The sequence below is a fragment of the Pseudomonas gingeri genome, from assembly GCF_013386165.1.
Lineage (GTDB): Bacteria > Pseudomonadota > Gammaproteobacteria > Pseudomonadales > Pseudomonadaceae > Aquipseudomonas > Aquipseudomonas gingeri_C.
Genome location: NZ_JACAOS010000012.1, coordinates 1 through 57,671, shown reverse-complemented (window position 1 = coordinate 57,671; position 57,671 = coordinate 1). Strand labels below are relative to the sequence as shown.

Annotated in this window: 52 protein-coding genes and 3 pseudogenes (1 of these 55 running past the window's edge); 38 read left to right on the top strand and 17 right to left on the bottom strand. The window is 61.6% G+C overall.

The genetic code is table 11. From position 1 onward, the window contains the following. The 5 genes from tusC to HX866_RS10775 all read left to right on the top strand — a co-directional run. Positions 1–64, top strand: the end of a protein-coding gene (gene tusC / locus HX866_RS10795; RefSeq protein WP_177105250.1) for a sulfurtransferase complex subunit TusC. Its footprint begins 299 nt before the window's first position; 64 of the gene's 363 nt are visible here — the last part of the coding sequence; its start codon lies beyond the left edge, outside the window; the stop codon is at positions 62–64. Next, on the top strand, positions 64–363 hold the full coding sequence (gene tusB, locus HX866_RS10790) for a sulfurtransferase complex subunit TusB (protein ID WP_177139488.1): 300 nt from the start codon (positions 64–66) through the stop codon (positions 361–363). The genes tusC and tusB overlap by 1 nt, the downstream gene beginning before the upstream one ends. Continuing rightward, the gene (locus HX866_RS10785; protein ID WP_177093531.1) at positions 360–695 is read left to right on the top strand and encodes a TusE/DsrC/DsvC family sulfur relay protein; all 336 of its coding nucleotides are present in this window, start codon (positions 360–362) and stop codon (positions 693–695) included. Before tusB ends, HX866_RS10785 begins: the two co-directional genes overlap by 4 nt. Next, positions 692–1,693: a glycosyl transferase family protein gene (locus HX866_RS10780; protein ID WP_177139486.1), complete on the top strand. Its 1,002-nt coding sequence runs from the start codon at positions 692–694 to the stop codon at positions 1,691–1,693. Before HX866_RS10785 ends, HX866_RS10780 begins: the two co-directional genes overlap by 4 nt. Before the next feature lie 88 nt (positions 1,694–1,781). Continuing rightward, positions 1,782–2,780: a glutathione S-transferase family protein gene (locus HX866_RS10775; RefSeq protein WP_177105246.1), complete on the top strand. Its 999-nt coding sequence runs from the start codon at positions 1,782–1,784 to the stop codon at positions 2,778–2,780. A gap of 178 nt (positions 2,781–2,958) precedes the next feature. Here HX866_RS10775 and cysG read toward each other — a convergent pair whose 3' ends face one another. Genes cysG through ftsK form a run of 6 tightly spaced genes read right to left on the bottom strand, consistent with a single transcriptional unit; the run spans position 2,959 to position 10,458 of the window. Next, positions 2,959–4,353, bottom strand: a complete 1,395-nt coding sequence (gene cysG / locus HX866_RS10770; RefSeq protein WP_177139484.1) for a siroheme synthase CysG — start codon at positions 4,351–4,353, stop codon at positions 2,959–2,961. Beyond that, positions 4,354–5,634, bottom strand: a complete 1,281-nt coding sequence (gene serS, locus HX866_RS10765; protein WP_177093527.1) for a serine--tRNA ligase — start codon at positions 5,632–5,634, stop codon at positions 4,354–4,356. Between the two features lie 15 nt (positions 5,635–5,649). Next, on the bottom strand, positions 5,650–6,024 hold the full coding sequence (gene crcB, locus HX866_RS10760) for a fluoride efflux transporter CrcB (RefSeq protein WP_121132672.1): 375 nt from the start codon (positions 6,022–6,024) through the stop codon (positions 5,650–5,652). Next, on the bottom strand, positions 6,021–7,346 hold the full coding sequence (locus HX866_RS10755) for a replication-associated recombination protein A (protein ID WP_177139481.1): 1,326 nt from the start codon (positions 7,344–7,346) through the stop codon (positions 6,021–6,023). The genes crcB and HX866_RS10755 overlap by 4 nt, the downstream gene beginning before the upstream one ends. A gap of 19 nt (positions 7,347–7,365) precedes the next feature. Next, positions 7,366–7,989, bottom strand: coding sequence for an outer membrane lipoprotein chaperone LolA (gene lolA / locus HX866_RS10750; protein ID WP_177093526.1), 624 nt, complete (start codon positions 7,987–7,989; stop codon positions 7,366–7,368). Positions 7,990–8,046: 57 nt separating this feature from the next. After that, positions 8,047–10,458 (bottom strand): DNA translocase FtsK, encoded by a 2,412-nt coding sequence (gene ftsK, locus HX866_RS10745; RefSeq protein ID WP_177093525.1) that lies wholly within the window; start codon positions 10,456–10,458, stop codon positions 8,047–8,049. A 157-nt stretch (positions 10,459–10,615) separates the two neighbouring features. On the opposite strand from ftsK, the gene trxB reads away from it, so the two are divergent. From trxB to infA, 4 genes are all read left to right on the top strand, one after another. After that, positions 10,616–11,566 (top strand): thioredoxin-disulfide reductase, encoded by a 951-nt coding sequence (gene trxB, locus HX866_RS10740; protein WP_177105243.1) that lies wholly within the window; start codon positions 10,616–10,618, stop codon positions 11,564–11,566. Next, positions 11,566–12,246 (top strand): leucyl/phenylalanyl-tRNA--protein transferase, encoded by a 681-nt coding sequence (gene aat, locus HX866_RS10735; RefSeq protein ID WP_177139479.1) that lies wholly within the window; start codon positions 11,566–11,568, stop codon positions 12,244–12,246. The genes trxB and aat overlap by 1 nt, the downstream gene beginning before the upstream one ends. A gap of 102 nt (positions 12,247–12,348) precedes the next feature. Next, positions 12,349–13,056 carry an arginyltransferase gene (locus HX866_RS10730; RefSeq protein ID WP_177093522.1) on the top strand — a complete coding sequence of 236 codons (708 nt, stop codon included), beginning with the start codon at positions 12,349–12,351 and terminating at the stop codon, positions 13,054–13,056. A 146-nt stretch (positions 13,057–13,202) separates the two neighbouring features. Further along, a complete protein-coding gene (gene infA / locus HX866_RS10725) occupies positions 13,203–13,421 on the top strand; it encodes a translation initiation factor IF-1 (protein ID WP_002553999.1) in 219 nt (72 codons plus the stop codon). A 237-nt stretch (positions 13,422–13,658) separates the two neighbouring features. Here the strand turns inward: infA and clpA are convergent, their stop codons facing one another. Both clpA and clpS read right to left on the bottom strand, forming a co-directional pair. Next, positions 13,659–15,929, bottom strand: a complete 2,271-nt coding sequence (gene clpA, locus HX866_RS10720; RefSeq protein WP_177093521.1) for an ATP-dependent Clp protease ATP-binding subunit ClpA — start codon at positions 15,927–15,929, stop codon at positions 13,659–13,661. 28 nt (positions 15,930–15,957) lie between these two features. Beyond that, complete coding sequence (gene clpS, locus HX866_RS10715) at positions 15,958–16,320, bottom strand: ATP-dependent Clp protease adapter ClpS (protein WP_177093520.1); 363 nt, start codon at positions 16,318–16,320, stop codon at positions 15,958–15,960. Between the two features lie 228 nt (positions 16,321–16,548). On the opposite strand from clpS, the gene cspD reads away from it, so the two are divergent. Continuing rightward, positions 16,549–16,824, top strand: coding sequence for a cold shock domain-containing protein CspD (cspD, locus tag HX866_RS10710; protein WP_177139477.1), 276 nt, complete (start codon positions 16,549–16,551; stop codon positions 16,822–16,824). A gap of 76 nt (positions 16,825–16,900) precedes the next feature. On the opposite strand, the gene icd is transcribed toward cspD, so the two are convergent. Next, entirely contained in the window at positions 16,901–18,157 is a 1,257-nt protein-coding gene (icd, locus tag HX866_RS10705; protein WP_177093519.1) for an NADP-dependent isocitrate dehydrogenase, read from the bottom strand. A gap of 495 nt (positions 18,158–18,652) precedes the next feature. Between icd and HX866_RS10700 the strand changes: the two genes are divergently transcribed. The 23 genes from HX866_RS10700 (at position 18,653) to trhP (ending at position 46,432) form a co-directional block, all read left to right on the top strand. Next, on the top strand, positions 18,653–20,878 hold the full coding sequence (locus HX866_RS10700; protein WP_177093518.1) for an NADP-dependent isocitrate dehydrogenase: 2,226 nt from the start codon (positions 18,653–18,655) through the stop codon (positions 20,876–20,878). Between the two features lie 232 nt (positions 20,879–21,110). Then, a complete protein-coding gene (locus HX866_RS10695) occupies positions 21,111–21,557 on the top strand; it encodes an NUDIX hydrolase (protein WP_177093517.1) in 447 nt (148 codons plus the stop codon). 60 nt (positions 21,558–21,617) lie between these two features. Then, the gene (mnmA, locus tag HX866_RS10690; RefSeq protein ID WP_177093516.1) at positions 21,618–22,751 is read left to right on the top strand and encodes a tRNA 2-thiouridine(34) synthase MnmA; all 1,134 of its coding nucleotides are present in this window, start codon (positions 21,618–21,620) and stop codon (positions 22,749–22,751) included. Beyond that, positions 22,748–23,371 (top strand): high frequency lysogenization protein HflD, encoded by a 624-nt coding sequence (hflD, locus tag HX866_RS10685; protein ID WP_177093515.1) that lies wholly within the window; start codon positions 22,748–22,750, stop codon positions 23,369–23,371. The genes mnmA and hflD overlap by 4 nt, the downstream gene beginning before the upstream one ends. Positions 23,372–23,483: 112 nt before the next feature. Continuing rightward, a complete protein-coding gene (gene purB / locus HX866_RS10680) occupies positions 23,484–24,854 on the top strand; it encodes an adenylosuccinate lyase (protein WP_177093514.1) in 1,371 nt (456 codons plus the stop codon). A gap of 84 nt (positions 24,855–24,938) precedes the next feature. After that, positions 24,939–26,105 carry a ribosomal protein uL16 3-hydroxylase gene (locus HX866_RS10675; protein WP_177093513.1) on the top strand — a complete coding sequence of 389 codons (1,167 nt, stop codon included), beginning with the start codon at positions 24,939–24,941 and terminating at the stop codon, positions 26,103–26,105. After that, positions 26,098–26,523, top strand: coding sequence for a GNAT family N-acetyltransferase (locus HX866_RS10670; RefSeq protein ID WP_177106009.1), 426 nt, complete (start codon positions 26,098–26,100; stop codon positions 26,521–26,523). Before HX866_RS10675 ends, HX866_RS10670 begins: the two co-directional genes overlap by 8 nt. 137 nt (positions 26,524–26,660) lie before the next feature. Continuing rightward, positions 26,661–27,464 carry a secretin N-terminal domain-containing protein gene (locus HX866_RS10665; protein WP_177139475.1) on the top strand — a complete coding sequence of 268 codons (804 nt, stop codon included), beginning with the start codon at positions 26,661–26,663 and terminating at the stop codon, positions 27,462–27,464. A gap of 512 nt (positions 27,465–27,976) precedes the next feature. Beyond that, positions 27,977–29,302, top strand: coding sequence for an isocitrate lyase (gene aceA, locus HX866_RS10660; protein ID WP_121132707.1), 1,326 nt, complete (start codon positions 27,977–27,979; stop codon positions 29,300–29,302). 517 nt (positions 29,303–29,819) lie between these two features. Next, a complete protein-coding gene (locus tag HX866_RS10655) occupies positions 29,820–30,233 on the top strand; it encodes an NADH-quinone oxidoreductase subunit A (protein WP_010444610.1) in 414 nt (137 codons plus the stop codon). Between the two features lie 10 nt (positions 30,234–30,243). Then, positions 30,244–30,918 (top strand): NuoB/complex I 20 kDa subunit family protein, encoded by a 675-nt coding sequence (locus tag HX866_RS10650; RefSeq protein ID WP_100940076.1) that lies wholly within the window; start codon positions 30,244–30,246, stop codon positions 30,916–30,918. A 73-nt stretch (positions 30,919–30,991) separates the two neighbouring features. Continuing rightward, positions 30,992–32,776 carry an NADH-quinone oxidoreductase subunit C/D gene (nuoC, locus tag HX866_RS10645; protein WP_177093510.1) on the top strand — a complete coding sequence of 595 codons (1,785 nt, stop codon included), beginning with the start codon at positions 30,992–30,994 and terminating at the stop codon, positions 32,774–32,776. Positions 32,777–32,778: 2 nt separating this feature from the next. Next, on the top strand, positions 32,779–33,276 hold the full coding sequence (gene nuoE / locus HX866_RS10640) for an NADH-quinone oxidoreductase subunit NuoE (protein ID WP_177093509.1): 498 nt from the start codon (positions 32,779–32,781) through the stop codon (positions 33,274–33,276). Further along, positions 33,273–34,628, top strand: a complete 1,356-nt coding sequence (nuoF, locus tag HX866_RS10635; RefSeq protein ID WP_177093508.1) for an NADH-quinone oxidoreductase subunit NuoF — start codon at positions 33,273–33,275, stop codon at positions 34,626–34,628. Before nuoE ends, nuoF begins: the two co-directional genes overlap by 4 nt. A 129-nt stretch (positions 34,629–34,757) precedes the next feature. Then, positions 34,758–37,472 carry an NADH-quinone oxidoreductase subunit NuoG gene (nuoG, locus tag HX866_RS10630; protein ID WP_177123726.1) on the top strand — a complete coding sequence of 905 codons (2,715 nt, stop codon included), beginning with the start codon at positions 34,758–34,760 and terminating at the stop codon, positions 37,470–37,472. Further along, positions 37,469–38,476, top strand: a complete 1,008-nt coding sequence (gene nuoH / locus HX866_RS10625; RefSeq protein WP_177093506.1) for an NADH-quinone oxidoreductase subunit NuoH — start codon at positions 37,469–37,471, stop codon at positions 38,474–38,476. Before nuoG ends, nuoH begins: the two co-directional genes overlap by 4 nt. Positions 38,477–38,487: 11 nt before the next feature. Beyond that, positions 38,488–39,036: an NADH-quinone oxidoreductase subunit NuoI gene (gene nuoI / locus HX866_RS10620; RefSeq protein WP_032627864.1), complete on the top strand. Its 549-nt coding sequence runs from the start codon at positions 38,488–38,490 to the stop codon at positions 39,034–39,036. A gap of 9 nt (positions 39,037–39,045) precedes the next feature. Further along, positions 39,046–39,546, top strand: coding sequence for an NADH-quinone oxidoreductase subunit J (gene nuoJ / locus HX866_RS10615; protein ID WP_177093505.1), 501 nt, complete (start codon positions 39,046–39,048; stop codon positions 39,544–39,546). A gap of 3 nt (positions 39,547–39,549) precedes the next feature. Then, complete coding sequence (gene nuoK, locus HX866_RS10610) at positions 39,550–39,873, top strand: NADH-quinone oxidoreductase subunit NuoK (RefSeq protein WP_177093504.1); 324 nt, start codon at positions 39,550–39,552, stop codon at positions 39,871–39,873. Next, complete coding sequence (gene nuoL, locus HX866_RS10605) at positions 39,870–41,723, top strand: NADH-quinone oxidoreductase subunit L (RefSeq protein WP_177093503.1); 1,854 nt, start codon at positions 39,870–39,872, stop codon at positions 41,721–41,723. Before nuoK ends, nuoL begins: the two co-directional genes overlap by 4 nt. Before the next feature lie 40 nt (positions 41,724–41,763). Then, positions 41,764–43,296, top strand: coding sequence for an NADH-quinone oxidoreductase subunit M (nuoM, locus tag HX866_RS10600; RefSeq protein WP_177139473.1), 1,533 nt, complete (start codon positions 41,764–41,766; stop codon positions 43,294–43,296). A 7-nt stretch (positions 43,297–43,303) separates the two neighbouring features. After that, on the top strand, positions 43,304–44,767 hold the full coding sequence (gene nuoN / locus HX866_RS10595) for an NADH-quinone oxidoreductase subunit NuoN (RefSeq protein WP_177106006.1): 1,464 nt from the start codon (positions 43,304–43,306) through the stop codon (positions 44,765–44,767). A gap of 270 nt (positions 44,768–45,037) precedes the next feature. Next, positions 45,038–46,432 (top strand): prephenate-dependent tRNA uridine(34) hydroxylase TrhP, encoded by a 1,395-nt coding sequence (gene trhP, locus HX866_RS10590; protein ID WP_177093500.1) that lies wholly within the window; start codon positions 45,038–45,040, stop codon positions 46,430–46,432. A gap of 48 nt (positions 46,433–46,480) precedes the next feature. Here the strand turns inward: trhP and HX866_RS10585 are convergent, their stop codons facing one another. The 5 genes and pseudogenes from HX866_RS10585 to HX866_RS34745 all read right to left on the bottom strand — a co-directional run. Beyond that, a complete protein-coding gene (locus HX866_RS10585) occupies positions 46,481–47,356 on the bottom strand; it encodes an NAD(P)-dependent oxidoreductase (protein WP_177139471.1) in 876 nt (291 codons plus the stop codon). Positions 47,357–47,478: 122 nt separating this feature from the next. After that, on the bottom strand, positions 47,479–48,234 hold the full coding sequence (locus HX866_RS34760; RefSeq protein WP_371319250.1) for a methyl-accepting chemotaxis protein: 756 nt from the start codon (positions 48,232–48,234) through the stop codon (positions 47,479–47,481). Between the two features lie 102 nt (positions 48,235–48,336). After that, positions 48,337–49,080, bottom strand: a pseudogene (locus HX866_RS34755) (cache domain-containing protein); the annotation flags it as partial. Between the two features lie 140 nt (positions 49,081–49,220). Then, entirely contained in the window at positions 49,221–49,976 is a 756-nt protein-coding gene (locus HX866_RS34750) for a methyl-accepting chemotaxis protein (RefSeq protein WP_371319249.1), read from the bottom strand. 102 nt (positions 49,977–50,078) lie between these two features. Next, a pseudogene (locus HX866_RS34745) lies at positions 50,079–50,813 on the bottom strand (cache domain-containing protein); the annotation flags it as partial. Between the two features lie 409 nt (positions 50,814–51,222). Here HX866_RS34745 and HX866_RS34740 point away from each other — a divergent pair. Together HX866_RS34740 and HX866_RS34735 are read left to right on the top strand one after the other, a co-directional pair. Beyond that, positions 51,223–52,512 (top strand): annotated as a pseudogene (locus tag HX866_RS34740) (HAMP domain-containing protein); the annotation flags it as partial. Between the two features lie 102 nt (positions 52,513–52,614). Then, positions 52,615–53,370 (top strand): methyl-accepting chemotaxis protein, encoded by a 756-nt coding sequence (locus HX866_RS34735; RefSeq protein WP_371319248.1) that lies wholly within the window; start codon positions 52,615–52,617, stop codon positions 53,368–53,370. Here the strand turns inward: HX866_RS34735 and HX866_RS10565 are convergent. The 3 genes from HX866_RS10565 to HX866_RS10555 are packed head-to-tail and all read right to left on the bottom strand — an operon-like array spanning position 53,367 to position 55,653. Further along, positions 53,367–54,680, bottom strand: a complete 1,314-nt coding sequence (locus tag HX866_RS10565; protein ID WP_177093495.1) for an ATP-binding protein — start codon at positions 54,678–54,680, stop codon at positions 53,367–53,369. The genes HX866_RS34735 and HX866_RS10565 overlap by 4 nt on opposite strands. Next, entirely contained in the window at positions 54,677–55,345 is a 669-nt protein-coding gene (locus tag HX866_RS10560) for a response regulator transcription factor (protein WP_177106020.1), read from the bottom strand. Before HX866_RS10560 ends, HX866_RS10565 begins: the two co-directional genes overlap by 4 nt. Next, positions 55,345–55,653 carry a PepSY domain-containing protein gene (locus tag HX866_RS10555; protein ID WP_177093493.1) on the bottom strand — a complete coding sequence of 103 codons (309 nt, stop codon included), beginning with the start codon at positions 55,651–55,653 and terminating at the stop codon, positions 55,345–55,347. Before HX866_RS10555 ends, HX866_RS10560 begins: the two co-directional genes overlap by 1 nt. Between HX866_RS10555 and HX866_RS10550 the strand changes: the two genes are divergently transcribed. The 3 genes from HX866_RS10550 (at position 55,647) to queD (ending at position 57,460) form a co-directional block, all read left to right on the top strand. Then, positions 55,647–55,790: a hypothetical protein gene (locus HX866_RS10550; RefSeq protein WP_177139465.1), complete on the top strand. Its 144-nt coding sequence runs from the start codon at positions 55,647–55,649 to the stop codon at positions 55,788–55,790. The two genes, HX866_RS10555 and HX866_RS10550, sit on opposite strands and share 7 nt — an antisense overlap. Positions 55,791–55,939: 149 nt before the next feature. After that, positions 55,940–57,019 carry a patatin-like phospholipase family protein gene (locus tag HX866_RS10545; RefSeq protein ID WP_177139463.1) on the top strand — a complete coding sequence of 360 codons (1,080 nt, stop codon included), beginning with the start codon at positions 55,940–55,942 and terminating at the stop codon, positions 57,017–57,019. 84 nt (positions 57,020–57,103) lie between these two features. Next, on the top strand, positions 57,104–57,460 hold the full coding sequence (gene queD / locus HX866_RS10540; protein ID WP_121132747.1) for a 6-carboxytetrahydropterin synthase QueD: 357 nt from the start codon (positions 57,104–57,106) through the stop codon (positions 57,458–57,460). The last annotated feature ends 211 nt before the right edge of the window (positions 57,461–57,671 follow it).

Below are 57,671 nucleotides of genomic sequence, written 5' to 3'. Positions count from 1 at the left end.
GGTGCTCAGCGCTGAACAGCTCAGTGCCCTTGTTAACCGTTATGACCAGGTGATCACCCTCTGATGTCGACCTTGCATGTGTTGTCCCACTCCCCTTTTACCGACAGTCGCCTGGGCAGTTGCCTGCGCCTGCTGGGCAGCGAGGATGCGTTGCTGCTCTGTGGCGACGCGGTGCACGCCGTGCAACCGCGCAGCCTGCCGCTTGAGGCGCTGGAAGAACGCTCTGCTGAGCTGCACCTGTTCCTGCTTGACGAAGACCTGCAAGCCCGCGGCCTGGCATGCCCGGCCTGGGCCACCAGCGTTGACTATCCGGCGTTCGTCGAACTGTCGATCCGTTACGACAAGGTCAACACCTGGCTATGAACACGCTGACCGTCAACGGGCAGGCCATCGCCCTGGACAAGGACGGCTACCTGGTCGAACTGAGCGACTGGTCGCCGGAAGTCGCCACCGCCCTGGCCACCCGCGAAGAGCTGGAGCTGAGCCCCGAGCACTGGGAAATCCTTGAACTGCTGAGGGGTTTCTATCGCGAGTTCGAGCTCTCCCCCGCGACCCGTCCGCTGATCAAGTACACCGCTTTGAAGCTGGGCACCGAGAAAGGCAACAGCCTGCACCTCAATCGCTTGTTCAAAGGCACTCCCGCCAAACTCGCCGCCAAGCTGGCGGGCCTGCCCAAACCGACGAATTGCTTATGACCGAATACACCCCGTTGATCACCGAAACGCCCGCCGAGCACCCGTTTGCCCAGTTCGTCCGCATCCTCGGCAAAGGCAAGCGTGGCGCCCGCAACCTGACCCGTGAAGAAGCCCGCGAGGCCATGGGTATGCTGCTGGACGGCAAGGTCGAGGACACCCAGCTCGGTGCCTTCCTGATGCTGTTGCGCCACAAGGAAGAAAGCCCGGAGGAACTCGCCGGTTTCACCGAAGCCCTGCGCGAGCGCCTGCAGGCGCCCAAGCTGGCGATCGACCTGGACTGGCCAAGCTACGCCGGCAAGAAGCGCCACCTGCCCTGGTACCTGCTGGCCGCCAAGTGCCTGGCGCAAAATGGCATCAGGATCTTCATGCACGGCGGCGGCGCCCACACCGCCGGCCGGCTGTACACCGAGCAGTTGCTCGAAACCCTGCAGATTCCACTCTGCCGCGATTGGGCGGGTGTGGAACAGGCCATCGGCCAGGGCAATATTGCCTTTATGCCTCTGGGCGACTGGGCCGCGCCGTTGCAGCGGATGATCGATCTGCGCAACATTCTCGGCCTGCGTTCACCGATCCATTCCCTGGCGCGCCTGCTCAATCCATTGGGCGCACGCTGCGGCCTGCAAAGCATCTTCCATCCCGGCTACCAGGCGGTGCACCGCGATGCCAGCGGCCTGCTGGGGGATACGGTGATCGTGATCAAGGGCGACGGCGGCGAAATCGAGGTCAATCCGGACAGCAGCAGCCATCTCTACAGCACCACCGGCGGTGAAAGCTGGGACGAGGAATGGCCGGCGCTGTCCGAGCAACGCCATGTGAAACCGGCCACCCTGGAGCCTGAACACCTCAAGGCGATCTGGCGCGGCGACGTCGAGGACAGCTATCCACAACTTGCGCTGATCTCGACCATGGCTCTGGCCCTGCGCGGTCTTGGCACACCTCGCGAACAGGCCTTCGAACAGGCCCGCCGCTACTGGGATGCGCGGAATAGATCGATCTAATCGATCATTAACCCCCAGGGTTTGCGCTATTTATTCGAACTAAGGCCTTTAGACTGGGCTCCAAAGCACACTTGCCGAGGAGTTTCCGATGGGCCTTTTGATCGACGGCCGCTGGCATGACCAGTGGTACGAAAGCAGTAAAGACGGCGCCTTCCAGCGCGAACAGGCGCAACGCCGCCACTGGGTGACCGCCGATGGCCGCCCAGGCCCCAGCGGCGAAGGCGGCTTCAAGGCCGAAGCCGGGCGTTATCACCTTTATGTCTCCCTGGCCTGTCCATGGGCCCACCGCACCTTGATCCTGCGCAAGCTCAAGGGCCTGGAAAGCCTGATCGATGTGTCGGTGGTCAGCTGGTTGATGCTGGAGAATGGCTGGACCTTCGACAAGGCCTACGGCTCCAGCGGCGATGCGCTCGATAACCAGACCTTCATGCACCAGCGCTACACCGCCGACACCTTCGACTACACCGGCCGCGTGACCGTACCGGTGCTGTGGGACAAGCAGTTGCAACGGATTGTCAGCAATGAATCGTCGGAAATCATCCGCATGTTCAACAGCGCGTTCAATGGGTTGACCGGCAATCGACTGGATTTCTATCCCGACGCATTACGGCCGCTGATCGACAGCTGGAATGAGCGGATTTATCCGGCGGTAAACAATGGTGTCTATCGGGCCGGGTTCGCCACGTCACAGGAAGCGTATGAAGCCGCCTTCGATGATGTGTTCGGCGAACTGAGGCATCTGGAATGGCATCTGGGGGAGAACCGTTACCTCGCGGGAGCCTACCTGACCGAAGCGGATATCCGACTGTTCACCACGCTGATCCGTTTCGACGCGGTGTACTACGGCCACTTCAAATGCAACCTGCGACGGATTGCCGATTATCCGAATCTGTCGAACTGGCTGCGGGAGTTGTTTCAATGGCCGGGTGTGGCCGAGACGGTGGACTTTACCCATATCAAGAACCATTACTACGCCAGTCACCGGACCATCAATCCCACCGGGATCGTGCCCAAGGGGCCGGCGCAGGACTTCATGGCCGAGCATGATCGCGAGCGACTGGTGGGGCATGGGGTCTGGAAAAGCTGAGGGCGTGTGAACCCGCATTTGAAAATGGCGCAAAACCTGTAGGAGCCGGCTTGCTGGCGATGAGGCCGGTGAGCCTTGCATCGACTGATCGGCCGCTATCGCCAGCAAGCCGGCTCCTACAGGACGGTGTTTCAAAGCAAAACATCATCAAGCCCAGGCCCTACAGTAGGGCTCAGCGTCAAACCTGGGACTGAGCCCCTTCGAACCAGGCCAGCTTCTCGCGCAATTGCACCACTTCCCCAACGATCACCAGGGTCGGCGCATGCACTTCATGCTCCGCCACCAGTTGCGGCAGGTTGGCCAAGGTGCCAGTAAACACCCGCTGATTGCTCGTGGTGCCCTGCTGGATCAACGCCGCTGGCGTCTGTGCCGAACGACCATGGGCAATCAACTGCTCACAGATCACCGGCAAACCCACCAAGCCCATGTAGAACACCAGGGTCTGCGCCGGCGCCACCAGGTCCATCCAGGGCAGATCCGTGGAACCGTCCTTCAGGTGACCCGTCACAAAACGCACCGACTGCGCGTAATCGCGATGGGTCAACGGAATCCCGGCATAAGCCGAGCAACCGCTGGCCGCCGTGATCCCCGGCACCACCTGGAACGGAATGCCATGGGCCGCCAGTTCCTCGATCTCTTCACCGCCACGGCCGAAGATAAACGGATCACCGCCCTTCAGACGTAGCACGCGCTTGCCCTGTTTCGCCAGGTCCACCAACTGCTGGTTGATCTGGTCCTGAGGCACGGCGTGATCGGCGCGACGCTTGCCGACATAGATCCGGTCCGCATCGCGACGGCACAGCTCCAGAATCGCCGGGGCTACCAGGCGGTCATACAGCACCACATCAGCCTGTTGCATCAGGCGCAAGGCGCGGAACGTCAGCAGGTCCGGATCGCCCGGACCCGCCCCCACCAGATACACCTCACCCGGCGCATTCGGTGCCGCACCGTTGATTTTCTCCCGCAGCAGGCGCTCGGCTTCAGCGCCCTGCCCGGCCAGTTGCCGGTCGGCGATTGGGCCCTGGAATACGTCTTCCCAAAACGCCCGACGCTGTTGCACACCCGGAAACAGGCCTTTGACCTGGCTGCGGAAACGCGCCGCCAAACCGGCCAGTTGACCGTAGGTCGAGGGAATCCAGGTTTCCAACTTGGCGCGGATCAAGCGCGCCAGCACCGGCGCATCGCCGCCGCTGGAGACCGCGATGATCAATGGCGAACGGTCGACAATCGCCGGGAAGATCACGCTGCACAAGGCCGGCGCGTCCACCACATTGACCGGCACGCAGCGCCGATGGGCATCCGCCGAAACCTGCGCATTGAGGGGTTCGTCGTCAGTGGCGGCAATAATCAGCCCGCAACCATCGAGATCAGACTCGAGATAACCCCGTAGCAGCAACTCGCCGCCGCTGCCGCTGACCAGCTCACGCAGCTGGTCCTCGATCTCGGGCGCGACAACCCGCAGCACAGCACCGGCATCAGCCAGCAGGCGGGATTTGCGCAAGGCAATCTCCCCCCCGCCAACCACCAGCACACGGCGGCCCCGCAGGTTGTGGAACAGCGGCAGAAATTCCATTTAGCCGATGACCTCAATGCCGCCCATGTACGGCTTGAGCACTTCCGGCACACGGATCGAACCGTCGGCCTGCTGGTAGTTTTCCAGCACCGCCACCAGGGTACGACCCACGGCCAGGCCGGAGCCGTTCAAGGTGTGCACCAGCTCAGGCTTGCCGGTTTCCGGGTTGCGGAAACGCGCTTGCATGCGACGGGCCTGGAAATCGCCGCAGTTGGAGCACGACGAGATTTCACGGTATTTGTCCTGGCTCGGCACCCAGACTTCCAGGTCGTAGGTCTTCACGGCGCTGAAACCCATATCGCCGGTGCACAGGGCCAGAACGCGGTACGGCAAGCCCAGCAGTTGCAGGACCTTCTCGGCGTTGGCAGTCAGGCCTTCCAGGGCTTGCATGGAAGTCGACGGCTCGACGACCTGGACCATCTCGACCTTGTCGAACTGGTGCTGGCGGATCATGCCGCGGGTGTCACGGCCCGACGCGCCGGCTTCGCTGCGAAAGCACGGCGTGTGGGCGACGAACTTCAGTGGCAGCAATTTCGGATCGACGATTTCGCCGGACACGATGTTGGTCAGCGACACTTCGGCCGTCGGGATCAGGTACAGATCGGCTTCGCCTTCGCGGCTGATCTTGAACAGGTCTTCCTCGAACTTCGGCAGCTGGCCGGTGCCCTGCAACGCCGGCGCCTGGACCAGATAAGGCGTGTAGGCCTCTTCATAGCCGTGCTCGTTGATGTGCAGGTTGATCATGAACTGCGCCAGGGCGCGGTGCAGGCGGGCAATCGGGCCGCGCAACAAGGCGAAACGCGCGCCGGACAGCTTGGCGGCGGTTTCAAAATCCAGCCAGCCGAACTTCTCGCCCAGGGCCACGTGGTCCTGGATCGGGAAGTCGAATGCGGTCGGCGTGCCCCAACGGCGGACTTCGACGTTGCCTTCTTCGTCGGCACCCACCGGTACGGACTCGTGGGGCAGGTTCGGCAAGCTCAGCAGGATCGAATCCAGCTCGACCTGGATCGCGTCCAGCGCGACCTTGCCTTCGCTCAACTCGGTCCCCATGGTTTCAACACTGGCCATCAGCGGCGCGATGTCTTCGCCGCGCTGTTTGGCCTGACCGATACTCTTGGAAACCGCATTGCGCTCGGCCTGCAATTGTTCAGTGCGGGTCTGTACCACCTTGCGCTGGTTTTCCAGCGCTTCGATGCGGGCAACATCAAGGCTGAAGCCACGGGAGGCCAGACGATCCGCTACGTCCTGAAGGTTGCTACGTAACAGTTTGGAATCGAGCATGTCGGTTTCTCGTTATCAGAGTTTGGTCAAGGACAGGCCGGCCCAGGTCGCGAGCAGCCCGCCGAATACGCTGAGGGCCGCATAGCCCAGGGCAATCAGCACCTGCCCGCTTTCCAGCAGGCGCACCGTATCCAGTGAAAAAGATGAAAATGTGGTCAGGCCGCCGACAAATCCCACGATCAAACCGGCGCGGATCTCAATCGGCACCTCGGGGCGCAGCAAAAACAAGCCGTAGAGCACGCCAATCACCAGGCAGCCCACGATATTAACGGCCAATGTCGCGGTATAGAAGTGCCGCGGCCAATTGGCGTTGATCAGGTTGCCGGTGGCGAAGCGCACCAGGGTGCCGATAATACCGGCGACGGAGACGGCAAGGACGGTGCGGATCAAGGTTTTCTCCGTTGTTTCGGGCTATTGCGGTCGAGGGCCGCCAGGTGATTGAGCTTTTCGCCGATCTTCAATTCCAGCCCACGTGGCACCGGCTGGTAGAACGGCTGGGGTTCCAGTTCTTCGGGAAAATAGTCCTCGCCCGCCGCATAGGCGTCGGGTTCGTCATGGGCGTAGCGGTATTCGTCGCCGTAACCCAATTGCTTCATCAACTTGGTCGGTGCATTGCGCAGGTGCAACGGCACTTCCAGTGAGCCATGTTCAGCGGCGCTGCGCATGGCGGCCTTGAAGCCCATATAGACGGCGTTGCTTTTCGGCGCGCAAGCCAGGTAGGTGATGGCCTGGGCCACCGCCAACTCGCCTTCGGGGCTGCCGAGACGCTCCTGCACATCCCAGGCCGCGAGGCACAGGCTAAGGGCGCGCGGGTCGGCGTTGCCGATATCTTCGCTGGCCATGCGCACCACCCGGCGCGCCAGGTAGAGCGGATCGCAGCCGCCGTCGAGCATGCGCGCGAACCAGTACAGCGCACCGTCGGGGTTGGAGCCGCGCACCGACTTGTGCAAGGCGGAAATCTGGTCGTAGAACGCCTCGCCGCCCTTGTCGAAACGCCGACGGGTATCACCGAGCAGGCTTTGCAGCAGCTCGACACCGATCTCTTCGCCGTCTTCGGCCAGGTCCGAGGCATTTTCCAACAGGTTGAGCAGCCGCCGACCGTCGCCGTCCGCAGCCGACAGGAGCATCTTGAAGCCTTCGTCACCCAGGCTCAGCTGACGCTTGCCGAGCCCACGCTCTTCGCTCAGCGCGCGCTGCACCAGCTTGTTCAGGGCCGCTTCGTCGAGGCTTTTCAGCACATAGACCCGCGCCCGGGAGAGCAAGGCGTTATTCAGTTCGAACGAGGGGTTTTCGGTGGTGGCGCCGATAAAGATCAGCGTGCCGTCTTCCACGTAGGGCAAGAAGGCGTCCTGCTGGGACTTGTTGAAGCGGTGCACTTCGTCGACGAACAGGATGGTCCGCTTGCCGTACTGGCCGGCCTGTTGCTTGGCGATTTCCACCGCCTGGCGGATCTCCTTGACCCCAGCCAACACCGCCGAGACGGTTTCGAAGTGAGCGTCCGAAACTTCCGCCAGCAGCCGCGCCAGGGTGGTCTTGCCGACCCCCGGCGGGCCCCAGAAGATCATCGAGTGCAGCGCACCCTGCTCGAGGGCTTCACGCAACGGCTTGCCACGAGCCAGCAGGTGCTCCTGGCCGACGTACTCATCCAGGTTGGCCGCACGTAAACGGGCGGCCAGGGGCTGGGCAATCGGGGCACGGCTGAACAGGTCCATGGCGGGCGTCTGAAACCTCTTATTCCTGGATCACGTCCGCACCCTTGGGGATGGCGAACTTGAACTTGGCGGCGTCGATGGGTTCGTTGGCCTTGACCCCGGTGAACAGCAGGTTGGTGCGTTGACCGACGCTGTCGACCAGTTGCATGTCGTTGATCAGGCCGTTACGGAACGACAGGCGCAGGCTGTCGAACAGGGTGTCCTTGGTTTTCGGTTTTAGGACGAAATCAATCACCCCGCCGGCTTCCTTGGCGCTGATGTCGAAGCTTTCGCTGATCTTGGACACATCACCGGAGAGCAACAGGGCCGGGGTCTGGGTCAGGCGCAGGTCGAGCTTCTTGATGGTGACCTGTTCCAGGTCCGGGTCCCAGAGGGTAACTTTCTGGCCGTCGGAGATCATGGTCTGCTCCTGCGGCGCATCGGTGTGCCAGTAGAACAGGCCTGGGCGCTTGAGGGTCATCTCGCCAGCGGTTTCCTGAAGCTGGGTACCGCCGCCGTCCAGGGTCAACTGCGAGAAATGCGCGGTCAGGGTCTGGGAATTTTCGAGCAATTGGGTCAGACGCGCCACGTCCTTCGGATCGGCGTGGGCCGACAGCGTGGTCAGGGCCAGAGCCGGCAGCAACAGCATGCGGATAAAACGCATGGGAATCCTCATTGAACTCGTTGAAAGGGCGCGCCGCGTGAACCCACGCGGCACGAATCAGTCGCGTGACGGCCCGGGGGCGAGTACTTCACGCGAGCCGTTGGTGTTCATCGCGGTCACGACCCCGGCCATTTCCATGGACTCGATCATGCGGGCGGCCCGGTTGTAGCCGATCTTCAGCTTGCGCTGGACCGCGGAAATCGAGGCCCGGCGGCTTTCCAGGACGAACTGTACCGCTTCGTCGTAGAGCGCGTCGGTTTCCGCATCGTCGCCGTCGCCACCACCGCTGCCGCCATCGAAGCCGCTGCCGGCCTCTTCGACGCCGTTGAGGATGTCGTCGTTGTATTCCGGCGCGCCGCGCAGTTTCCAGGCTTCCACCACCCGGTGGACCTCATCGTCGGAAACAAAAGCGCCGTGCACACGAATCGGCAGGCTGGTGCCCGGCGGCATGTAGAGCATGTCACCGTGACCAAGCAATTGCTCGGCGCCGCCCTGGTCGATGATGGTCCGCGAGTCGATCTTGCTCGATACCTGGAACGCCATGCGGGTCGGGATGTTGGCCTTGATCAGGCCGGTGATCACGTCCACCGAGGGCCGCTGGGTCGCGAGAATCAGGTGAATACCGGCGGCCCGGGCTTTCTGGGCGATACGGGCGATCAGTTCTTCGACCTTCTTGCCGACGATCATCATCATGTCGGCGAATTCGTCGACCACCACAACAATGGTCGGCAACTTGCTCAGCAGCGGCGCTTCATCGTGGATGCTTTCGCGGTTGTACAGCGGGTCGGTCAGGGGCGTGCCGGCATCCTGGGCTTCCTTGACCTTAGCATTGAAGCCCGACAGGTTACGCACGCCCATCTTCGCCATCAGCTTGTAGCGTCGCTCCATCTCGGCGACGCTCCAGCGCAGGGCGTTGGCGGCGTCCTTCATGTCGGTGACCACCGGGCAAAGCAGGTGCGGAATGCCTTCGTAGATCGACAGCTCGAGCATTTTCGGGTCGATCATGATCAGCTTGGCGTCTTCCGGGCCGGATTTGAACAGGATCGACAGGATCATCGCGTTCACGCCCACCGACTTACCGGAACCGGTGGTACCGGCCACCAGCAGGTGCGGCATCTTCGCCAGGTCAGTGATGACCGGACGCCCGCCAATGTCATGGCCCAGGGCCAGGGTCACCGGCGATTTGAAGTTGTCGTACTCGGGGGTCGACAGCACCTCGGAGAACCGCACGATCTGCCGGTCCTCGTTGGGGATCTCGATGCCCACGGTGGTCTTGCCGGGAATGACTTCCACCACCCGCACACTGGTCACCGCCAGGGAGCGCGCCAGGTCCTTGGCCAGGTTGGAGATCCGGCTGACCTTCACCCCCGCTGCCGGTTGAATCTCATAACGGGTAATCACCGGGCCTGGATGGATGGAGTCCACCGTGACCTCGACGCCGAATTCCTTGAGCTTGATTTCCAGCAGGTGGCCGACGGCCGCCAGGGATTCCGGCGAGTAGTTGAGCTGTTTCTTTTCCGCCGGATCAAGGATCGAGATCGGCGGCAAGGTGCCCTCCACGGCGCTGTCGACAAACAACGGCGCCTGTTTCTCTTTCTCCACGCGCTTGCTCGGCTGCGGCGGTTTCACCGGCGCCGGGGCAATCACCGGCGGCACCTGCTTCTCGCGTTCGGACATGTGCTTGCTGAGGGCCTGCTCGCGTTCGATCAGGCGCTCCTTGACCTTGGCCTGCTCGCGTTTGTCAGGAACGCTTGGCGCCACCACTTCGTGAACACGGTCGTCGACCTCACGCAGTTGCGCCACCAGTTGCTTGCGCTCGACCCGGGACGACCACCAGCGGTTCAGTGCGCCCTGGAAGAGTTCGAACAGGTCCAGGGTGATCTTGCCGGTGACGTCCATGACCTTGAACCAGGACAGATCGGTGAACACCGTCAGGCCAAACAGGAACAAGGCGATGAACAGCAGCGTGCTGCCCTGGATGTTCAGGGCGTTTTTCGCCAGGTTGCCGAGGCTTTCGCCCAGGGCACCACCCGCCCCTGCCGGCAGGCCGAAGGGCTGATGGAAATGGATATGGGCCAGCGCGGCGCCGGACAGCACCAGGAACACCAGGCCGATCAGCCGCCAGGAAAACAGCCAGCCGCTCCATTGCCAGGGTTCATGGCGTTGACGAAAGATCTGGTAGGTCTTGATTGCCAGCAGCAAGGGGAACACATAGGCGAAATAACCCAGCACCATGAACAGGATGTCGGCGCTGTAGGAACCGGCGGGACCACCGAAGTTCTGCACGTTATCGATCTTGCTGTTGTGGCTCCAGCCCGGATCGTCCTTGCCATAGGTCAGCAAAGCCATCATCAGGAACAGGCACAACGCGCCGATAGCGATCAGCGCACCTTCCTTGAGGCGATAATGCAGCTGCTGCCGCCAGAGCGGAACGACTGCTTTAGAGGGTGTGGCGGTGGATTTCTTCAAAATGATTCACTGCTTCATTACATAACCGGCATTGTACGGATTTGTCCGCCCGATGCCACGCTGTCACCGCATGGGTGTAGCATAACCGACAGCACTTTTCACGCGGTTCAATTTGAGCACGCATTCTCTTTTGTGACAAAGGCTTATGAGGTGTTTTATGAGCGCAACCAAGCATTCACGCCTGATCATCCTGGGTTCCGGCCCGGCCGGTTACAGTGCCGCGGTTTATGCCGCCCGCGCCAACCTCAAGCCTTTGGTCATTACCGGCCTGCAAGCCGGTGGTCAACTGACCACCACCACCGAAGTCGATAACTGGCCCGGCGACGTCGAAGGCCTGACCGGCCCGGTGTTGATGGAGCGCATGCAAAAGCATGCCGAGCGTTTCGACACCGAGATCGTCTATGACCACATTCACACCGCCAAGTTGCAGCAGCGACCCTTTATCCTCGAGGGCGACAGCGGTATCTACACCTGCGATGCCTTGATTATCGCCACCGGCGCCTCGGCGCAATACCTGGGCCTGCCGTCCGAGGAAGCCTTTGCCGGCAAGGGCGTCTCGGCCTGCGCGACCTGTGACGGATTCTTTTACCGCAACCAGGTGGTGGCGGTGGTCGGCGGCGGCAATACCGCAGTCGAGGAAGCCCTGTACCTGGCCAATATCGCCAAGGAAGTGCACCTGGTGCATCGCCGGGACAAGCTGCGTTCGGAGAAGATCCTCCAGGACAAGCTCTTCGAGAAAGCCGCCAACGGTAATATCCGCCTGCACTGGAACGAGAACCTGGATGAAGTGCTGGGCGATGCCAGTGGCGTCACCGGTGCCCGCCTGCGCCACAGCGACACCGGCGAAACCCGCGAACTGGCGCTGACCGGGGTGTTTATCGCCATCGGGCACAAACCCAATACCGATTTGTTCGAAGGTCAGTTGAGCATGCACAACGGCTACCTGCGGGTACAGGGCGGCAACGAGGGCAATGCCACGGCGACGGAAATCCCCGGGGTGTTCGCCGCAGGCGATGTGGCCGACCATGTCTATCGCCAGGCCGTTACCTCCGCCGGCGCCGGCTGCATGGCGGCACTGGATGCCGAGAAATTCCTGGACGATAACTGATGCTGACCTGGTTACAACGCAACTCCCTGAGCTTCCCGCCCCTGGCCAAGGCCATGCGCGAACCCAATGGCCTGCTGGCCGCCGGCGGCGATCTGTCCGCCGACCGGCTGATCCAGGCCTACCGCCATGGCTGTTTCCCCTGGTTTTCCGAAGGCCAACCGATCCTCTGGTGGTCGCCGGACCCACGCACCGTGCTGTTTCCCGACGAATTGCACGTGTCCCGCAGCCTGAACAAGCTGCTGCGCCAGCAACGCTACCAGGTCACCTTCGACCAGGACTTCGCCGCCGTGATCCGCGCCTGCGCCGCTCCACGCACCTACGCCGACGGCACCTGGATCACCGAAGCCATGCAAAACGCCTACTTGCAGTTGCATGAGCGCGGTTTCGCCCACTCGGTGGAGGTCTGGGACAACGATCAGCTGGTGGGAGGCCTCTACGGCCTGGCCATGGGTCAGTTGTTTTTCGGCGAATCCATGTTCAGCCGTGCCGACAACGCCTCGAAATTCGGCTTCGCCACCCTGGTCCGGCACCTCAAGGCCTCGGGTTTTGTCCTGATCGACTGCCAGATGCCCACCGACCACCTGCACAGCCTGGGCGCCCGGGCCATTCCCCGCGACGACTTTGCCCGCTACCTGAGCGAACACCTGGACCAACCCAACAGCGCGACCTGGCTGCCTTGACCTACTACGTTCAGGTAACCTTCACACAGCGCCTAGGCGTCTTTTCCCAGGCTGGCTTACACTTGATTGAACGCAATTGAAAGTTTATTCCGAGGGTCGATCATGACCGAGCTGGCGCGCTTGAAGTTTTATGCCACTCAACCCCACTCTTGCAGTTATCTGCCCGAAGAGCAGGCGACCACGCTGTTCCTCGACCCTAGCCAGCCCATGGATGTGCATGTCTACGCAGACCTGTCGGAAATGGGCTTCCGTCGTAGTGGCGACCACCTGTACCGGCCACACTGCCAGAACTGCAACGCCTGCGTGCCGGCGCGCATTCCCGTGGCGCAGTTCCAGCCCGATCGCCAGCAGAAACGCATCCTCAAGCGCAACACCGAGCTCAAGGTCAAGGCAGTCAAGCCGGAGTTCAGCGAGGAATACTTCGACCTGTACCAACGCTACATCGAACAGCGCCACGCCGATGGCGACATGTTCCCACCCAGTCGCGACCAGTTTTCCACTTTTCTGGTGCGCGACCTGCCGTTCTCACGCTTTTATGAATTCCGCCTGGAAGGGCGCCTGCTGGCCGTGGCCGTCACCGACCTTCTGCCCAACGGCCTGTCCGCGGTCTACACCTTCTACGAGCCCGCTGAAGAGCGTCGCAGCCTGGGGCGCTACGCGATCCTCTGGCAGATCGGCGAAGCGCAGCGGCTGGGGCTGGAGGCGGTCTACCTTGGCTATTGGATCAAGAACTGCAAGAAGATGAACTACAAGACCCAATATCGACCGATCGAACTGCTGATCAATCAGCGCTGGGTCACCCTCAGCTAAGTCATCGGCCCTGCCTGAATTGAACTGTATTTTCCAGGCAGGTACTAACCCCTTGGCGTGAACCCCCTTTTTCGGGCACAATGCACGCCGCTTTTGCCTGGCGCAGTTGCACCGGGCCATTCACTGGACACCGAGGGCTTTACTGCATGTCGAAAGAAGACAGCTTCGAAATGGAAGGCACTGTCGTCGACACCCTGCCGAATACCATGTTTCGCGTGGAATTGGAAAATGGGCACGTCGTAACCGCGCATATCTCCGGAAAGATGCGCAAGAACTACATTCGTATTCTTACCGGTGACAAAGTGCGCGTCGAGCTGACGCCCTACGACTTGAGCAAAGGGCGCATCACTTACCGCGCTCGCTAAGCAAGTCGATACAAAAACGCCCGGCACTGCCGGGCGTTTTTGTTTGTGCACATTTTAGGGACTGACGCGCCTCTTTTGTAGGAGCCGGCTTGCCGGCGATGGGGCCCTTGAATCCCGCATTGATCTCAGGGACGCCATCGCCGGCAAGCCGGCTCCCACAGGAGACTCGGTGCTTTCAAAATCACAGACACAACAAAGGCGCCAGAAGGCGCCTTTGTTGTGTCTTGCAGGCTTACATCAAGCCATTTCAGCCGTGGTTTCGAACTCGAAGGTCAGCTCGCCATCCTTGATGTCGATGTGCACCACACCGCCATGGTCGGACAACTCGCCAAACAGGATCTCTTCGGCCAATGGCCGCTTGATCTTGTCCTGGATCAGACGCGCCATTGGGCGTGCGCCCATCGCGGCGTCGTAACCACCCTCCGCCAGCCAGCTGCGGGCCGCATCGGTGACTTCCAGCTGAACACGCTTGTCTTCCAGCTGCGCCTGAAGCTCGGTAAGGAACTTGTCCACCACACTCTTGATGACCTCATGGCTGAGGCGACCAAACTGGATAATGGTGTCCAGACGGTTGCGGAACTCCGGCGTGAAGCTCTTCTTGATCACTTCCATGGCATCGGAGGAGTGATCCTGATGCGCGAAGCCGATGGAGGCACGCGCCGCAGTCTCGGCACCGGCGTTGGTGGTCATGATCACGATCACGTTGCGGAAGTCCGCCTTGCGCCCGTTGTTGTCGGTCAGGGTCCCGTGGTCCATCACCTGCAGCAGCAGGTTGAAGACTTCCGGGTGGGCCTTCTCGATTTCATCGAGCAGCAGCACGCAATGCGGTTGCTTGGTGATGGCTTCGGTCAGCAGACCGCCCTGGTCGAAACCGACATAGCCCGGAGGCGCACCGATCAGACGCGAAACGGTATGCCGCTCCATGTACTCGGACATGTCGAAGCGCACCAGTTCGATGCCCATCGCCTTGGCCAGTTGCCGCGCCGCTTCGGTCTTGCCGACACCAGTGGGACCGGCGAACAGGAACGAACCGACCGGTTTGTCCGGCGACTTCAAGCCGGCACGGGACAGTTTGATGGCGGTCGACAGCGAGTCGATGGCCGCATCCTGACCAAACACGGTCAGCTTCAGGTCGCGCTCCAGGTTACGCAGCAGTTCCTTGTCGGAGCTGGTGACGTGTTTTGGCGGAATCCGCGCGATCTTCGCCACGATGTCCTCGACCTGAGGCACCTCGATGCGTTTGACGCGTTTTTCGACTGGTTGCAGGCGCTGATAGGCACCAGCCTCGTCGATCACGTCGATGGCCTTGTCCGGCATGTGCCGATCATTGATATAACGCGACGCCAGTTCGGCGGCGGCGCGCAGGGCCTCATCGCTGTACTCGATGTTGTGGTGCTGCTCGAAACGCCCTTTCAGGCCGCGCAGGATACCGATGGTGTCTTCCACCGAAGGTTCGGACACATCGACCTTCTGGAAGCGCCGCGCCAGGGCACGGTCCTTCTCGAAGATGCCACGGAATTCCTGGAAGGTGGTCGAACCGATGCAGCGGATATCACCCGAGGAAAGCAACGGCTTGAGCAGGTTCGAGGCATCCATGACGCCGCCGGAAGCAGCACCCGCACCGATGATGGTGTGGATTTCGTCGATGAACAGGATTGCCTGCGGACGTTTTTTCAGCTCGCCGAGCAACGCCTTGAAGCGCTTCTCGAAATCGCCACGGTATTTGGTACCGGCCAGCAGCGCACCGAGGTCGAGGGAGTAGACCACGCTGTTCGCCAGCAGGTCCGGCACCTGGTTGTCGACAATGCGTTTGGCCAGGCCTTCGGCGATGGCTGTCTTGCCCACGCCCGCCTCACCCACCAGCAGCGGGTTGTTCTTGCGCCGACGCGCCAGGATCTGCGCCACGCGCTCGACTTCCAGCTCACGCCCCACCAGCGGATCGATACGACCCTGGCGCGCCAGTTCGTTCAGATTGCTGGCATAAGCGTCCAGCGGATTGCCTGAAGATGAAGACTCACCGCCCTCTTCGTCCTGCATATCTTGCTCGCCTTCGGAGTGATCGCCGTGCCCGGGCACCTTGGAGATGCCATGGGCGATGTAGTTGACGACATCGATACGTGCAACGCTTTGCTGCTTGAGCAGGAAGACCGCCTGGCTTTCCTGTTCGCTGAAGATCGCGACCAGCACGTTGGCGCCCGTCACTTCACGCTTACCGGAACTCTGCACATGGAAGACAGCACGTTGCAGGACACGCTGGAAGCCCAGGGTTGGCTGGGTTTCACGATCTTCGTCATGGACGGGGATCAGCGGCGTGGTGGAGTCGATGAACTCCTGCAGGTCGTGCTTGAGTTTATCGAGATTGGCGCCACAGGCACGCAGGACGGTGGCGGCAGCCTCATTATCCAAAAGGGCCAACAGCAGGTGCTCGACGGTCATGAATTCATGACGTTTCGAGCGAGCCTCCTTGAAGGCAAGATTGAGGGTGACTTCGAGTTCGCGGTTTAACATAGTTCACCTCATACCCAAGTGGTCGGCATTAACCGTCCTTCTCGATTTCACAGAGTAGCGGATGCTGGCTTTCCCTGGCGTATTGGTTGACCTGCATGGCCTTGGTCTCGGCGATGTCGCGGGTAAACACTCCACATACTGCCCGTCCTTCTGTGTGAACGGCCAGCATGACCTTGGTCGCCAGCTCGCGATTCAGGTTAAAAAACACCTCGAGCACTTCGACGACGAAATCCATCGGTGTGTAGTCATCGTTGAACAAAACCACCTTGTACATCGGTGGCGCCTGCAGCGCGGGCTTGGATTCCTGTACTGCAACACCCGCGGAATCGTCGTCGTGGGAATCCGGGCGATCCTGATTGAATGTTAGTCGAATCTGGCTGATTGCATGCATGGAAAGAAAGGTTCGTCAGTTGAGCAATTGCAGTGATGGGGGCACTTCGGACAGATTTCAACACTGACCCGCCAGGCCACCTTGACTATCGGCAAAACGGTGTTACAACCAATAGAGCCCACAGTGGGTAATAAAGGTCCATACCGTCAACCGTTTTTCTGGTTCACGCAGTGAAGGATGAACTGGATGATACTCCAGTGATGGGGTCGTTTGCAGAGGGATATGAGCATGCTGAGTGGTAAAGTCAAGTGGCTCAACAATGCCAAGGGCTACGGCTTCATCATTGAAGAAGGCAAAAATGAAGACTTGTTCGCCCATTACTCGGCCATCCAGATGGATGGCTACAAAACCCTTAAGGCTGGCCAGGCAGTAAGCTTTGAGATCATCCAGGGGCCCAAAGGCCTGCATGCGGTCAACATACGGCAACTCGTGACCGCCGCAGCGCCCGCGACAAAGCCGCAGAACGTCGGAGCGCAAGCCCCCGCGGAAACGGCAAGAGCCTGAAAGCAGACGCTTTCAGAATAACGAAACGCCCGGTCCAATCACTTGGGCCGGGCGTTTTCGTTTACCGTCGGTCGATTTACATGTGCTTGATCAGCGCATCGCCAAAACCGGAGGACGACACCAGTGTCGCTCCGTCCATCAGACGTTCGAAGTCATAGGTCACGGTTTTCGCGCCGATGGCGCCATTGGTGCCCTTGATGATCAGATCGGCCGCTTCGGTCCAGCCCATGTGTCGCAGCATCATTTCCGCGGACAGGATCAGCGAACCGGGGTTGACCTGGTCCTTGCCGGCGTACTTGGGCGCGGTGCCGTGGGTCGCTTCGAACATCGCCACGGTGTCGGACAGGTTGGCCCCCGGCGCGATACCGATACCGCCCACTTCGGCGGCCAGGGCGTCGGACAGGTAGTCACCGTTCAGGTTCAGGGTCGCGATCACGTCGTACTCGGCCGGACGCAGCAGGATCTGCTGGAGCATGGCATCGGCGATGGCGTCCTTGACCACGACGTTGCGGCCGGTTTTCGGGTTCTTGAACTGCATCCACGGACCGCCATCGAGAAGGGTCGCACCGAATTCTTCGGCCGCCACTTCGTAGGCCCACTCCTTGAAGGCACCCTCGGTGAACTTCATGATGTTGCCTTTGTGCACAATGGTCAGCGACTGGCGATCGTTATCGACGACATATTGCAGGGCCTTGCGCGCCAGGCGTTGGGTGCCCTCTTTCGACACCGGCTTGACGCCGATCCCGCAGTCCTGGTCGAAACGGATCTTGGTCACGCCCATTTCTTCCTTCAGGAACTTGATGACCTTGATCGCTTCCGGCGAGCCGGCCTTCCATTCGATACCGGCATAGATGTCTTCGGAGTTCTCACGAAAGATCGTCATGTCGACATCGCCAGGCTTCTTCACCGGGCTGGGCACGCCTTCGAACCAGCGCACCGGGCGCAGGCAGACATACAGGTCGAGTTGCTGACGCAGGGCCACGTTCAGCGAACGGATACCGCCGCCGACCGGAGTGGTCAGCGGACCCTTGATGGAAACCACGTAGTCCTTGACCGCGTCCAGGGTTTCCTGGGGCAGCCAGGTGTCCTGGTCATAGACCTGGGTGGCCTTCTCGCCGGCAAAGACTTCCATCCAGGAGATCTTGCGCTTGCCGCCGTAGGCCTTGTGTACCGCCGCGTCGACGACCTTGATCATCACCGGGCTGATATCGACGCCAATACCATCGCCTTCGATGAAGGGGATGATCGGGTTGTCAGGAACATTGAGAGAATGGTCTGGATTGACGGTGATCTTGTCGCCGACGGCCGGAACCTGAATCTTCTTGTATCCCATGTTGAACTCCATCTATGGATTGAACATCTGGCTGCGTTCGAGCGTACCCCAGGTGCTTGCGCCTGGGAACCTCACACCCGACTCATCTGCCGCGAAAAACCTCGAATTCGCGGCCTACAAGCTTGAAGTCAAAGCTAAAAGCGCCAAAGTCGAGCACTGCTTGCGACACCTCGCCACAGACTGCCCTGCGACCTTTAGACCAATGGACGAGTGTAGTCGCTTATGAAGCATCGGCGTTTTGCCAGCAACCTATGTATAATCGCGCCGCTGACCATTGGGTCACGCCGGCCGACCTCTCTACAACGAGACTTTCCGCCCGAAAAAGCCGGGTTGTTATAGCAATCCGACCGCTTGATGCTCGACTGATGCACCCAACATCACCGCGCGCGAAGAAACCTCGACATTCGGCTCATGGATGACTTTTGAACGAACGCGCTTACCCGGCGCATCTCGAGTTTCTGCGCATGCTTTAGCAAAGAGAGAGTTAATCCGAATATGCCCAACCGTTCGAAGATCATCTACACCTTCACCGACGAAGCCCCTGCCCTCGCCACCTATTCACTGTTGCCTATCGTAGAGGCCTTTACCGCTTCGGCTGATATCGCCGTGGAAACCCGCGATATCTCGCTGGCCGGACGCATTCTCTCAAGCTTCCCGGAACAACTGGGCGCCAAGGCCGTGCCGGATCACCTCGCCGAACTGGGCGAGCTGGCCATCACCCCCGAAGCCAACATCATCAAGCTGCCGAACATCAGCGCCTCGGTTCCACAACTGCAGGCCGCGATCAAGGAACTGCAAGCCCAGGGCTTCAACATCCCGGACTACCCGGAAACCGTCAGCAACGACGCCGAGAAAGAAGCTCGCGCCCGCTACGACAAAATCAAGGGCAGCGCCGTGAACCCGGTTCTGCGCGAAGGCAACTCCGACCGCCGCGCGCCGCTGTCGGTCAAGAACTACGCTCGCAAGCACCCGCACAAAATGGGCGCCTGGGCTGCCGACTCCAAGTCCCACGTCGCTCACATGAGCAACGGCGACTTCTACGGCAGCGAAAAAGCCGCCCTGATCGAGGCTGCCGGTAGCGTCAAGATCGAGCTGATCGCCCAGGACGGCACTGCCAGCGTCCTGAAAGAGAAAACCAGCGTACAAGCTGGCGAGATCCTCGATTGCGCCGTACTGAGCAAGAACGCCCTGCGCAGCTTCATCGCCGCTGAAATCGAAGACGCCAAGCAACAAGGCGTGCTGCTGTCGGTTCACCTGAAAGCCACCATGATGAAGGTCTCCGACCCGATCATGTTCGGCCAGATCGTTGCCGAGTTCTACAAGGACGCCCTGGCCAAGCACGCTGAAGTGCTGGAGCAGATCGGCTTCAACCTGAACAACGGCATCGGCGACCTGTACGCCCGCATCAAGGCCCTGCCGGCCGAGCAGCAGGCGCAGATCGAAGCCGACATCCAGGCGGTCTACGCCGCCCGTCCGGCGTTGGCCATGGTCAACTCCGACAAAGGCATCACCAACCTGCACGTGCCGAGCGACGTCATCGTCGACGCCTCGATGCCAGCCATGATCCGTGACTCCGGCAAAATGTGGGGCACTGACGGCCAGCTGCACGACACCAAGGCCGTGATCCCGGATCGCTGCTACGCCACCATCTACCAGGCGGTGATCGAAGACTGCAAGCAACACGGCGCCTTCGACCCAACCACCATGGGCAGCGTGCCGAACGTCGGCCTGATGGCGAAAAAAGCCGAAGAGTACGGTTCCCACGACAAGACCTTCCAGATCAAGACCAACGGCGTGGTTCGGGTTTCCGACAACACCGGTCGCGTCCTGCTGGAACAAACCGTGGAAGCCGGCGACATCTTCCGCATGTGCCAGACCAAAGACGCGCCGATCCAGGACTGGGTCAAACTGGCCGTCAACCGTGCCCGCGCCAGCAGCACCCCGGCCATTTTCTGGCTGGACCCGCTGCGCGCCCACGATGGCGTGGTGATCGAGAAGGTCCAGGCCTACCTCAAGGACCACGACACCACTGGCCTGGATATCCAGATCATGTCGCCGGTCGACGCGATGAAGTTCACCCTGGCCCGCACCCGCGAAGGCAAGGACACCATCTCGGTCACCGGTAACGTGCTGCGCGACTACCTGACCGACCTGTTCCCGATCATGGAACTGGGCACCAGCGCCAAGATGCTGTCGATCGTTCCGCTGATGAATGGCGGCGGTCTGTTCGAAACCGGCGCCGGCGGTTCGGCACCGAAACACGTTCAGCAACTGGTGGAAGAGAACTTCCTGCGCTGGGACTCCCTGGGTGAATTCCTGGCCCTGGCCGCGTCCCTGGAACACCTGGGCGTGAACTACAACAACCCGAAAGCCCTGGTGCTGTCGAAGACCCTGGACCAGGCCACTGGCCAGTTCCTCGACAACAACAAGTCGCCATCGCGTAAAGTCGGCAACATCGACAACCGCGGCAGCCACTTCTACCTGGCGCTGTACTGGGCTCAAGCCCTGGCCGCCCAGAGCGAAGACACTGCGCTGCAAGGCCAGTTCACCCAGTTGGCCAAGACCCTGACCGAGAACGAGGCGACCATCGTTGCCGAACTCAACGCCGTCCAGGGCAAGCCAGTGGATATCGGTGGTTACTACCACGCCGATGCCGAGCTGATCAGCAAGGCCATGCGTCCGAGCGCCACCCTCAACGCGGCGATTGCTGCGCTGGTGTAAGCTCTTCGGAAACACCACAAACCCCGGCCCCGTGCCGGGGTTTGTGCATCTGGATTCCGGTGATTATCCCGATACTCCACGCCATCGCCCCACCCCCTGTAGGAGCGAGCTTGCTCGCGATGGAGGTCAACGATAACGCGGAGCATCTGGATAATCGCGGCGTCCTTGCGTTCATCGCGAGCAAGCTCGCTCCTACAGGGACCCCAGCGCCCCGACAGAAGAGGAAAGCCCCATGGAATGGCAACCACACATCACCGTCGCCACCGTCGTCGAAGACAACGGTCGCTTCCTGCTGGTCGAAGAGCTGCAGGACGGACAAACGGTCTTCAACCAGCCCGCCGGTCATCTGGACCCGAACGAAAGCCTGATCGACGCCGCCCTGCGCGAAACCCTCGAGGAAACCGGCTGGGACGTCGAACTGACCGGCGTGGTCGGCATTTATCTCTATACCGCCCCCAGCAATGGCGTGACCTACCAACGCGTCTGCTTTGCCGGCAAACCACTGAAACAGCGCCCCGACTATCAACTGGACCACGGCATCATCGGCCCACGCTGGCTGACCCGCGACGAATTGCTGGCCCTGCGCCCGCAATGGCGCAGCGAGCTGATCATCCGCTGCCTGGACGATTATCTGGCCGGTCCTCTGCACAGTCTCGAGCTGATCCGCCCTTCTCTTTAGCCTTGCGGGCCCGGGCCTGTTAGAATCGCGTCCTTTTTCGAAGACACTCATTGAATCCCTATGCGTGATCCAGCTGCCACCGCCCCAGAAAACCTGCGCGTCATCGTCGGCATGTCCGGCGGCGTAGACTCTTCCGTTTCCGCCGTCCTGCTGATGGAGCAGGGTTACCAGGTGGAAGGCCTGTTCATGAAGAACTGGGAAGAAGACGACGGAACGGAGTACTGCACCGCCATGGACGACCTGGCGGACGCCCAGGCCGTGTGCGACAAGATCGGTATCAAGCTGCACACCGCCAACTTCGCCGCCGAATACTGGGACAACGTGTTCGAACACTTCCTGGCCGAATACAAGGCCGGACGCACGCCGAACCCGGACATCCTCTGCAACCGCGAAATCAAGTTCAAGGCGTTCCTCGACTACGCCCTGATGCTCGGTGCTGACCTGATCGCCACCGGTCATTACGTGCGCCGCCGCGATATCGACGGGCGCACCGAACTGCTCAAGGGCCTGGACCCGAACAAGGACCAGAGCTACTTCCTCCACGCCGTCGGCGGCGAACAGATCGCTAAGACCCTGTTCCCGGTCGGCGAGCTGGAAAAACCCGAAGTCCGCGCCATCGCCGAGAAACACGAACTGGCCACGGCGAAGAAGAAGGACTCCACCGGTATCTGCTTTATCGGCGAGCGCCGCTTCAGCGACTTCCTCAAACAGTATCTGCCGGCCCAGCCGGGCGAGATCAAGACCACCGAAGGCGAAGTCATCGGGCGTCACCACGGCCTGATGTACCACACCATCGGCCAGCGCCAGGGCCTGGGCATCGGCGGCCTGAAGGACGCCGGCGACGAGCCGTGGTACGTGCTGCTCAAGGACCTGGAACACAACGAACTGATCGTCGGCCAGGGTAATGAGCATCCGTGGCTGTTCTCCCGCGCCCTGCTCGCTTCGGAGATCTACTGGGTCAACCCGGTGGACCTGAGCGTGCCGCGCAAGCTGACAGCCAAGGTCCGTTATCGCCAGGGCGACCAGTCCTGCACCCTGGAGCAGACCGAAAACGGCTATCGCGCCGTGTTCGACGAACCCCAGCGCGCGGTCACCCCAGGGCAATCGGTGGTGTTCTATGATGGCGAGGTCTGCCTGGGTGGTGGCGTGATTGAAGTCGCCGAGCCCTGGACCTTCAAGGACAAGCGCCCATGAGCCCGACCCAGGAACAACTGACGGCGCTCGGTGGTGTGTTTCTCGCCGCGGTGCTGGTGGACAAGATCGCCAAGAGCGGCCAGTCCAGCGAATCCGGCCTGAGCTGCATGCTCGGCAGCCTGCTGGTGCGCGACCCCAAGGACACCCTGGAAGTCTACGGCGGCGACGATCTGCAACTGCGCGACGGTTACCGCGCACTGATCGGCGCCCTCGAACGCGACCCCAGCGCCCTGCAACGCGAACCGCTGCGCTACGCCCTGTCGATGCTCGGCCTCGAACGCCAGCTGGCCAAGCGTGACGACCTGCTGGAGATCATCGGCAAACGCTTGCCGCAGATCCAGTCCCAGGTCGAGCATTTCGGCGTCGCCCACGAAAACGTCGTGGCCGCCTGCGGCGCCCTCTACCAGGACACCCTGAGCACCCTGCGCCAGCGCATCCAGGTGCACGGCGACATGCGCAACCTGCAACAACCGAGCAACGCCTCGAAGATCCGCGCCCTGCTGCTGGCCGGTATCCGTTCGGCGCGCCTGTGGCGACAACTGGGTGGCCATCGCTGGCAACTGGTGGTCAGCCGGCGCAAGCTGCTCAAGGAACTGTACCCGCTGATGCGCAGCGCCTAGGCGCTGTTATCCGCGAAAAGCGCAAGACGCCGGTCGGTTGGCAACAGCCCGGCGATTATTTTCATGTATGATACGCGCCCCATTTCGTTGCCCGACTGTCCGAGAACACCCCATGCAGCTTTCTTCGCTCACTGCGGTTTCCCCTGTTGACGGCCGCTACGCCGGCAAAACCCAGGCCCTGCGCCCTATTTTCAGTGAATACGGCCTGATCCGTGCTCGCGTCCTGGTGGAAGTGCGCTGGCTCCAGCGCCTGGCCGCCCACGCCGAGATCAGCGAAGTTCCGGCGTTTTCCGCCGAAGCCAACGCGGTACTGAACACCCTCGCCGAGAACTTCTCCCTGGAACACGCCGAGCGTGTGAAGGAGATCGAGCGCACCACCAACCACGACGTCAAAGCCATTGAGTACCTGCTCAAGGAACAGGCCGCCAAGCTGCCTGAACTGGCCAACGTCAGCGAATTCATCCACTTCGCCTGCACCAGCGAGGACATCAACAACCTGTCCCACGCCCTGATGCTGCGCGAAGGCCGTGACGACGTGCTGCTGCCGTTGATGCGCCAGATCGCCGAATCGATCCGCGAACTGGCCCAGCGCTTCGCCGCCGTACCGATGCTCTCGCGCACCCACGGTCAGCCGGCTTCGCCGACCACCCTGGGCAAGGAACTGGCGAACGTCGTCTATCGCCTGGAACGCCAGATCGCCCAAGTCGCCGCCGTGCCGCTGCTGGGCAAAATCAACGGTGCCGTGGGCAACTACAACGCCCACCTGTCGGCCTACCCACAGATCGACTGGGAAGCCAACGCCCGCGCCTTCATCGAAGACGAACTGGGCCTGGGCTTCAACCCCTACACCACCCAGATCGAGCCGCACGACTACATCGCCGAGCTGTTCGACGCGATCGCGCGCTTCAACACCATTCTGATCGACTTCGACCGCGATATCTGGGGCTACATCTCCCTGGGCTACTTCAAGCAGCGCACCATTGCCGGCGAAATCGGTTCCTCGACCATGCCGCACAAGGTCAACCCGATCGACTTCGAAAACTCCGAAGGCAACCTGGGTATTGCCAACGCGCTGTTCCAGCACCTGGCCAGCAAGCTGCCGATCTCCCGCTGGCAGCGCGACCTGACCGACTCCACCGTACTGCGCAACCTCGGTGTCGGCTTCGCCCACAGCGTTATCGCTTACGAAGCCAGCCTCAAGGGCATCAGCAAGCTGGAGCTCAACGAGCAGAAAATCGCCGCTGACCTGGACGCCTGCTGGGAAGTCCTGGCCGAGCCGATCCAGACCGTCATGCGTCGCTACAACATCGAAAACCCGTACGAGAAACTGAAAGAGCTGACCCGCGGCAAGGGCATCAGCCCGGAAGCGCTGCAGACTTTCATCGACGGTCTCGAGATGCCCGCGCAAGCCAAGGCCGAGCTTAAAAAGCTCACCCCGGCCAATTACATCGGCAACGCCGTGGCCCAGGCCCAGCGTATCTGATCGCACCGCACCCGCTCTGAACGCCCGGCTGAGCCGGGCGTTTTTATTCCAGTCTTAAAAATGCTTTTTTTCAATAGGTTACACATGAATCCTGATACTCCTCTGCAACTTCTGGGTGGCATTACCGCGCGGGAATTCCTGCGTGACTACTGGCAGAAGAAGCCGCTGCTGATCCGCCAGGCCATCCCGGACTTCGAAAGCCCGGTCGAGCCCGACGAACTGGCCGGCCTGGCCCTGGAAGAAGAAGTCGAATCGCGCCTGATCATCGAGCACGGCGAGCGCCCCTGGGAACTGCGCCGCGGCCCGTTCGCCGAAGACGCCTTCAGCCAACTGCCGGAACGCGAGTGGACCCTGCTGGTGCAGGCCGTGGACCAGTTCGTCCCGGAAGTCGCCGAGCTGCTGGAACACTTCCGTTTCCTGCCGAGCTGGCGCATCGACGATGTGATGATCAGCTTCGCCGCACCCGGCGGCAGCGTCGGTCCGCACTTCGACAACTACGATGTGTTCCTGCTCCAGGGTCACGGCAAGCGCAACTGGAAGATTGGCCAGATGTGCGACTCCAACAGCCCACTGCTGGAACACGCCGACCTGCGCATCCTCGCCGAATTCGAGGAAACCGCCGAGTGGACCCTGGAACCCGGCGACATGCTCTACCTGCCGCCGCGCCTGGCCCATTGCGGTGTGGCCGTGGACGACTGCATGACCTATTCGGTGGGCTTCCGTGCACCGAGCGCCGCTGAAGTACTGACCCACTTCACCGACTTCCTCGCCCAGTTCCTGCCGGACGAAGAACGTTACACCGACGCCGACGCGCAGCCGGTGGCCGATCCGCACCAGATCCAGCACGACGCCCTCGACCGCCTGAAAAGCCTGCTGGCCGAGCACATGAGCGACGAGCGCCTGCTGCTGACCTGGTTCGGCCAGTTCATGACCGAACCGCGTTATCCGGAATTGGTGGTGGGTCCGGAACTCGAAGAAGAAGACCTGCTCGCCGGCCTGCAGGATGGCGCGATCCTGATCCGCAACCCGAGTGCGCGCCTGGCCTGGTCCGAAGTCGACGACGACCTGCTGCTGTTCGCCAGCGGTCAGAGCCGCCTGTTGCCAGGCAAACTGCGCGAATTGTTGAAAATGATCTGTGCGGCCGATGCGTTGCACGCGGATAATCTGAAGCCATGGCTGGCGGATGAAGACGGTCGCAGCCTGCTGTGCCAACTGGTCAAACAAGGAAGCCTGGGATTTGCCGATGAGTAAAATTCACGTACGTGTCGCGGACTGGCAAAAGGATAACGCCGAGATTCGGCGCATTCGTGAGTCGGTGTTCATTGTTGAGCAGTCGGTTCCGCCGGAGCTGGAGTGGGACGCCGATGACAGCGGCGCCGTGCACTTCCTGGCCTTCGAGGGGGATTTCCCGATCGGTACCGCCCGGCTGTTGCCGGACGGCCATATCGGCCGCGTATCGGTCCTCAAGGACTGGCGCGGGCTGAAGGTAGGTGACGCGCTGATGCAGGCGGTGATCGGCGAGGCCGAGAACCGCGGCCTCAAGCAACAGATGCTCAGCGCCCAGGTCCAGGCGACCCGATTCTATGAGCGCCTGGGGTTCAGCATTGTCAGCGAGGAGTTTCTCGAAGCCGGGATCCCCCACGTCGACATGGTGCGCGGCGCCGCCTGAGGCTCCCACAGATTGTGCATCGCCCAAAACGCCCCGCTATCGGGGCGTTTTGCTGTCCGCGATTCAACTTGACCCACCAATGGCCGAGAAACTGTCAAACTCAAGCTATTGCCCAGTCCAACGCGGAGATAACGGACATGTCCCTACGCACCCTGCTCACCGGCCTGCTACTGACCTGCACCCTCAGCGCCCAGGCCGCCACCGAAATCATTCCCCTGAACTACCGCACCAGCGCCGACCTGCTGCCCGTGGCCCAGAACTTCCTCGGCAAGGACGGCAAGGCCAGCGCCTACCAGAACCAACTGATCGTCAATGCGGAACCGGCCAAGATCAAGGAGCTGCGCGACTTCCTCGGGCAACTCGACACCCCGGCCAGACGCCTGTTGATCAGCGTCGACACCAGTGAAAACAACGACCAGAACAACGGCTACACGGTCAACGGCCAGAACCAGACCCGCATCATCAACTACGGCACCGCCAGCCGCGACGGCGGTATCCAGCAAGTGCAGACCGTCGAAGGCACACCGGCACTGATCCAGGTCGGCCAGAGCGTACCGCTGACCACCGCCATCAGCACCAATCAGTCCTTCGGCAACGGCACCAGTAGCGGCACCGGCCAGACCCAGAACCAACAACCCCTGACCCAGATACAAAACCAATATCGCAACGTGACCCAAGGCTTCTACGTCACCGCCAGCGTCACCGGCGACATCGTTCACCTGTCCATCAGCACCAATCGTGACCGGATCAGCCAGGAGCGTCAGGATGTAGTGAACATTCAAAGCACCGACACAACCGTCAGCGGACACCTCGGTGAGTGGATCACCCTGGCCGGCGTCAATGGCCAGAGCCAGGCCGACCGACAGGCGCTAACCCGCAGCTACTCGACCTCCGGGCGTAACGACATGACTTTACGGGTGAAAGTCGACAGCCTGGACTAAAGCACCAAAAACTGACTGACAAGTCGTATTAGACTAAAGATGTAGTGCTTCAAAAAAAGCACTACAAAATGTTTGACGAGCCAAAAAACCGAAGGCATGATGGCCTCGCTCCCGCTAATCAGGGGCCCTGGCAAGGGCCTTCGGATCGCCGCTCTAACCTACCCACCTGAGCCGATTCGTGTCTGTACCGCCCACAAGGCGCGTTTGACGAGGTTGCGACTGGAACGAAGTTGTCCCGAGGGACGGAAGCGTAATAGGTAGAACGGCAAGACCTCCGAAGCCCGCATGAAGGCCCACGATGCCCCAATGCGCTCGACGACTCGCCCTCGCCTCGCTCACTTCCCCCTTGAGCCCCATCGTTCAATCGTCGCCTTCCCCGCCGAACCGCACCTGAGCGCCTAAGCTTCTGGTCAGCGAGCAGCCGTGTGCAAAAAATATTGCGCAGACGGCGGAGCAAGGAATTCTCCACCCAAGAACGACTCTTGATAAAAGACGCGACGAGGTTTATCTCCATGGCACTGACACGCGAACAGCAAATTGCAGCCCTTGAAAAAGACTGGGCTGAAAACCCGCGCTGGAAAGGCGTGACACGCACTTACTCCGCCGCTGACGTGGTCCGCCTGCGTGGCTCGGTTCAACCTGAGCACACCCTGGCCCGCATGGGCGCCGAGAAACTGTGGAACCTGGTCACCCAGGGCGCCAAGCCGTCCTTCCGTCCGGACAAGGATTTCGTCAACTGCATGGGCGCCCTGACCGGCGGCCAGGCTGTGCAGCAAGTCAAGGCCGGCATCCAGGCGATCTACCTGTCGGGCTGGCAAGTGGCCGCGGACAACAACTCCGCCGAATCCATGTACCCCGACCAGTCGCTGTACCCGGTGGACTCCGTACCGACCGTGGTCAAGCGCATCAACAACTCGTTCCGTCGCGCCGACCAGATCCAGTGGAAAGCCGGCAAGAACCCGGGCGATGACGGCTACATCGACTACTTCGCACCGATCGTGGCCGACGCCGAAGCTGGTTTCGGCGGCGTGCTGAACGCCTACGAGCTGATGAAGAGCATGATCGAAGCGGGCGCCGCCGGCGTGCACTTCGAAGACCAACTGGCGTCCGTGAAAAAATGCGGCCACATGGGTGGCAAGGTACTGGTTCCGACCCAGGAAGCCGTGCAGAAACTGACCGCTGCCCGTCTGGCCGCCGACGTTGCTGGCACGCCGACCATCATCCTGGCCCGTACCGACGCCAACGCCGCCGACCTGCTGACCTCGGACTGCGATCCGTACGACCAGCCGTTCGTGACCGGCCAACGTACCCAGGAAGGCTTCTATAAAGTCCGCGCCGGCCTCGACCAGGCCATCGCCCGCGGCCTGGCCTACGCGCCGTACGCCGACCTGATCTGGTGTGAAACCGCCAAGCCGGACCTGGACGAAGCCCGTCGCTTCGCCGAGGCCATCAAGAAGGAATACCCGGACCAGCTGCTGTCCTACAACTGCTCGCCTTCCTTCAACTGGAAGAAGAACCTGGACGACGCGACCATCGCCAAGTTCCAGCGCGAACTGTCGGCCATGGGCTACAAGCACCAGTTCATCACCCTGGCGGGTATCCACAACATGTGGCACAGCATGTTCAACCTGGCGCACGACTACGCCCGCAACGACATGACCGCCTACGTGAAGCTGCAGGAGCAGGAATTCGCTGACGCCTCGAAAGGCTACACCTTCGTCGCGCACCAGCAGGAAGTCGGCACCGGCTACTTCGACGACATGACCACCGTGATCCAGGGCGGCTCGTCCTCGGTGACCGCGCTGACCGGTTCGACCGAAGAAGAACAGTTCCACTGATACACCGCGAGCAAACGGCCATTCCAGAGCGAACCAGAACTAACTGGAATGCCTGAACACCTGACGCCCCGACTGGTTCGGGGCGTTTTTTTGTCTGCAGCAATCACCCAGGACATTGATCCAGAGCGGTATCGTTTACGACAAAAAGCGCTAAAACGACGCGCGACGCAACTTTCGTCGCGAGTGCGTTTAAAGCCACTACACTTCCCCTCGTGGCCAATAACAAGCATTGGAGCGATCTAGATGATATCAATTATCATTCAATATTCACTTCGTTCATTACAATGCGGATAAAACATAATTAACAAAAAGGCCCCTAATGCCCACGGCGCACGGCCTGCAAGCCATCGAGACCTCAACATGTCCTTATTCCGGCCAATAATTTCGCTATAGAAAATTTACTTGCCCGGTGTTTAGCCATAAAATCACCGGGATAGATTGCACTGCGACATATCGTCACTGCTTTTACTTCTTTATCACGCTCAGAGACCCTTGCGCTCTGTTAAGGATTACCCGCATGACCGAAGCGACCGGACTCATGGCCCACAACTGGGGCTTTGCCATTTTCCTGCTCGGCGTCGTCGGCCTTTGCGCCTTCATGCTCGGTCTTTCCAGCCTCCTCGGGTCAAAAGCCTGGGGACGCAGCAAAAACGAACCGTTCGAGTCCGGCATGCTACCCACCGGTAGCGCCCGCTTGCGGCTCTCCGCCAAATTCTATCTGGTCGCGATGCTGTTCGTGATCTTCGATATCGAAGCCCTCTTTCTCTTTGCATGGTCTGTGTCCGTCCGCGAAAGCGGCTGGACCGGATTCGTCGAAGCTCTCGTTTTCATAGCAATTCTGTTGGCAGGTCTTGTCTACCTTTACCGAGTGGGGGCGCTTGATTGGGCTCCGCAAGCTCGTCAGAAGCGGCAGGCGAAGCTGAAACAATGAGGCTTTGGCAATGCAATACAATCTCACTCGAATCGACCCGGATGCGCCTAACGAGCAGTACCCGATCGGCCAACGGGAAACCGTTTCCGATCCGTTAGAAGATCAAGTCCACAAAAACATCTACATGGGCAAGCTGGAAGACGTGCTGAACGGCGCGGTCAACTGGGGGCGTAAAAACTCCCTGTGGCCGTACAACTTCGGCTTGTCCTGCTGCTACGTGGAAATGACCACCGCCTTCACGGCGCCCCACGACATCGCCCGCTTCGGCGCCGAGGTTATCCGGGCATCGCCGCGTCAGGCGGATTTCATGGTGATTGCCGGCACCTGCTTCATCAAGATGGCGCCGATCATCCAGCGTCTCTACGAGCAAATGCTCGAACCGAAGTGGGTCATCTCCATGGGTTCGTGCGCCAACTCCGGTGGCATGTACGACATCTACTCCGTGGTTCAAGGGGTGGACAAGTTCCTGCCCGTGGACGTCTACGTGCCTGGCTGCCCGCCCCGCCCCGAGGCTTTCCTGCAAGGCTTGATGCTGTTGCAGGAGTCGATTGGCCAGGAGCGTCGCCCACTTTCCTGGGTCGTCGGCGATCAAGGCGTGTACCGCGCCGAGATGCCGTCGCAAAAGGAACAGCGCCGCGAACAGCGTATCCAGGTCACCAACCTGCGCAGCCCTGACGAAGTCTGATCCAGATCCGCTCTGTAAAAAGAAACGAGAAGCTGGCTTCATTCTTTACGTTGACCCAAAGCGATAAGAAACCATGACTACAGGCAGTGCTCTGTACATCCCGCCTTACAAGGCTGACGACCAGGATGTGGTCGTCGAACTGAACAACCGTTTCGGCCCCGAGGCCTTTACTGCCCAGGCCACCCGCACCGGCATGCCGGTGCTCTGGGTGACCCGGGCCAAGCTCGTTGAAGTCCTGACCTTCCTGCGCAACCTGCCCAAGCCGTACGTCATGCTCTATGACCTGCACGGCGTGGACGAGCGTCTGCGCACCAAGCGCCAGGGCCTGCCGAGCGGCGCCGATTTCACCGTGTTCTACCACCTGATGTCGCTGGAACGTAACAGCGATGTGATGATCAAGGTCGCGCTGTCCGAGAGCGACCTGAGCGTCCCGACCGTGACCGGTATCTGGCCAAACGCCAACTGGTACGAGCGTGAAGTCTGGGACATGTTCGGTATCGATTTCCCCGGTCACCCGCACCTGTCGCGCATCATGATGCCGCCGACCTGGGAAGGTCACCCGCTGCGCAAGGACTTCCCGGCCCGTGCCACCGAGTTCGATCCGTTCAGCCTGACCCTGGCCAAGCAACAGCTTGAGGAAGAGGCCGCGCGCTTCCGTCCTGAAGACTGGGGCATGAAGCGTTCCGGCAGCAACGAGGACTACATGTTCCTCAACCTGGGTCCGAACCACCCTTCGGCCCACGGTGCCTTCCGCATCATCCTGCAACTGGACGGTGAAGAAATCATCGACTGCGTCCCGGACGTCGGCTACCACCACCGTGGTGCCGAGAAAATGGCCGAGCGCCAGTCCTGGCACAGCTTCATCCCCTATACCGACCGTATCGACTACCTCGGCGGGGTGATGAACAACCTGCCGTACGTGCTCTCGGTCGAGAAGCTGGCCGGCATCAAGGTGCCCGACCGCGTCGACACCATCCGCATCATGATGGCCGAGTTCTTCCGGATCACCAGCCACCTGCTGTTCCTGGGTACCTATATCCAGGACGTCGGCGCCATGACCCCGGTGTTCTTCACCTTCACCGACCGCCAGCGCGCCTACAAGGTGATCGAGGCCATCACCGGCTTCCGCCTGCACCCGGCCTGGTACCGCATCGGTGGGGTCGCCCACGACCTGCCGCGCGGCTGGGAGAAACTGGTCAAGGAATTCGTCGACTGGCTGCCAAAGCGCCTCGACGAGTACACCAAGGCTGCCCTGCAGAACAGCATCCTCAAGGGCCGGACCATCGGTGTCGCCGCCTACAACACCAAGGAAGCCCTGGAATGGGGCGTCACTGGTGCCGGCCTGCGTTCCACCGGCTGCGATTTCGACCTGCGCAAGGCCCGTCCGTACTCCGGCTACGAGAACTTCGAGTTTGAAGTCCCGCTGGCGGCCAACGGCGATGCCTACGATCGCTGCATGGTGCGCGTCGAAGAAATGCGCCAGAGCATCAAGATCATCGACCAGTGCATGCGCAACATGCCGGAAGGCCCGTACAAGGCGGATCACCCGCTGACCACGCCGCCGCCGAAAGAACGCACGCTGCAACACATCGAGACCCTGATCACGCACTTCCTGCAAGTTTCGTGGGGCCCGGTCATGCCGGCCAACGAATCCTTCCAGATGATCGAAGCGACCAAGGGCATCAACAGTTATTACCTGACAAGCGACGGCGGCACCATGAGCTACCGTACCCGGATTCGTACCCCGAGCTTCCCGCACCTGCAGCAGATCCCTTCGGTGATCAATGGCAGCATGGTCGCGGACATGATCGCGTACCTGGGTAGTATCGACTTCGTTATGGCCGACGTGGACCGCTAAGCATGAACAGCACGCTTATCCAGACAGACCGTTTCGCCCTGAGCGAAACCGAGCGCTCGGCCATCGAGCACGAGCTGCATCACTACGAAGACCCGCGCGCGGCGTCCATCGAAGCCCTGAAGATCGTCCAGAAGGAACGTGGCTGGGTGCCTGACGGCGCGCTCTACGCCATCGGCGAAATCCTCGGGATTCCGGCCAGTGACGTCGAAGGCGTCGCGACCTTCTACAGCCAGATCTTCCGCCAGCCGGTCGGTCGCCACATCATTCGCGTCTGCGACAGCATGGTCTGCTACATCGGCGGCCACGAGTCGGTGGTCAGCGAAATCCAGGGCAATCTCGGCATCGGCCTGGGTCAGACCACCGCCGACGGTCGCTTCACCCTGCTGCCCGTCTGCTGCCTCGGTAACTGCGACAAGGCCCCGGCACTGATGATCGATGACGACACCTTCGGCGACGTCACGCCTGCCGGCGTTGCCAAACTGCTGGAGGGCTACGTATGACCCTGACTTCCTTCGGCCCTGCCAACCGCATTGCGCGCACGGCAGAAACCCACCCGCTGACCTGGCGCCTGCGTGATGACGCCGAGCCGGTGTGGCTCGACGAATACCAGGCCAAGGACGGTTATGCCGCCGCGCGCAAGGCCTTCGCCGACATGGCCACGGACGATATCGTCCAGACCGTGAAGGACGCCGGCCTCAAGGGTCGCGGTGGTGCAGGCTTCCCCACCGGGGTGAAGTGGGGCCTGATGCCCAAAGACGAATCCATGAACATCCGCTACCTGCTGTGCAACGCGGATGAAATGGAACCCAACACCTGGAAAGACCGCATGCTGATGGAGCAACTGCCCCATCTGCTGATCGAAGGCATGCTGATCAGTGCCCGCGCACTGAAAACCTACCGCGGCTATATCTTCCTGCGCGGCGAATACGTCACCGCAGCCAAGCACCTCAACCGTGCAGTGGAAGAAGCCAAGGCGGCCGGCCTGCTGGGCAAGAACATCCTGGGCAGCGGCTTCGACTTCGAGCTGTTCGTCCACACCGGCGCCGGGCGTTACATCTGCGGTGAAGAAACCGCACTGATCAACTCCCTCGAAGGCCGTCGCGCCAACCCACGTTCCAAGCCGCCCTTCCCTGCCGCCGTTGGCGTCTGGGGCAAGCCGACGTGCGTGAACAACGTCGAGACCCTGTGCAACGTGCCGGCGATCATCGGCAACGGCATCGACTGGTACAAATCCCTCGCCCGCGAAGGCAGCGAAGACCACGGCACCAAGCTGATGGGCTTCTCCGGCAAAGTGAAGAACCCTGGCCTGTGGGAGCTGCCGTTCGGCATCACCGCCCGCGAGTTGTTCGAAGACTACGCCGGCGGCATGCGCGATGGCTTCAAGCTCAAGTGCTGGCAGCCAGGCGGCGCCGGTACCGGTTTCCTCCTGCCCGAGCACCTGGAAGCGCAAATGTATGCCGGCGGCATCGGCAAGGTCGGCACCCGTATGGGCACCGGCCTGGCCATGGCGGTGGACGACAGCGTCAACATGGTCTCGCTGCTGCGCAACATGGAAGAGTTCTTCGCCCGTGAGTCGTGCGGTTTCTGCACCCCTTGCCGCGACGGCCTGCCATGGAGCGTCAAGCTGCTGCGCGCGCTGGAGAACGGCGAAGGCCAGGCCGGCGATATCGAGACCCTGCTGGGTCTGGTCGGTTTCCTCGGCCCTGGCAAGACCTTCTGTGCTCACGCACCGGGTGCCATCGAGCCATTGGGCAGCGCCATCAAATATTTCCGTCCGGAGTTCGAGGCTGGCATTGCACACAAAAGTGCAGCCGTCCCGCCTTTGGCGCGGCCGATCGTAGTCGGCGCATAACGTATCGAAAGGGAGGGCGGTCCGTGCCGCCCTCTTGCTCGCCTGAAGACGCACTTGTGATGCGCCAGGCGAGGACCAGGATTCCATTAGCCACGCCCGCAGACGCGGGCCAACGAAGAACTTTGAACCATGGCCACTATCCACGTAGACGGCAAAGCGCTCGAAGTCGATGGGGCAGACAACCTGTTACAGGCGTGTCTGTCACTAGGCCTCGACATCCCTTATTTCTGCTGGCACCCCGCGCTCGGTAGCGTCGGTGCCTGTCGCCAGTGCGCGGTCAAGCAGTTCAATGACGAGAACGACAAGCGTGGTCGTATCGTCATGTCCTGCATGACCCCGGCTTCCGACGGCAGCTGGATCTCCATCGACGACGAGGAAGCCAAGGTCTTCCGCGCCAGCGTCGTCGAATGGCTGATGACCAACCACCCGCACGACTGCCCGGTCTGCGAGGAAGGCGGTCACTGCCACCTGCAAGACATGACCGTGATGACCGGCCACAACGAGCGCCGTTATCGCTTCACCAAGCGTACCCACCAGAACCAGCAACTGGGCCCGTTCATTTCCCATGAAATGAACCGCTGCATCGCCTGCTATCGCTGCGTACGTTTCTACAAGGACTACGCCGGCGGTACTGACCTCGGTGTGTTCGGTGCCCACGACAACGTGTACTTCGGTCGCGTCGAAGACGGCACCCTGGAAAGCGAATTCTCCGGCAACCTCACCGAGGTCTGCCCGACCGGTGTGTTCACTGACAAGACCCACTCCGAGCGCTACAACCGCAAGTGGGACATGCAGTTCTCGCCGAGCATCTGCCATGGTTGCTCCAGCGGTTGCAACATCAGCCCGGGTGAGCGCTACGGTGAACTGCGTCGTATCGAAAACCGCTTCAACGGTTCGGTCAACCAGTACTTCCTCTGCGACCGTGGCCGTTTCGGTTACGGCTACGTCAACCGCGAAGACCGCCCACGTCAGCCGCTGCTGGCCAACGGCGCCAAGCTGAGCCTGGACGACGCACTGGATAAAGCCGCCGAGCTGCTGCGCGGTCGCAATATCGTCGGTATCGGTTCGCCCCGCGCCAGCCTGGAAAGCAACTTCGCCCTGCGCGAGCTGGTCGGTGCCGAGCACTTCTACTCGGGTATCGAAGCATCTGAGCTGGAACGCATCCGCCTGGTCCTGCAAGTCCTGAAGGACAGCCCGCTGCCGGTTCCGAACATGCGCGACATCGAAGACCACGACGCCGTGTTCGTCCTCGGTGAAGACCTGACCCAGACCGCTGCCCGCATGGCCCTGGCCCTGCGCCAATCGGTCAAGGGCAAGGCCGAAGACATGGCCGAAGCCATGCGCGTCCAGCCGTGGCTCGACGCCGCGGTGAAAAACATCGGCCAGCACGCGCTGAACCCGCTGTTTATCGCCAGCCTGGCTGAAACCAAGCTCGACGATATCGCCGAAGAGTGCGTGCACGCCGCGCCTGACGACCTGGCCCGCATCGGTTTCGCCGTGGCCCACGCCCTCGACGCCAGCGCCCCGGCCGTTGAAGGCCTGGACGCTGAAGCCCAAGCACTGGCCAAGCGCATTGCCGACGCCCTTCTGGCGGCCAAACGTCCACTGATCATCGCCGGTACCTCGTTGGGTTCCAAGGCGCTGATCGAAGCCGCGGCCAACATTGCCAAGGCCTTGAAGCTGCGCGAGAAGAACGGCTCCATCAGCCTGATCGTGCCGGAAGCCAACAGCCTCGGCCTGGCCATGTTCGGCGGCGAGTCCCTGGACGCTGCCCTGCAAGCGGTGATCGACGGTAAGGCCGACGCCATCGTCGTGCTGGAAAACGATCTGTACACCCGCACCGACAAGGCCAAGGTCGACGCCGCACTGAGCGCCGCGAAAGTGCTGATCGTTGCCGACCACCAGAAGACCGCCACCAGCGATCGCGCCCACCTGGTTCTGCCAGCGGCCAGCTTTGCTGAAGGCGACGGTACCCTGGTCAGCCAGGAAGGCCGCGCCCAGCGCTTCTTCCAGGTCTTCGATCCGAAGTACCTCGACGCCAGCATCCTGGTTCACGAAGGCTGGCGCTGGCTGCATGCCCTGCGCGCGACCCTGCTGAACCAGCCGATCGACTGGACCCAACTGGACCACGTCACCGCTGCCTGCGCTTCGAGCACGCCGCAACTGGCCCGTATCGTCGACGCCGCCCCTTCCGCCGCGTTCCGCATCAAGGGCATGAAACTGGCCCGCGAACCGCTGCGTTACTCCGGCCGGACCGCCATGCGCGCCAACATCAGCGTGCATGAACCGCGTACCTCCCAGGACGTCGACACCGCGTTTGCCTTCTCCATGGAAGGTTACTCGGGCTCCGCCGAACCGCGCCAACAGGTGCCGTTCGCCTGGTCGCCGGGCTGGAACTCGCCGCAGGCCTGGAACAAGTTCCAGGACGAAGTCGGTGGTCATATCCGCGCTGGCGACCCGGGCACCCGCCTGATCGAAAGCCAGGGTGATTCGCTGAACTGGTTCGCCAACGTGCCACGCGCCTTCAACCCGGCCCAGGGTACCTGGCAAGTGGTGCCGTTCTTCCACCTGTTCGGCAGCGAAGAGAACTCTTCCAAAGCCGCCCCGGTACAAGAACGCATTCCGGCGGCCTATGTGGCGCTGGCCAAGTCCGAAGCCGATCGCCTGGGCGTCAATGACGGTGCCCTGCTCAGCTTGAACGTCGCCGGTCAGACCCTGCGTCTGCCGCTGCGGATCAACGAAGAGCTGGGCGCTGGCCTGGTGGCTTTGCCGGCTGGCCTGGCGGGCATTCCTCCGGCGATTTTCGGCAAATCCGTTGACGGTCTGCAGGAGGCAGCTCAATGACCTGGTTCACCCCTGAAGTGATCGACGTGATCCTCTCGGTCGTCAAGGCCATCGTCGTGCTGTTGGCCGTGGTGGTCTGCGGCGCGCTGCTGAGCTTTGTCGAACGTCGCCTGCTGGGCTGGTGGCAGGACCGCTACGGTCCGAACCGCGTTGGCCCATTCGGCATGTTCCAGATCGCCGCCGACATGCTGAAGATGTTCTTCAAGGAAGACTGGACGCCACCGTTTGCCGACAAGGTGATCTTCACCCTGGCACCGGTCGTGGCCATGAGCGCCCTGCTGATCGCCTTCGCGGTCATCCCGATCACCCCGACCTGGGGTGTCGCGGACCTGAACATCGGCCTGCTGTTCTTCTTCGCCATGGCCGGTCTGTCGGTGTACGCGGTGCTGTTCGCCGGCTGGTCGAGCGCCAACAAGTACGCCCTGCTGGGCAGCTTGCGCGCCTCGGCGCAGACCGTGTCCTATGAAGTGTTCATGGGCCTGTCGCTGATGGGTATCGTGGTCCAGGTCGGCTCGTTCAACATGCGCGACATCGTCGACTACCAGGCTCAACACCTGTGGTTCGTGATTCCGCAGATCTTCGGTTTCCTGACCTTCTTCATCGCTGGCGTCGCCGTGACTCACCGTCACCCCTTCGACCAGCCGGAAGCGGAACAGGAACTGGCCGACGGTTACCACATTGAATATGCCGGCATGAAATGGGGCATGTTCTTCGTCGGCGAGTACATCGGCATCATCCTGATCTCGGCGCTGCTGGTCACCCTGTTCTTCGGTGGCTGGCACGGTCCGTTCGACATACTGCCGCAACTGTCGTTCATCTGGTTCGCCCTGAAGACCGCGTTCTTCATCATGCTGTTCATCCTGCTGCGCGCATCGATTCCGCGCCCACGGTATGACCAGGTGATGGATTTCAGCTGGAAATTCTGCCTGCCGCTGACCCTGATCAATTTGCTGGTGACCGCTGCGATTGTGTTGTTGAACACGCCTGCGGGCGCGGTTCAGTGAGGATTTGACCCATGTTCAAATATATTGGCGACATCGTTAAGGGTACCGGTACCCAGTTGCGAAGCCTGGTGATGGTTTTCGGCCATGGCTTCCGCAAACGCGACACCCTGCAATACCCGGAAGAAGCGGTGTACCTGCCGCCGCGCTATCGCGGTCGTATCGTACTGACCCGCGACCCCGACGGCGAAGAGCGCTGCGTGGCCTGCAACCTGTGCGCCGTGGCGTGCCCGGTGGGCTGCATCTCGCTGCAGAAAGCCGAAACCGACGACGGTCGTTGGTACCCGGAGTTCTTCCGCATCAACTTCTCGCGCTGCATTTTCTGCGGCCTCTGCGAGGAAGCCTGCCCGACCACCGCGATCCAGCTGACACCGGATTTCGAGATGGCCGAGTTCAAACGTCAGGACCTCGTGTACGAGAAAGAAGATCTGCTGATCTCCGGCCCCGGCAAGAACCCTGATTACAACTTCTATCGTGTTGCAGGTATGGCCGTTGCCGGGAAGCCGAAAGGCGCCGCCCAGAACGAAGCCGAGCCGATCAACGTGAAGAGCTTGCTGCCTTAAGGAAGAACGATGGAATTCGCTTTCTATTTCGCATCGGGTGTCGCTGTTCTGTCCACGCTGCGCGTGATCACCAACACCAACCCTGTGCATGCCCTGCTCTACCTGATTATCTCGCTGATCGCCGTGGCGATGACCTTCTTCAGCCTGGGTGCACCGTTTGCCGGTGCCCTGGAAGTGATCGCCTACGCCGGTGCCATCATGGTGCTGTTCGTGTTCGTGGTGATGATGCTGAACCTGGGGCCGGCCTCCGTGCTGCAAGAGCGCGAGTGGCTCAAGCCGGGAATCTGGATCGGTCCGGTGATCCTCTCCGCCCTGCTGCTGGTCGAACTGCTCTATGTGCTGTTCAGCCACAGCAGCGGCATGGGTATCGGTCAAACCACCGTGGGCGCCAAGGCCGTGGGCATCGCCCTGTTCGGTCCGTACCTGCTGGTGGTCGAACTCGCCTCGATGCTGCTGCTTGCCGCAGCCATCACGGCATTCCACTTGGGCCGCAACGAGGCGAAGGAGTAACTCATGCCTGCTATCCCTCTCGACTCTATACCAATGGAGCATGGCCTGGCCGTCGCCGGTATCCTGTTCTGCCTCGGTTTGGTTGGCCTGATGGTCCGCCGCAACATCCTCTTCGTGCTGATGAGCCTGGAGGTGATGATGAACGCCGCCGCCCTGGCCTTCATCGTCGCGGGCTCACGTTGGGCGCAGCCGGATGGACAGATCATGTTCATCCTGGTGATCAGCTTGGCAGCCGCCGAGGCCAGTATCGGCCTGGCGATCCTGCTGCAGTTGTATCGCCGCTTCCACACGCTCGATATCGACGCTGCCAGTGAGATGCGCGGATGAACATGATCTTTCTGACTTTCGTATTTCCCCTGATCGGTTTCCTGCTGCTGTCGTTCTCCCGTGGACGCCTCTCGGAAAACGGCTCGGCCCTGATCGGTGTCGGCTCCATTGGCCTGTCGGCCATCGTGGCCGCCTATGTGATCTGGCAATTCAACGTCGCGCCGCCCGAGGGTGGTCATTACACCCTGGTGCTGTGGCAGTGGATGTCGGTGGCGGGTTTTGCCCCCAACTTCGCCCTCTACGTCGACGGCCTGTCGATCACCATGCTCGGTGTCGTCGTCGGCGTGGGTTTCCTGATCCACCTGTTCGCCTCCTGGTACATGCGCGGTGAAGACGGTTACTCGCGCTTCTTCGCCTACACCAACCTGTTTATCGCCAGCATGCTGTTCCTGGTCCTGGGCGATAACCTGTTGTTCCTGTACTTCGGCTGGGAAGGCGTGGGCCTGTGCTCCTACCTGTTGATCGGTTTCTACTACAGCAACCGCAACAACGGTAACGCCGCCCTCAAGGCCTTTATCGTCACCCGTATCGGCGACGTGTTCATGGCCATCGGCCTGTTCATCCTGTTCACCCAGTTGGGCACGCTGAATATCCAGGAACTGCTGGTCAAGGCACCTCAGCACTTCAAGGTCGGCGACTTCTGGATTGTCCTGGCGACCTTGATGCTGTTGGGCGGTGCGGTCGGTAAATCGGCGCAACTGCCGCTGCAAACCTGGCTGGCGGACGCGATGGCCGGTCCTACCCCGGTTTCGGCACTGATCCACGCCGCCACCATGGTGACCGCCGGTGTCTACTTGATCGCCCGTACCCACGGCCTGTTCACCCTGGCGCCGGATATCCTGCACCTGGTGGGCATCGTCGGCGGCGTGACCCTGGTCCTCGCCGGCTTCGCCGCCCTGGTCCAGACCGACATCAAGCGTATCCTCGCCTACTCGACCATGAGCCAGATCGGCTACATGTTCCTGGCCCTGGGCGTCGGTGCCTGGGAAGGCGCGATCTTCCACCTGATGACCCACGCCTTCTTCAAGGCCCTGTTGTTCCTCGCGTCCGGTGCGGTGATCGTTGCCTGCCACCACGAGCAGAACATCTTCAAGATGGGCGGCCTGTGGAAGAAACTGCCGTTGGCCTACGCCAGCTTCATCGTCGGTGGCGCTGCACTCTCCGCCCTGCCGATCGTGACCGCCGGTTTCTACTCCAAGGACGAAATCCTCTGGGAAGCCTTCGCCAGCGGTAACCACAATCTGCTTTATGCAGGTCTGGTCGGCGCGTTCATGACCTCGCTGTACACCTTCCGCCTGATCTTCATCACCTTCCACGGTGAAGCCAAGACCGAAGCCCACGCCGGCCACGGGATTTCCCACTGGCTGCCACTGGGTGTGCTGATCGTGCTGTCGACCTTCGTCGGTGCCTGGATTCATCCGCCACTGGCCGGTGTCCTCCCGGAAAGCGCCGGACATGCCGGTGGCGAAGCCAAGCACAGCCTGGAAATCGCCTCGGGTGCCATCGCCCTGGCCGGTATCCTGCTGGCTGCCGTGCTGTTCCTCGGCAAGCGTCGCTTCGTGACCGCCGTCGCCAACAGCGGCATCGGCCGTTTCCTCTCGGCCTGGTGGTTCGCCGCCTGGGGCTTCGACTGGATCTACGACAAGCTGTTCGTCAAGCCGTACCTGGCGATCAGTCATCTGCTGCGCAAAGACCCGCTCGACCAGACCATCGGCCTGATCCCGCGTATGGCCAAAGGCGGCAACACCGCCCTGAGCCGCACCGAGACCGGTCAGCTGCGCTGGTATGCCGCGTCGATCGCCGCCGGTGCCGTCGTGGTGCTGGGCGCCATTGTGCTGGTAGCGGTCTGACTATGAACCTTGCGACATTGCGAAAGGAATTGAGCCCGTCATGATTCTGCCTTGGCTAATCCTGATCCCCTTTATCGGCGGCCTGCTGTGCTGGATGGGTGAGCGTTTCGGCTCCACCCTCCCCCGCTGGATTGCGTTGCTGACCATGTCCCTCGAACTCGCCCTCGGCCTCTGGCTGTGGGCCCACGGGGATTTCCATCTGGCACCGGCGCCTGGCGCCGCTCCGACCTTCGCGCTTGAGTTCAAGCACATCTGGATCGAGCGCTTCGGCATCAACGTGCACCTGGCCCTCGACGGCCTGTCGCTGTTGATGATCCTGCTGACCGGCCTGCTGGGTATCCTCTCGGTACTCTGCTCCTGGAAAGAGATTCAGCGTCACGTGGGCTTCTTCCACCTGAACCTGATGTGGATCCTGGGCGGTGTCGTCGGCGTGTTCCTGGCCCTCGACCTGTTCATGTTCTTCTTCTTCTGGGAAATGATGCTGGTGCCGATGTATTTCCTCATCGCGCTCTGGGGTCACAGTTCTTCGGACGGCAAGAAAACCCGGATCTACGCGGCGACCAAGTTCTTCATCTTCACCCAGGCTTCCGGCCTGATCATGTTGGTGGCGATCCTCGGTCTGGTCCTGGTCAACTTCAACAACACCGGCGTGATTACCTTCAACTACGCCGACCTGTTGAAAACCAAGATGTCGTTGACCACCGAGTACATCCTGATGCTCGGCTTCTTCATCGCCTTCGCGGTGAAACTGCCGGTGGTGCCGTTCCACTCCTGGCTGCCTGACGCTCACGCCCAGGCCCCGACCGCCGGTTCCGTGGACCTGGCCGGTATCTTGCTGAAAACGGCGGCCTACGGTCTGCTGCGTTTCGCCCTGCCGCTGTTCCCGAATGCCTCGGCGGAGTTCGCGCCGATTGCCATGACCCTGGGTCTGATCGGGATCTTCTACGGCGCGTTCCTGGCCTTCGCACAAACCGATATCAAGCGCCTGATCGCCTTCTCCAGCGTTTCGCACATGGGCTTCGTGCTGATCGGGATCTACTCCGGCAGCCAGCAGGCCCTGCAAGGCGCGGTGATCCAGATGCTCGCCCACGGCCTGTCGGCAGCGGCACTGTTTATCCTCAGCGGCCAGCTCTACGAGCGTACCCATACCCGCGATATGCGCGAGATGGGTGGCCTGTGGTCGAAGATCGCCTACCTGCCGGCCATCAGCCTGTTCTTCGCGGCGGCGTCCCTGGGCCTGCCGGGTACCGGCAACTTCGTCGGTGAGTTCCTGATCCTGATCGGCACCTTCGTCGCGGCACCGTGGATTACCGCGATTGCCACGTCGGGCCTGGTGTTCGGTTCGGTCTATTCGCTGATCATGATTCACCGTGCCTACTTCGGCCCGTCCAAATCCGATGCCGTGCTGCACGGCATGGATGGCCGCGAACTGATCATGGTGCTGGGACTGGCGGTACTGCTGATCTACATCGGCGTGTACCCGCAACCGTTCCTCGATACTTCCGCCGCCACCATGCAGGGTGTGCAGCAGTGGCTCGGCACCGCCTTCACTCAACTCGCTTCGGCCCGGTAAGAGCGCTATGGACCTGACGACTCAACACTTTATTGCGCTTGCACCGCTGCTGATCACCAGTCTCACCATTGTCGTGGTGATGCTGGCGATCGCCTGGCGCCGCAACCACTCACAGACCTTCCTGCTCTCGGTGGCCGGTCTCAACCTGGCGCTGCTGTCGATCATCCCGGCGCTGAAAGTCGCGCCACTGGCGGTGACGGCGTTGATCCAGATCGACGACTTCGCCTGCCTGTACATGGCCTTGATCCTGGTCGCCACCCTGGCTTGCGTCACCCTGGCCCATGCGTATCTGGGTGATGGCGGCGACGGCTATCCGGGCAACCGTGAAGAACTCTACCTGCTGATCCTGATGGCCGCCGCCGGCGGTCTGGTCCTGGTCAGCGCGCAGCACCTGGCCAGCCTGTTTATCGGCCTGGAGTTGCTCTCGGTACCGGTCTACGGCCTGGTGGCCTACGCCTTCTTCAACAAGCGTTCGCTGGAAGCCGGCATCAAGTACATGGTGCTGTCGGCTGCAGGTTCGGCCTTCCTGCTGTTCGGTATGGCCCTGCTCTACGCGGAAGCCGGCACGCTGAGCTTCAGCGGTATCGGTCATGCGCTGGCAGCCACCGGCCTGCCAAGCCCGATTGCCCAGCTGGGCCTGGGCATGATGCTGGTCGGCCTGGCGTTCAAGCTGTCGCTGGTGCCGTTCCACCTGTGGACCCCGGACGTGTACGAAGGCGCACCTGCGCCGGTGGCGGCATTCCTTGCCACCGCCAGCAAGGTGGCGGTGTTCGCCGTGATGATCCGCCTGTTCCAGATATCTCCGGTGGCCAGCAGTGGCGTCCTGAGCAACGTACTGGCGGTAATCGCCATTGCCTCGATCCTGATAGGTAACCTGCTGGCGCTGACCCAGAACAACCTCAAGCGTCTGCTGGGTTATTCGTCCATCGCCCACTTCGGCTACCTGTTGATCGCCCTGGTGGCGAGCAAGGGCATGGCCATGGAAGCCATGGGCGTGTACCTGGTCACCTACGTGATCACCAGCCTCGGCGCTTTCGGCGTGATCACCCTGATGTCCTCGCCTTACAAAGGCCGTGACGCGGATGCCTTGTACGAATACCGCGGCCTGTTCTGGCGCCGTCCGTACCTGACTGCCGTACTGACCGTGATGATGCTGTCCCTGGCCGGTATCCCGTTGACCGCCGGCTTTATCGGCAAGTTCTACATCATCGCGACCGGTGTCGAGTCCCATCACTGGTGGCTGCTCGGTTCCCTGGTACTGGGCAGCGCCATCGGCGTGTTCTACTACCTGCGTGTGATGGTGACCCTGTACCTGATCGAACCGAACCTGCGTCGTGTCGATGCCCAACTGCATTGGGAACAGCGTGCTGGCGGCGTCATGCTGCTGGCGATCGCGCTACTGGCCTTCTTCCTCGGCCTGTACCCGCAACCGCTGCTGGAGCTGGTGCAACACGCGGTACTGGCGAGCTGAGTTTTAGCCCGCTGGACCCGACACCCCGCCCGAGGCAACTCCGGCGGGGTGTTTTGTTTCCGGGACACGACGGCAATTTGTGGGAGCCGGCTTGCTGGCGATGAAGACGCCACGGTGTTTCAGGTAGACCGCGTTATCGTTCTTCGCCAGCAAGCCGGCTCCTACAGGCGTGTGTTCAGCACAGTCGCAAAGCCTGCCTGAATAGACCCAGGTCAATACGTCTCGGGCGTCAATGCCTTAGCCTCGCGACCTTTTGCGAACAATCCGACCATGGCCCTCCCCTCCCCCGAACTGCTGGCCCCCGCCGGCACCCTGAAGAACATGCGTTATGCCTTCGCCTATGGCGCCGATGCGGTCTATGCCGGCCAGCCGCGCTACAGCCTGCGGGTGCGCAACAACGAGTTCGACCACGCCAACCTGGCGCTCGGCATCCACGAAGCCCAGGCCCAGGGCAAGCGCTTCTACGTGGTGGTGAACATCGCCCCGCACAATGCCAAGCTGAAGACCTTTCTCAGGGACCTGGCGCCGGTGATCGCCATGGCCCCGGACGCGCTGATCATGTCCGACCCCGGCCTGATCATGCTGGTGCGCCAGCACTTTCCGCAGATGCCGATTCACCTGTCGGTGCAGGCCAATACGGTGAACTGGGCCAGCGTGCAGTTCTGGCAGCAGTTGGGGTTGAGCCGGATCATCCTCTCCCGGGAGCTGTCCCTGGAAGAAATCGCCGAGATCCGCGAGCAGGTCCCGGACATGGAGCTGGAGGTCTTCGTCCATGGGGCGCTGTGCATGGCCTACTCGGGGCGCTGCCTGTTGTCCGGCTACCTGAACAAACGCGATGCCAACCAGGGCTCCTGCACCAATGCCTGTCGCTGGAAGTACTCGGCGCAAGTCGCCGAGGAAGATCTCACCGGCGACATCGTCAAGGTCGTCGAGCCGACCCTGGGGCTGGGAGTCCCGAGTGAACAGGTATTCCTGTTGCAGGAAGCCAATCGTCCCGAGGAGTCGATGCCGGCGTTCGAGGACGAGCACGGCACCTACATCATGAACGCCAAGGACCTGCGCGCCGTGCAGCATGTCGAGCGGTTGACCCACATGGGCGTGCACTCGCTGAAGATCGAAGGCAGGACCAAATCGCACTTCTACTGCGCGCGAACCACCCAGGCCTATCGCCAGGCCATCGACGATGCGGTGGCCGGCCGCGCGTTCGACCGTCGCCTGATGAGCGATCTCGAATCATTGGCCCAGCGCGGTTACACCGAGGGTTTCCTGCGTCGGCATGTGCATGACGAATACCAGAACTACCAGAACGGCAGTTCGGTTTCCGAACGCCAGCAGTTTGTCGGTGAGTTGACCGGATTGCGGCGCAACGGCCTGGCCGAGGTCAAGGTGAAGAACCGCTTTGGGATCGGCGATCACCTGGAACTGATGACGCCCAAAGGCAACTTCCATTTCGATCTGCAGACACTGCGCAATGGCAATGGCGAAGCCATCGACGTGGGGCCGGGGGATGGCCACACGGTGTACCTGCCGGTTCCGGACGATCTGCAATTGCAGTTCGGATTATTGATGCGCGATCTGCAGCCCAACCCAACCCCTGTAGGAGCGAGCTTGCTCGCGATGGACGTCAACCATAACGCGGAGCATCTGGTGCCCCGTGGTGCCTGAGCCACCACCGCGAGCAAGCTCGCTCCTACAGGTCCGTATCCGCCGCGACTACAGGTCACGCTGCTCGATGGCATGGATAACCGCGACCATGTCGCTGGCACCCTGCCCGAGGGCCTCGGTCTCCCCGTACAGCGCATGACAGACATCCAGCAGCGGTGAGGCGATACCCGCCGTCCTCGCTGCCTGGGCCACCAGCCGGTTGTTCTTCAGCACATCGCTGATGGCCGCCTGCACGGAGAAATCCTGGGCCACCAACTTGCCCAACTTGATCCGCGACACATCGCTGGCCATGGGGCCGGCATTCAGGACATCGGCGAACAGGCTCAGGTCGATGCCCTGCTGCCCAGCGAAATGAACGGACTCCGCCAGGCCGGTGACCAGGGTAATCAGGAACAGGTTGACCGAGAGCTTCATGGTGATCGCCTGCGGTACCGCACCACAGATGAAACTCTCACGGCACAGTGGCTGGACCAGCTCTCGGACCGCACTGACGTCCTCGGGCTCACCGGCAAGCATCACCACCAGTTGGCCCGTTTCCGCCGGCTTGCGCGAGCCGGAAACCGGAGCTTCGACATACCGACCGCCCGCCGCCTGGATATCGTCGGCCAACGCCCGGGAGAACTCGGCCGAGTGGGTGCCCATGTTGACGATCACATGCCCCGCGACCCGTGCCGCGAAATCCGGCTGGCCACGCCCGAGCACCGCATCGATCGCCTGGTCGTTGGCCAGCATCAGTATCACCGTGTGGCAGCGGTCGAACACCTCGCCAGAACTCGCGGCAATCTGCGCGCCGGCCCTGCGCAAGGTGTCGTCACGGTCGCCGGAACGGCTCCAGGCAACCAAGGGAGTCCCGGCGCGGGCCAGGTTGGCGGCCATCGGCGTGCCCATGACCCCCAGGCCGATGAATCCAACAGCTCTGCTCATCTTCATTGCTCCTGATCAGTCGTCTGAATGACCCGCAAACCAGCCATCGCCCAGATGGCGAAGGCCCGCTCACGAATTAATCAGGACTGCGCAGCGAGCGCAATGCCTTTCTGCTCTGCGGATCAGATCCGGAACTGCCCCACCAACGTGCCCAGGTTGCGTCCCAGTTCCGCCAGGCTGCGGGAAGTCTGGGCGCTGCGCTGGGTTTCATCCGCCACACTGTCCACCGCCGAGGCAATCTGATGCACGCTGCGGTTGATCTCCTCGGCCACTGAGGTCTGCTCGTCAGCCGCACTGGCTATCTGCGCGTTCATCGTGTTGATGGTGCCGATCAACTGCGCCATGGTATCCAGCGATACACCCGCCTCGTTGGCCCGGTCCGAAGTCCCGTCACCGGCCTCGCTGGAACGGCGCATCGCCTCCACCGCCACCTGCGTCCCCGTTTGCAGGCGATCGATCATGCCCTGGATTTCCTGGGTGCTCTGCTGAGTCCGACTCGCCAGCGCCCGCACTTCATCGGCTACTACCGCAAAACCACGCCCCGCCTCACCCGCCCGCGCCGCCTCGATGGCGGCATTGAGCGCCAGCAGGTTGGTCTGTTCAGCAATGGAACGAATCACCCCGAGCACGCTGACAATCGAGGTCACGTCCTGCTGCAAGCTGTCCAGGGTGGTGCCGCTGTGGCGGATGTCCTTCACCAGCGCATGGATCTGCTGGATGCTGCCATCGACCACGCGCTTGGCGGTCTTGCCCTCGGCATCGGTCTGCTGCGCGGCGACTGCCGCGCCTTGCGCACCACGGGCCACTTCCTGGGCGGCCGAGGACATCTGGTTGATGGCCGTGGCCACCTGGTCGGTTTCGTGACGCTGACGCTCCATCGCCTGTTCGGAGCGCTGGGCCTGATCGCTGACCTGGGCCACCAGCGTGGTCAGTTGCACGGTCATTTCGCTGATCTGCCGCACCAGACCATGGATCTTGTCGACGAAGCGGTTGAAGGAACCGGCCAACTGCCCCAGTTCGTCCTCGCTGGTGATATCCAGGCGCCGCGTCAGGTCGCCCTCGCCGGCCGCGATATCGTCCAGGCTGAGCCTCATCAATTGCAAAGGCCGTAAAATGCTATTGCCCATCAATACCCCGATCACCGCGATCACCAGCAGCACCACCAGCGCTATGCCGAAGATACTCAGGACCACCCCTTCCATGCGCAGATGGATCTTGGTCTCCACCTCCGCCACCTGGACCTCGATATTGTCGAGATTGACAAAGGTACCGATGGCCATATCCCACTTGGGCAGGAATTCGGTGTAGGCGATCTTCGGCACCAACACCTGTTCGTTGGTGGCCAGCGACGCGCTGTACCTCAGGTAATGGCTGCCGTCCTTGGCCACCCGCACCAGTTCACGAGTGAAATAGACGCCATTCGGGTCACGGGCATCGTTGAAGTTCTTGCCGATGCCATCCGGGTTGTCACTCTTGAACACCCGCACGATCTGCGAGTCGGTGCCAAAGAAGTAACCGTCCTTGCCGTACTTGATACTCGACAGCAGCTTCACCGCCTGGGCCCGGGCCGCCAGGTCACCGGGGGCCGACGCATCGTAGAGCGGCTTGATCGCGGTGATCGCCAGGGTGACGTAATTCTGCAAGGTCACCTTGGCCTCCGACAGCAGGCGCTGACGGGTTTCCTCCACCTCATCCTTGGCCTGGTTCTGCAGGATCCACACCATCGCCAGGCTGATCACCAGGGCGCAGAGCAATACCGGCAGTACCGCGAGGGAGACAACTTTGGTCTTCAGGCTCAGGCGCATGATGGTTCTCTCTTATAGGAATAGGCACTCAACAGGTTAACGGTTTGCCGGCGATGCTTTTAAATCCGGAACTGCCCGACCAACTTGCCCAGGTTGCGTCCCAGCTCCGCCAGGCTGCGGGAGGTCTGGGCGCCGCGTTGGGTTTCATCGGCGACGCTGTCCACTGCCGTGGCGATCTGGTGCACGCTACGATTGATCTCTTCGGCCACCGCAGTCTGCTCCTCGGCGGCACTGGCGATCTGTGCGTTCATCGCGTTGATGGTACCGATCAACTGCGCCATGGTATCCAGCGACAGGCCGGCCTCGTTGGCCCGATCCGAAGTCCCGTCGCCGGCCTCGCTGGAACGGCGCATGGCCTCCACCGCCACCTGCGTCCCCGTTTGCAGACGATCGATCATGCCCTGGATTTCCTGGGTGCTCTGCTGGGTCCGACTGGCCAGCGCGCGCACTTCATCGGCAACCACGGCAAAACCACGCCCCGCCTCACCCGCTCGCGCGGCCTCGATGGCGGCGTTGAGGGCCAGCAGGTTGGTCTGTTCGGCGATGGAACGAATCACCCCGAGTACACTGACGATGGAGGTCACATCCTGTTGCAGGCTGTCCAGGGTCGTGCCGCTGTGGCGGATGTCCTTCACCAGCGCATGGATCTGCTGGATGCTCCCGTCGACCACACGCTTGGCGGTCTGGCCTTCGGCATCGGTTTTCTGGGCGGCGACCGAAGCACCTTGGGCACTGCGCGCCACTTCCTGGGCCGCCGAGGACATCTCGTTGATCGCCGTGGCCACCTGATCGGTTTCGTGACGCTGACGTTCCATCGCCTGTTCCGAACGCTGGGCCTGATCGCTGACCTGGGAAACCAGCGTAGTCAGTTGCACGGTCATTTCGGTGATCTGCCGTACCAGCCCATGAATCTTGTCGACGAAGCGGTTGAAGGAACCGGCCAACTGCCCCAGTTCGTCCTGGCTATTGATTGTCAGGCGCCGTGTCAGGTCTCCCTCCCCGGCCGCGATATCGTCCAGGCTGAGCTTCATCAGTTGCAGCGGTCGCAAAATCGCATTGGCCATCCAGATCCCGAGGATCGCGATCACCAGCAGCACCACCGCAGTGATCCCGAGAATACTCAGGATCACTCCCTCCATACGCTGGTGAACCTTGGTTTCCACCTCGGCGACCTGGGCATCGATGCCGTCGAGGTTAACAAAGGTACCGATGGCCATATCCCACTTGGGCAGGTATTCGGTGTAACCGATCTTGGGCACCAGCACCTGCTCATTGGTAGCCAGCGACGCGCTGTAGCTCAGGAAATGGGTGCCGTCCTTCGCCACCTGGACCAGGTCGCGGTTGACGTAGACACCGTTGGGATCGCGGGCGTCCTTGAAACTCTTGCCGACGCCGTCCGGGTTGTCGCTCTTGAACACCCGAATGACCTGCGAGTCATAGCCGAAAAAGTAGCCGTCCTTGCCATACTTGATGCTCGACAGCAGTTTCACCACCTGGGCCCGGGCGGCCATATCGCCGGGCGCCGCCGCGTCGTAGAGCGGCTTGATTGCAGTCATCACCTGGGTGACGTAATTCTGCAAGGTCACCTTGGCCTCCGAGAGCAAACGCTGACGGGTCTCTTGCACTTCATCCCTGGCCTGGTTCTGCAGCATCCAGACCGTGGTCAGACTGATCACCAGGGCACAGAGCAATACCGGGAGTACTGCGAGGGACACGACTTTCGCCTTCAGGCTCAGACCCATGATGATTCTCTCTTATAGGGATAGATGCTCAATGGGTTAGCGGCCTGGGCCAGCCAAAGTTGAGCAGTGTGGCTATTGATACACGCAAATGACGCACTCTGGATATCAGCTAATGGCTCATTGACGCTATTGTCCCTGCGCGCCAACTTGCAGTCCCCGTGAAGCAGTCTGACCTCATTCAATAACCCTATATTTTTCAGTGAATTAGACGCTGGCTTAAAGTCTTTACTTATTTTTGATTGAACACTTAAATAAAGAAAAAAGCCTAACACCGTTAAACCTTCCGTCTTCTGTTGCCCCCGATTAAGGATGTCACTTCATGTCGCTCAGACAGCTCTCCATTCAGTGGAAAATAACCCTGCTCGCCGGACTCTGCCTATTGGCCGTGGTCACTCTGCTGGTGGGTCTTTCCCTCTACCGCATGGAACACAGTTCTGAGCTGGTGAAAACCTCAAGCATGGAGATGCTCAATGAAGCGGCCCAGGCGCGAATCGAAGCCCAGGGTGAGGTCCAGGCGTTGATCATTCGTCGTCAGTTCATGGACGCCTATCAATACGGCAACGGTTTTGCGCGCCAGGTGCTGTTCCTCCGCGAACAGGCGCAAAAGCGCTTTCTCGACGCCTTCGACCTGCGCGAGGACCTGACCCGCCAGGTGAAGTCGGCGCTACAGGCCAATCCGGATCTGCTCGGCCTGTCCCTGGTGTTCGAAGCCAATGCCTTGGACGGCAAGGATGAGCTGTTCGCCGACCAGAAGGAGCTGGGCAGCAATGAAAAAGGCCGCTTTGCCCTCTACTGGTCGCAGCCGACCCCAGGCCAGTTGAACGCCATGCCGCTGCCGGAAAGCGATATGGCCGACACCCGCAGCGGCCCCAGTGGCGAGCCGAACAACGCCTGGTTCACCTGCCCGCGCAGCACCCTGAAACCCTGCGTAATCGAGCCCTACTTCTACGAGATCAACGGCCAGAACGTGCTGATGACCAGCATCGTGTTTCCGTTGATGGTCGAGGGCAAGGTTATCGCTTCACTCTCGGTGGACATCAACCTCAACAGCCTGCAAGCGGTCAGCCAGCAGGCGAGCAAGAAGCTTTATGATGGCCAGACCAGCGTCAGCATCCTCAGCCCCGTGGGCCTGCTGGCCGGCTATAGCCCGGACGCCAGCAAACTCAGCCAGCGCCTGGACAAGGTCGATCCCCTCGACGGCGCCGGGCTGATCCGCCAACTGGCCAGCAGCACTCAAACACAGAGCCTGCGCGAACAGGAACAATTGAAGATCCTCGCGCCGTTTCAACCGATCCCCGGCGGCAAGTCCTGGGGCGTATTGCTCGACATCCCGGAAAAGGTCCTGGTGGGACCGGCCGAAACACTCAAGCGCCAACTCGACGAACGCAATGCCGCCGGCACCCTGGTCGAACTTGGCCTTGGCCTATTGGCGGCGGTGGTCGGCCTGTTACTCGTCTGGCTGATGGCCCGCAGCGTGACCCGGCCGATCCTCACCGTGGCACGCATGCTCGAGGACATCGCCAGCGGCGAAGGTGACCTGACCCGCCGCCTGGCCTATGACAAGCGTGACGAACTGGGCCAGTTGGCCGGGTGGTTCAACCGCTTCCTCGACAAACTGCAGCCGGTGATCGCCGAGGTCAAACGCTCGGTGCAGGACGCCCGGGGCACCGCCGACCAGTCCGCCGCCATCGCCACCCAGACCAGCGCCGGCATGGAACAGCAATATCGCCAGGTCGACCAGGTGGCCACCGCCTCCCATGAGATGAGCGCCACTGCCCAGGACGTCGCCCGCAGTGCCGCCCAGGCGGCTCAGGCAGCCCGCGCCGCCGACCAGGCCACACGCCAGGGCCTGACGGTGATCGACCGGACCACCAGCAGCATCGGCCATCTGGCCAGCGATATGAGCGCGGCCATGGTCCAGATCGAAGGGCTGGCGGCCAACAGTGAAAAGATCGGCTCGGTGCTGGAAGTGATTCGCGCCATTGCCGAGCAGACCAACCTGCTGGCCCTCAACGCAGCGATCGAGGCGGCCCGTGCCGGCGAAGCCGGTCGTGGTTTTGCGGTGGTCGCCGATGAAGTGCGCAACCTGGCCCGCCGTACCCAGGAGTCGGTGGAGGAAACCCGCCAGGTCATCGAGCAGTTGCAGAGCGGAACCCAGGAAGTGGTCACCGCCATGGGCAGCAGCCACCGCCAGGCGCAAGGCAGCGTCGAACAGGTCGGCCAGGCCGTGACCGCGTTGCGCCAGATCGGCGAAGCAGTGACGGTGATCAGCGACATGAACCTGCAGATCGCCAGCGCGGCGGAAGAACAGAGCTCGGTGGCCGAGGAGATCAACAGCAACGTCGCGACCATTCGCGACGTCACCGAGTCGCTGTCCGGCCAGGCCAATGAGTCGGCGCGGGTCAGCCAGTCGCTGAACAGCCTGGCGAACCAGCAGCAAGGCTTGATGGACCAGTTCCAGGTCTAGCGACGCGGCACATCGACGGTGACCAGCAGCCCGCCCAGCGGGCTGCTCGACAAGCGCAGGTCGCCGCCCCAGGCCTCGACGATATCGCGCACGATCCCCAGGCCCAACCCATGCCCGCGGGTCTGTTCATCCAGGCGGGCACCACGGCTGAAGACTTCCGTCCGGCGCTGCGCCGGGATGCCCGGACCATCGTCCTCAATCCCCAGGCGGTAGCCCGCCGAGACTTCGACAATACTCAGGTGCACCTGCGCATCGGCCCACTTGCAGGCGTTGTCCAGCAGATTGCCGAGCAGTTCCAGCAAGTCCTCGCGGTCCCAGGGTAACTGCAAGCCGGGTTGAACCTCGTGGTGCAGGTGCAGGTGCTCGCCATGGATCATGCGCAAGGTCGAGAACAGCGCCGGCAACTCCCCATCGCAATCGAAGGCCGCGCCGGGCAAGGTGTCCCCCGCCAGCCGGGCGCGCCCCAGTTCCCGCTCCAGGCGTTGCTGGATCTGCGTCAGTTGCTCACGCAAGGTCTTGCGCAGCAGCGGATGGGCTTCCAATTCGGCGCTGGAAGTCAGGCTGAGCATGACCGCCAGCGGGGTCTTGAGCGCGTGACCAAGATTACCCAGGGCATTGCGCGAACGCTTGAGGCTGCCTTCGGTGTGGGCCAGCAGACGATTGATCTGCGACACCAGCGGCTCCAGTTCCACCGGCACCTGGGTGTCGAGTTGCGAGCGTTGTCCTTGCTGCAACTGGGCTATTTGCTTGCGGGCGTTCTCCAGTGGGCGCAGGGCCCGGCGCACAGTGACCCGTTGCAACAACAGGATCACGATCAGTGCCGTCAGGCCGATGCCCAGGCCGATGCGTTGCATCAGCTGGAAATTGCGGCGAACCGGCGTGTAGTCCTGGGCCACGCTGATGCTGATCGACTGGCCCAGGCGCCGGTAGTTCGAGCGCAGCACCAGGAGCATCTGCCCTTCCGGGCCCAGTTGCAGGTTGGCGTGCAGTCCGGCCTTTTCGACGCTGGGCAGCTCCTGGTCCCAAAGCGAACGCGAGCGCCACTGCTGATCGCTGAAATCGATCTGAAAGTAGTGACCGGAAAAAGGCCGCTGATAGGCCGGCGACAAGCGTCGCTCATCCAGCTTCAGGCCCTGCGGGGTGCGGACCAGCGCCACCAGCAGGCTCTCGCTGTCAGCGTGCAGCCCGTCTTCCAGATAACGCTGCAAGCCCAGCTCGAACAACCAGAGGCTGGTCGGCGCCACCACCAGGCCCGCCACGAGCAGGACACTGACCAGCCCCAGGCTCAAACGGCGCTGAATCGACTTCACCGGGCCGCGCCACCAAACCGATAGCCCTGGCCACGACGGGTTTCAATCACGCTGCGACCCAGCTTGCGCCGCAGGTGATTGACGTGCACCTCCAGCACATTGGAGTCGCGCTCGGTTTCGCCGTCGTAGAGATGCTCGGCCAGATGGCTTTTCGAGAGGATCTGTTCCGGGTGCAGCATGAAATAGCGCAACAGCCTGAATTCGGCGGCTGTGAGCTGGACATCGCCACCCTCGCGGCTGACGCACTGGCGACCTTCGTCCAACTGCAGGCCTGCGGCCTTGAGGGTCGGCTGGTTGGCCTGGCCACGGGCCCGGCGCAACAATGACTGGACCCGCAGCTGCAACTCCTGCGGATGAAACGGCTTGGTCAGGTAGTCGTCGGCGCCGGCCTTGAGCCCTTCGATACGCTCGGCCCAGGAACCCCGCGCGGTGAGGATCAACACCGGCACGGCGAGGCTGTCGGCGCGCCATTTGTGCAACACCTCGAGCCCTGGCAAGCCGGGCAGGCCGAGATCGAGAATGATCAGGTCATAGGGTTCGACCGCCCCCTGGAACAGCGCATCGCGGCCATCGGCCAGCCAATCGACGGCATAGCCCTGCCGGGTCAGGCTGGCCAACAGCTCATCCGCAAGAGGCACATGGTCTTCCACCAACAACAGCCGCATCAATCGTCTTCCTTGTCTTTTAATAAACGACCACTGCTGGCATCCAGCTCGATATCCCGAACGACGCCGGCACGGGTCAGCAGCTCGACGTCATAGACATAGACGTCATGCCGGCTCACCAGTTCGGCTTCCAGCAGTTTTGCTCCCGGGTAATGGTTCAAGGCCTGCTGCAGCAATTGCTCGAGCGGCATGATGACGCCCTCACGGCGCAGGCGCAGGGCTTCGTCCTGGTCCAGGTCATTGGCCACAACCGGCGAGCAGAAGATCGCGAGCGCGAGCAGGGTGCAAGCGTGCAGATTCAATGTCATTAACTGTCCTGATGATCCTCGAGAAGCTGCCCGCCCATGGCATCCGATCCAACTTCCCACTCAACTCCCTGAGCGTCGCGCAGTTCTATCTGATAAGTGAAGTCGCCGTCTTGCCTGTTCCGCTCAACATCGGCTGATCTGCCAGCTTCACAGGGTAAACGCGGCAACTTAATCAAAACTGAATTTTTCTGAGGGTTATCAGCCCGGACACCGGCTTTTGCGGGACAACCCTCATCGAAGCCGGCGAGCTCCCCTATAATCCCTGTCCCGGTAGAACGAGAACTGTATGACGGCCATCCATATCAAGTTTCCCGCCTTGACCCTCAAGGCCGGCAAGCGGACCTTGCAACGCATTCGCGAACAGGGCTTGAAAGCCGCCGACGTCGGCATCCTGCCCGGTGCGGCCGGCGGTCCCAAGGCCCTCGGCATCCAGGGGCTGGACCTGGCCTTGTTCGGCGAGTGGCTGCCGGCCAGTCCGCGGGAACGCTCGCTGATCGGCGCGTCTATTGGTGCCTGGCGCTTCGCCAGTGCCTGTCTGCCGGATGCCGCCGAAGGCATCACGCGGCTGGGCCAGCTCTACAACGAACAGAGCTTCGCCAAAGGGGTGACCATGGCCCAGGTCAGCGAGAGCTGCCGGCGCATGCTCCATGACCTGCTCGATGGCCGCGACGCATCGATCCTGAGCAATAGCCATTACCGCCTGAACGTGGTGATCGTGAAGAGCCACGGCCTGCTCGCCGACGATCATCGCGGGCGCCTGGGGCTTGGGCTGTCGTCGGTCATCGCCGACAACCTGGTCAAGCGTTCGCGCCTGTCACGGCACTTCGAACGGGTGATCCTGCATGATCCGCGGCTGGCCCCTCCCCTTCAGGCCCTCAACGACTTTCCGTCACGCTGCCTGCCCCTGGTCGCGGACAATCTGCGCCAGGGCCTGCTGGCCTCCGGTTCCATTCCGATGGTGATGGAAGGCGTGCGCGATATCACTGGGGTGGGCGCGGGGACTTACCGTGATGGTGGCTTATTGGACTATCACCTCGACCTGCCCTATAGCGGTGATGATGTAGTGCTGTATCCGCACTTCACCGACAAGGTCATTCCCGGCTGGTTCGACAAAGCCCTACCGTGGCGCCGGGGTAGCCCGGACCGTTTGCAGGACGTGCTACTGCTGGCGCCTTCGCGGGAATACCTGGCGCGCCTGCCCCACAGCAAGCTGCCTGATCGTAATGATTTCAAGCGTTATATGGGGGATGACCAGGGACGCCAGGCCTATTGGCGCAAGGCCATGGAGCAGAGCCGGCGCCTGGGCGACGAGTTTCTCGAACTGGTCGACACTGGCCGCCTGGGTGAACGCCTGTTGGCGCTTTGAGGCGATTGCCGCTGCGCAAGCTGTTAAACTGCTGTCCTGCATTCATCGGCTGCGCGCTGGCCACCCTTCAGAGCTGACATCATCTTGGAAATCTTCAAAGAGTTTACGTTCGAATCCGCCCACAAACTGCCCCATGTACCGGACGGCCATAAATGCGGTCGCCTGCATGGTCACTCGTTCAAGGTGGCGATTCATCTGAGTGGCGAGATGGACCCGCATACCGGCTGGATCCGTGACTTCTCGGAGATCAAGGCGATCTTCAAGCCGCTGTATGAGCGTCTGGACCATAACTACCTGAATGATATTCCCGGCCTTGAGAACCCTACCAGCGAGAACCTGGCAAAGTGGATCTGGCAGGAGCTGAAGCCGTTGCTGCCTGAGCTGTCGGCCATTCGTATCCACGAGACCTGCACCAGCGGCTGCATCTATCGCGGGGAGTGAATCGCGTTTATAAAAAAACCACCTGCACAGGTGGTTTTTTTATGCCCGGGATTCGGCGGGACCCTTGCGGTGTACACACTGACTTGTAGGAGCCGGCTTGCTGGCGATGGGGCCCTCAAAGTCCTGTGTTGTCCTTGCGGCCGCCATCGCTGGCAAGCCAGCTCCTACAGAGGACCGCGTGATCCGGTAGTTTTTCAGGCGCAAAAACAAA

Coding starts and splice junctions, on each gene's coding strand:
- tusB (WP_177139488.1), top strand. CDS start 64: ATGTCGACCTTGCATGTGTTGTCCCACTCCCCTTTTACCGACAGTCGC.
- HX866_RS10785 (WP_177093531.1), top strand. CDS start 360: ATGAACACGCTGACCGTCAACGGGCAGGCCATCGCCCTGGACAAGGAC.
- HX866_RS10780 (WP_177139486.1), top strand. CDS start 692: ATGACCGAATACACCCCGTTGATCACCGAAACGCCCGCCGAGCACCCG.
- HX866_RS10775 (WP_177105246.1), top strand. CDS start 1,782: ATGGGCCTTTTGATCGACGGCCGCTGGCATGACCAGTGGTACGAAAGC.
- cysG (WP_177139484.1), bottom strand. CDS start 4,353: ATGGAATTTCTGCCGCTGTTCCACAACCTGCGGGGCCGCCGTGTGCTG.
- serS (WP_177093527.1), bottom strand. CDS start 5,634: ATGCTCGATTCCAAACTGTTACGTAGCAACCTTCAGGACGTAGCGGAT.
- HX866_RS10755 (WP_177139481.1), bottom strand. CDS start 7,346: ATGGACCTGTTCAGCCGTGCCCCGATTGCCCAGCCCCTGGCCGCCCGT.
- lolA (WP_177093526.1), bottom strand. CDS start 7,989: ATGCGTTTTATCCGCATGCTGTTGCTGCCGGCTCTGGCCCTGACCACG.
- trxB (WP_177105243.1), top strand. CDS start 10,616: ATGAGCGCAACCAAGCATTCACGCCTGATCATCCTGGGTTCCGGCCCG.
- aat (WP_177139479.1), top strand. CDS start 11,566: ATGCTGACCTGGTTACAACGCAACTCCCTGAGCTTCCCGCCCCTGGCC.
- HX866_RS10730 (WP_177093522.1), top strand. CDS start 12,349: ATGACCGAGCTGGCGCGCTTGAAGTTTTATGCCACTCAACCCCACTCT.
- infA (WP_002553999.1), top strand. CDS start 13,203: ATGTCGAAAGAAGACAGCTTCGAAATGGAAGGCACTGTCGTCGACACC.
- clpA (WP_177093521.1), bottom strand. CDS start 15,929: ATGTTAAACCGCGAACTCGAAGTCACCCTCAATCTTGCCTTCAAGGAG.
- clpS (WP_177093520.1), bottom strand. CDS start 16,320: ATGCATGCAATCAGCCAGATTCGACTAACATTCAATCAGGATCGCCCG.
- cspD (WP_177139477.1), top strand. CDS start 16,549: ATGCTGAGTGGTAAAGTCAAGTGGCTCAACAATGCCAAGGGCTACGGC.
- icd (WP_177093519.1), bottom strand. CDS start 18,157: ATGGGATACAAGAAGATTCAGGTTCCGGCCGTCGGCGACAAGATCACC.
- HX866_RS10700 (WP_177093518.1), top strand. CDS start 18,653: ATGCCCAACCGTTCGAAGATCATCTACACCTTCACCGACGAAGCCCCT.
- HX866_RS10695 (WP_177093517.1), top strand. CDS start 21,111: ATGGAATGGCAACCACACATCACCGTCGCCACCGTCGTCGAAGACAAC.
- mnmA (WP_177093516.1), top strand. CDS start 21,618: ATGCGTGATCCAGCTGCCACCGCCCCAGAAAACCTGCGCGTCATCGTC.
- hflD (WP_177093515.1), top strand. CDS start 22,748: ATGAGCCCGACCCAGGAACAACTGACGGCGCTCGGTGGTGTGTTTCTC.
- purB (WP_177093514.1), top strand. CDS start 23,484: ATGCAGCTTTCTTCGCTCACTGCGGTTTCCCCTGTTGACGGCCGCTAC.
- HX866_RS10675 (WP_177093513.1), top strand. CDS start 24,939: ATGAATCCTGATACTCCTCTGCAACTTCTGGGTGGCATTACCGCGCGG.
- HX866_RS10670 (WP_177106009.1), top strand. CDS start 26,098: ATGAGTAAAATTCACGTACGTGTCGCGGACTGGCAAAAGGATAACGCC.
- HX866_RS10665 (WP_177139475.1), top strand. CDS start 26,661: ATGTCCCTACGCACCCTGCTCACCGGCCTGCTACTGACCTGCACCCTC.
- aceA (WP_121132707.1), top strand. CDS start 27,977: ATGGCACTGACACGCGAACAGCAAATTGCAGCCCTTGAAAAAGACTGG.
- HX866_RS10655 (WP_010444610.1), top strand. CDS start 29,820: ATGACCGAAGCGACCGGACTCATGGCCCACAACTGGGGCTTTGCCATT.
- HX866_RS10650 (WP_100940076.1), top strand. CDS start 30,244: ATGCAATACAATCTCACTCGAATCGACCCGGATGCGCCTAACGAGCAG.
- nuoC (WP_177093510.1), top strand. CDS start 30,992: ATGACTACAGGCAGTGCTCTGTACATCCCGCCTTACAAGGCTGACGAC.
- nuoE (WP_177093509.1), top strand. CDS start 32,779: ATGAACAGCACGCTTATCCAGACAGACCGTTTCGCCCTGAGCGAAACC.
- nuoF (WP_177093508.1), top strand. CDS start 33,273: ATGACCCTGACTTCCTTCGGCCCTGCCAACCGCATTGCGCGCACGGCA.
- nuoG (WP_177123726.1), top strand. CDS start 34,758: ATGGCCACTATCCACGTAGACGGCAAAGCGCTCGAAGTCGATGGGGCA.
- nuoH (WP_177093506.1), top strand. CDS start 37,469: ATGACCTGGTTCACCCCTGAAGTGATCGACGTGATCCTCTCGGTCGTC.
- nuoI (WP_032627864.1), top strand. CDS start 38,488: ATGTTCAAATATATTGGCGACATCGTTAAGGGTACCGGTACCCAGTTG.
- nuoJ (WP_177093505.1), top strand. CDS start 39,046: ATGGAATTCGCTTTCTATTTCGCATCGGGTGTCGCTGTTCTGTCCACG.
- nuoK (WP_177093504.1), top strand. CDS start 39,550: ATGCCTGCTATCCCTCTCGACTCTATACCAATGGAGCATGGCCTGGCC.
- nuoL (WP_177093503.1), top strand. CDS start 39,870: ATGAACATGATCTTTCTGACTTTCGTATTTCCCCTGATCGGTTTCCTG.
- nuoM (WP_177139473.1), top strand. CDS start 41,764: ATGATTCTGCCTTGGCTAATCCTGATCCCCTTTATCGGCGGCCTGCTG.
- nuoN (WP_177106006.1), top strand. CDS start 43,304: ATGGACCTGACGACTCAACACTTTATTGCGCTTGCACCGCTGCTGATC.
- trhP (WP_177093500.1), top strand. CDS start 45,038: ATGGCCCTCCCCTCCCCCGAACTGCTGGCCCCCGCCGGCACCCTGAAG.
- HX866_RS10585 (WP_177139471.1), bottom strand. CDS start 47,356: ATGAGCAGAGCTGTTGGATTCATCGGCCTGGGGGTCATGGGCACGCCG.
- HX866_RS34760 (WP_371319250.1), bottom strand. CDS start 48,234: ATGGAGCGTCAGCGTCACGAAACCGACCAGGTGGCCACGGCCATCAAC.
- HX866_RS34750 (WP_371319249.1), bottom strand. CDS start 49,976: ATGGAACGTCAGCGTCACGAAACCGATCAGGTGGCCACGGCGATCAAC.
- HX866_RS34735 (WP_371319248.1), top strand. CDS start 52,615: ATGGAACAGCAATATCGCCAGGTCGACCAGGTGGCCACCGCCTCCCAT.
- HX866_RS10560 (WP_177106020.1), bottom strand. CDS start 55,345: ATGCGGCTGTTGTTGGTGGAAGACCATGTGCCTCTTGCGGATGAGCTG.
- HX866_RS10550 (WP_177139465.1), top strand. CDS start 55,647: ATGTCATTAACTGTCCTGATGATCCTCGAGAAGCTGCCCGCCCATGGC.
- HX866_RS10555 (WP_177093493.1), bottom strand. CDS start 55,653: ATGACATTGAATCTGCACGCTTGCACCCTGCTCGCGCTCGCGATCTTC.
- HX866_RS10545 (WP_177139463.1), top strand. CDS start 55,940: ATGACGGCCATCCATATCAAGTTTCCCGCCTTGACCCTCAAGGCCGGC.